Source organism: Streptomyces triticagri, from assembly GCF_003429565.1.
Lineage (GTDB): Bacteria > Actinomycetota > Actinomycetes > Streptomycetales > Streptomycetaceae > Streptomyces > Streptomyces triticagri.
Genome location: NZ_QUAK01000091.1, coordinates 1 through 46,294, shown reverse-complemented (window position 1 = coordinate 46,294; position 46,294 = coordinate 1). Strand labels below are relative to the sequence as shown.

General features: G+C 71.3%; 41 protein-coding genes and 7 pseudogenes. 28 read left to right on the top strand and 20 right to left on the bottom strand.

The window, feature by feature from the left end; all coding sequences use genetic code 11:
- Both DY218_RS17145 and DY218_RS17140 read right to left on the bottom strand, forming a co-directional pair.
- A pseudogene (locus tag DY218_RS17145) lies at positions 1-460 on the bottom strand (hypothetical protein); the annotation flags it as partial.
- Positions 457-1,656 carry an AAA family ATPase gene (locus tag DY218_RS17140; protein WP_128556922.1) on the bottom strand — a complete coding sequence of 400 codons (1,200 nt, stop codon included), beginning with the start codon at positions 1,654-1,656 and terminating at the stop codon, positions 457-459. The pseudogene DY218_RS17145 and the gene DY218_RS17140, both read right to left, overlap by 4 nt.
- A 133-nt stretch (positions 1,657-1,789) precedes the next feature.
- On the opposite strand from DY218_RS17140, the gene DY218_RS17135 reads away from it, so the two are divergent.
- Positions 1,790-2,350, top strand: coding sequence for a DinB family protein (locus DY218_RS17135; RefSeq protein WP_128556921.1), 561 nt, complete (start codon positions 1,790-1,792; stop codon positions 2,348-2,350).
- 32 nt (positions 2,351-2,382) lie between these two features.
- On the opposite strand, the gene DY218_RS17130 is transcribed toward DY218_RS17135, so the two are convergent.
- The 6 genes and pseudogenes from DY218_RS17130 to DY218_RS34580 all read right to left on the bottom strand — a co-directional run.
- A complete protein-coding gene (locus DY218_RS17130; RefSeq protein WP_128556920.1) occupies positions 2,383-2,610 on the bottom strand; it encodes a DUF6480 family protein in 228 nt (75 codons plus the stop codon).
- Positions 2,611-2,712: 102 nt separating this feature from the next.
- On the bottom strand, positions 2,713-3,051 hold the full coding sequence (locus tag DY218_RS17125; protein WP_128556919.1) for a small hydrophobic protein: 339 nt from the start codon (positions 3,049-3,051) through the stop codon (positions 2,713-2,715).
- A 20-nt stretch (positions 3,052-3,071) separates the two neighbouring features.
- Positions 3,072-3,311 (bottom strand): DUF6458 family protein, encoded by a 240-nt coding sequence (locus tag DY218_RS17120; RefSeq protein ID WP_128556918.1) that lies wholly within the window; start codon positions 3,309-3,311, stop codon positions 3,072-3,074.
- Between the two features lie 127 nt (positions 3,312-3,438).
- Positions 3,439-4,158: a cupin domain-containing protein gene (locus tag DY218_RS17115; protein ID WP_128556917.1), complete on the bottom strand. Its 720-nt coding sequence runs from the start codon at positions 4,156-4,158 to the stop codon at positions 3,439-3,441.
- Between the two features lie 103 nt (positions 4,159-4,261).
- On the bottom strand, positions 4,262-5,176 hold the full coding sequence (locus DY218_RS17110) for an alpha/beta fold hydrolase (RefSeq protein WP_199566764.1): 915 nt from the start codon (positions 5,174-5,176) through the stop codon (positions 4,262-4,264).
- A gap of 42 nt (positions 5,177-5,218) precedes the next feature.
- Positions 5,219-5,659: pseudogene (locus DY218_RS34580) on the bottom strand (SRPBCC family protein); the annotation flags it as partial.
- Positions 5,660-5,764: 105 nt separating this feature from the next.
- On the opposite strand from DY218_RS34580, the gene DY218_RS17105 reads away from it, so the two are divergent.
- Complete coding sequence (locus tag DY218_RS17105) at positions 5,765-6,421, top strand: GntR family transcriptional regulator (protein WP_407703640.1); 657 nt, start codon at positions 5,765-5,767, stop codon at positions 6,419-6,421.
- Between the two features lie 11 nt (positions 6,422-6,432).
- On the top strand, positions 6,433-7,440 hold the full coding sequence (locus DY218_RS17100; protein ID WP_128556914.1) for a 1-aminocyclopropane-1-carboxylate deaminase: 1,008 nt from the start codon (positions 6,433-6,435) through the stop codon (positions 7,438-7,440).
- 33 nt (positions 7,441-7,473) lie between these two features.
- Here the strand turns inward: DY218_RS17100 and DY218_RS17095 are convergent, their stop codons facing one another.
- From DY218_RS17095 to DY218_RS17085, 3 genes are all read right to left on the bottom strand, one after another.
- Positions 7,474-9,312 (bottom strand): ABC transporter ATP-binding protein, encoded by a 1,839-nt coding sequence (locus tag DY218_RS17095; protein WP_128556927.1) that lies wholly within the window; start codon positions 9,310-9,312, stop codon positions 7,474-7,476.
- A gap of 92 nt (positions 9,313-9,404) precedes the next feature.
- The gene (locus DY218_RS17090; protein ID WP_233521655.1) at positions 9,405-11,084 is read right to left on the bottom strand and encodes an ABC transporter ATP-binding protein; all 1,680 of its coding nucleotides are present in this window, start codon (positions 11,082-11,084) and stop codon (positions 9,405-9,407) included.
- Positions 11,085-11,328: 244 nt separating this feature from the next.
- Positions 11,329-12,774 carry an NCS2 family permease gene (locus tag DY218_RS17085; protein ID WP_128556912.1) on the bottom strand — a complete coding sequence of 482 codons (1,446 nt, stop codon included), beginning with the start codon at positions 12,772-12,774 and terminating at the stop codon, positions 11,329-11,331.
- Positions 12,775-13,112: 338 nt separating this feature from the next.
- Here DY218_RS17085 and DY218_RS17080 point away from each other — a divergent pair, with 338 nt between their 5' ends.
- The 14 genes and pseudogenes from DY218_RS17080 (at position 13,113) to DY218_RS17020 (ending at position 30,454) form a co-directional block, all read left to right on the top strand.
- A complete protein-coding gene (locus DY218_RS17080) occupies positions 13,113-13,727 on the top strand; it encodes an XRE family transcriptional regulator (RefSeq protein ID WP_128556911.1) in 615 nt (204 codons plus the stop codon).
- 560 nt (positions 13,728-14,287) lie between these two features.
- Positions 14,288-15,130: a sulfite exporter TauE/SafE family protein gene (locus tag DY218_RS17075; RefSeq protein WP_128556926.1), complete on the top strand. Its 843-nt coding sequence runs from the start codon at positions 14,288-14,290 to the stop codon at positions 15,128-15,130.
- A 142-nt stretch (positions 15,131-15,272) separates the two neighbouring features.
- Positions 15,273-15,587: a hypothetical protein gene (locus DY218_RS17070; RefSeq protein WP_128556910.1), complete on the top strand. Its 315-nt coding sequence runs from the start codon at positions 15,273-15,275 to the stop codon at positions 15,585-15,587.
- Between the two features lie 99 nt (positions 15,588-15,686).
- Positions 15,687-17,660, top strand: coding sequence for an ABC transporter ATP-binding protein (locus DY218_RS17065; protein ID WP_199566763.1), 1,974 nt, complete (start codon positions 15,687-15,689; stop codon positions 17,658-17,660).
- A 32-nt stretch (positions 17,661-17,692) separates the two neighbouring features.
- Positions 17,693-18,373 (top strand): ThuA domain-containing protein, encoded by a 681-nt coding sequence (locus tag DY218_RS17060; protein WP_128556908.1) that lies wholly within the window; start codon positions 17,693-17,695, stop codon positions 18,371-18,373.
- A 173-nt stretch (positions 18,374-18,546) separates the two neighbouring features.
- The gene (gene bdeA / locus DY218_RS17055; protein ID WP_128556907.1) at positions 18,547-19,440 is read left to right on the top strand and encodes a bis(hydroxyethyl) terephthalate hydrolase; all 894 of its coding nucleotides are present in this window, start codon (positions 18,547-18,549) and stop codon (positions 19,438-19,440) included.
- A gap of 210 nt (positions 19,441-19,650) precedes the next feature.
- Positions 19,651-20,759: pseudogene (locus DY218_RS35200) on the top strand (ATP-binding protein); the annotation flags it as partial.
- A gap of 1 nt (position 20,760) precedes the next feature.
- Positions 20,761-22,666: pseudogene (locus tag DY218_RS35870) on the top strand (LuxR C-terminal-related transcriptional regulator); the annotation flags it as partial.
- A 197-nt stretch (positions 22,667-22,863) separates the two neighbouring features.
- Positions 22,864-24,309, top strand: a complete 1,446-nt coding sequence (locus DY218_RS17045) for a PucR family transcriptional regulator (RefSeq protein WP_128556906.1) — start codon at positions 22,864-22,866, stop codon at positions 24,307-24,309.
- 314 nt (positions 24,310-24,623) lie between these two features.
- Positions 24,624-26,153 carry a sugar ABC transporter ATP-binding protein gene (locus DY218_RS17040; RefSeq protein WP_128556905.1) on the top strand — a complete coding sequence of 510 codons (1,530 nt, stop codon included), beginning with the start codon at positions 24,624-24,626 and terminating at the stop codon, positions 26,151-26,153.
- Positions 26,150-27,205, top strand: a complete 1,056-nt coding sequence (locus DY218_RS17035; protein WP_128556904.1) for an ABC transporter permease — start codon at positions 26,150-26,152, stop codon at positions 27,203-27,205. The genes DY218_RS17040 and DY218_RS17035 overlap by 4 nt, the downstream gene beginning before the upstream one ends.
- Positions 27,198-28,268, top strand: coding sequence for an ABC transporter permease (locus tag DY218_RS17030; protein ID WP_407703639.1), 1,071 nt, complete (start codon positions 27,198-27,200; stop codon positions 28,266-28,268). The genes DY218_RS17035 and DY218_RS17030 overlap by 8 nt, the downstream gene beginning before the upstream one ends.
- 51 nt (positions 28,269-28,319) lie before the next feature.
- Positions 28,320-29,408: a rhamnose ABC transporter substrate-binding protein gene (rhaS, locus tag DY218_RS17025; protein ID WP_128556903.1), complete on the top strand. Its 1,089-nt coding sequence runs from the start codon at positions 28,320-28,322 to the stop codon at positions 29,406-29,408.
- 14 nt (positions 29,409-29,422) lie between these two features.
- Positions 29,423-30,454, top strand: coding sequence for a LacI family DNA-binding transcriptional regulator (locus tag DY218_RS17020; protein WP_128556902.1), 1,032 nt, complete (start codon positions 29,423-29,425; stop codon positions 30,452-30,454).
- Positions 30,455-30,494: 40 nt separating this feature from the next.
- Here the strand turns inward: DY218_RS17020 and DY218_RS17015 are convergent, their stop codons facing one another.
- Complete coding sequence (locus DY218_RS17015; protein WP_407703638.1) at positions 30,495-30,617, bottom strand: hypothetical protein; 123 nt, start codon at positions 30,615-30,617, stop codon at positions 30,495-30,497.
- 74 nt (positions 30,618-30,691) lie between these two features.
- A complete protein-coding gene (locus DY218_RS17010) occupies positions 30,692-31,564 on the bottom strand; it encodes a recombinase family protein (RefSeq protein ID WP_456341173.1) in 873 nt (290 codons plus the stop codon).
- 269 nt (positions 31,565-31,833) lie between these two features.
- Between DY218_RS17010 and DY218_RS17005 the strand changes: the two genes are divergently transcribed.
- From DY218_RS17005 to DY218_RS16995, 3 genes are all read left to right on the top strand, one after another.
- Entirely contained in the window at positions 31,834-32,238 is a 405-nt protein-coding gene (locus tag DY218_RS17005) for an ArsR/SmtB family transcription factor (RefSeq protein ID WP_128556900.1), read from the top strand.
- A gap of 1 nt (position 32,239) precedes the next feature.
- Entirely contained in the window at positions 32,240-32,884 is a 645-nt protein-coding gene (locus tag DY218_RS17000) for an SRPBCC family protein (RefSeq protein ID WP_128556899.1), read from the top strand.
- A gap of 95 nt (positions 32,885-32,979) precedes the next feature.
- Entirely contained in the window at positions 32,980-33,471 is a 492-nt protein-coding gene (locus tag DY218_RS16995; RefSeq protein ID WP_128556898.1) for an SRPBCC family protein, read from the top strand.
- Here the strand turns inward: DY218_RS16995 and DY218_RS16990 are convergent.
- The 5 genes and pseudogenes from DY218_RS16990 to DY218_RS16970 form a co-directional block, all read right to left on the bottom strand.
- Positions 33,468-33,704 (bottom strand): hypothetical protein, encoded by a 237-nt coding sequence (locus tag DY218_RS16990; protein ID WP_128556897.1) that lies wholly within the window; start codon positions 33,702-33,704, stop codon positions 33,468-33,470. The two genes, DY218_RS16995 and DY218_RS16990, sit on opposite strands and share 4 nt — an antisense overlap.
- Positions 33,701-34,762 (bottom strand): annotated as a pseudogene (locus DY218_RS35865) (transposase); the annotation flags it as partial. The pseudogene DY218_RS35865 and the gene DY218_RS16990, both read right to left, overlap by 4 nt.
- Positions 34,763-34,771: 9 nt before the next feature.
- Positions 34,772-35,455, bottom strand: a pseudogene (locus DY218_RS35860) (TauD/TfdA family dioxygenase); the annotation flags it as partial.
- A gap of 182 nt (positions 35,456-35,637) precedes the next feature.
- Complete coding sequence (locus DY218_RS35940) at positions 35,638-35,895, bottom strand: DUF7848 domain-containing protein (protein ID WP_456341172.1); 258 nt, start codon at positions 35,893-35,895, stop codon at positions 35,638-35,640.
- Positions 35,896-36,208: 313 nt separating this feature from the next.
- Positions 36,209-36,670 (bottom strand): annotated as a pseudogene (locus DY218_RS16970) (glyoxalase); the annotation flags it as partial.
- Between the two features lie 196 nt (positions 36,671-36,866).
- Here DY218_RS16970 and DY218_RS16965 point away from each other — a divergent pair.
- On the top strand, positions 36,867-38,372 hold the full coding sequence (locus DY218_RS16965; RefSeq protein ID WP_128556896.1) for an SDR family oxidoreductase: 1,506 nt from the start codon (positions 36,867-36,869) through the stop codon (positions 38,370-38,372).
- 29 nt (positions 38,373-38,401) lie between these two features.
- Here DY218_RS16965 and DY218_RS16960 read toward each other — a convergent pair whose 3' ends face one another.
- Entirely contained in the window at positions 38,402-39,013 is a 612-nt protein-coding gene (locus DY218_RS16960) for a TetR/AcrR family transcriptional regulator (protein WP_128556895.1), read from the bottom strand.
- Positions 39,014-39,126: 113 nt separating this feature from the next.
- On the opposite strand from DY218_RS16960, the gene DY218_RS16955 reads away from it, so the two are divergent.
- Complete coding sequence (locus DY218_RS16955) at positions 39,127-39,981, top strand: NAD(P)H-binding protein (protein WP_128556894.1); 855 nt, start codon at positions 39,127-39,129, stop codon at positions 39,979-39,981.
- A gap of 286 nt (positions 39,982-40,267) precedes the next feature.
- Here DY218_RS16955 and DY218_RS34260 read toward each other — a convergent pair whose 3' ends face one another.
- Complete coding sequence (locus DY218_RS34260; RefSeq protein WP_158574053.1) at positions 40,268-41,746, bottom strand: FG-GAP and VCBS repeat-containing protein; 1,479 nt, start codon at positions 41,744-41,746, stop codon at positions 40,268-40,270.
- Between the two features lie 495 nt (positions 41,747-42,241).
- On the opposite strand from DY218_RS34260, the gene DY218_RS34255 reads away from it, so the two are divergent.
- The 6 genes from DY218_RS34255 to DY218_RS16925 all read left to right on the top strand — a co-directional run bounded on the left by DY218_RS34255 (position 42,242) and on the right by DY218_RS16925 (position 46,224).
- Positions 42,242-42,877 carry a hypothetical protein gene (locus tag DY218_RS34255; protein WP_158574051.1) on the top strand — a complete coding sequence of 212 codons (636 nt, stop codon included), beginning with the start codon at positions 42,242-42,244 and terminating at the stop codon, positions 42,875-42,877.
- 356 nt (positions 42,878-43,233) lie between these two features.
- Positions 43,234-44,397 carry an alginate lyase family protein gene (locus tag DY218_RS16945; protein WP_407703637.1) on the top strand — a complete coding sequence of 388 codons (1,164 nt, stop codon included), beginning with the start codon at positions 43,234-43,236 and terminating at the stop codon, positions 44,395-44,397.
- A 94-nt stretch (positions 44,398-44,491) separates the two neighbouring features.
- Positions 44,492-44,719 carry a hypothetical protein gene (locus DY218_RS35185; protein ID WP_233521653.1) on the top strand — a complete coding sequence of 76 codons (228 nt, stop codon included), beginning with the start codon at positions 44,492-44,494 and terminating at the stop codon, positions 44,717-44,719.
- Between the two features lie 152 nt (positions 44,720-44,871).
- On the top strand, positions 44,872-45,294 hold the full coding sequence (gene panD, locus DY218_RS16935; RefSeq protein WP_128556891.1) for an aspartate 1-decarboxylase: 423 nt from the start codon (positions 44,872-44,874) through the stop codon (positions 45,292-45,294).
- Positions 45,295-45,337: 43 nt separating this feature from the next.
- A complete protein-coding gene (locus DY218_RS16930; protein WP_128556890.1) occupies positions 45,338-45,682 on the top strand; it encodes a GNAT family N-acetyltransferase in 345 nt (114 codons plus the stop codon).
- 104 nt (positions 45,683-45,786) lie between these two features.
- Positions 45,787-46,224 carry a nitroreductase family deazaflavin-dependent oxidoreductase gene (locus tag DY218_RS16925; protein WP_128556889.1) on the top strand — a complete coding sequence of 146 codons (438 nt, stop codon included), beginning with the start codon at positions 45,787-45,789 and terminating at the stop codon, positions 46,222-46,224.
- The last annotated feature ends 70 nt before the right edge of the window (positions 46,225-46,294 follow it).

The window sequence follows — 46,294 nt, the reverse complement described above, 5'->3', positions numbered from 1 at the left end:
CGCCGAACGCGCCGGCTGCCGCGGTCCCGCCCGCCTCCTGCCGCGCCCGCCCGGCCCGTTCGGCCCGCCTGGCCCGTTCCGTCGCTTCCGCGGCCCGCTCGAGCATCCGGCGCAGCGCCTCGCCCTGCGCGAGTACGGCCAGCGCGGCGGCGTAGGGATCGCCGGAGGTCTCACGGTGCAGTGCGGCGAACTCCCGGCTGTCCGCGAGCGAGGCGACGACCTGGTGATTGACCCGGCGTGCGGGGTGCATCGCGGCCCGTTCACGCATCTGCGGGGCGACCTTGTACGCGAGCAGGAACACATCGGCGAGCAGGTCGTCGGTGTGGTCGTGGCGCCTGTTGAGGCTCCTGGCGAGCCCGTCCAGCTCCGGTGCCTCGGCACGGATCTCGTGCCAGGCCATCAGGTCGAACCGGTCGGCGATCACCGCCGCCCTGGCACCCGGCGCTTCCCCGCCGTTCACAACCGTTCCTGCACGATGCTCGCGTCCAGGCCGAGCGCCTCGGTCAACACCCGTGCGTGCACGGCACGTTGACGGAGCATCACGCGCTCGGCCGTGCCGCCGGCGCCGCCGCCCCGCCCCGCTGTCCCGGAGTCGCTCTGCAGCTTCTCGAGGCGTTTGCCGGCCTTGTTGAGTTTGGTCAGCGCCTCGCGGATCGCCCAGTCGCTCAGCGCCTCCCGGGACTGGCCGGCCTTCGCCTCCAGGTCGGCCTCCAACTCGTCGATGGCATCGGCGAGATCGAGCGCCTCACGGGCATCGGGATCCACCAGCTGCAGCACCTCCCGCTGCACCGTGGGGCGCTGGGCGGGGGAGTCCCACAGGACGTGGGCGAGCACCGATAGATCGCTCGACTCCACCGCATCGCGCCCGTCCAGGAACGCGCTCGCCTGCAGCAGCCGTACCGACTGCCGCCAGCGCCGGTCCGAGGCGACCAGCTCCTGCCGCCGCAGGGCGGCCCGCAGCGTGCACAGTGCGTCCACGACCGCGTCCGGCACGGTCACGGCCGGTACGGCTTCACCGACCGCGTGCTGCAGCTCATCGAGCCGCACCGTGGTCCTGGCCGGCTCGGCCCCCGCGTCCGCAGCCGACCGCAGCAGGCCCGCGAAGTTCGACGGGTCGGCGAGATAGCCGACCTCGAGGCGGACCAGGAGACGGTCGTAGATCGCGGCACTGTCGTCCCCCGACGGCAGCTCGTTGGACGCGGTGATGGCACTGATCAGCGGGCAGCGGATCGGCTCGCCGCCGTTCTCCGGGTGGTACAGGCGCTCGTTGAGCAGGCCGAGCGTCTCGTTCAGGGCGGCCGTGGAGCACTTGAAGATCTCGTCGATGAACGCGATGTGCGCCGTCGTCGCGCGCCCCTCGAACACCTGCCGGTACTCGCCGCGGCTCAGCGCCGCCACATCGATCGGACCGAACATCCGGGTCGGCGCGGTGAACTTGCTGAGCAGGATCTCCCAGTGGTTCGCGCCCTCGATCCGGCCGGTCAGCTCGCGCGCCAGCTCCGATTTGGCGGTCCCGGGAGGGCCGATGATCAGCGAGTGCTGACCGGCCAGCATCGTCACGGTCAGCGTCCGGATGACGTCGTCCCGCTCGTAGAACAGGTCCGACAGTTCCTCGGTGACCGCTCGCAGCCGCTGCGCCGTCCGCCGCACGTCCATCGCGATTCCTCCCCTCGGCCGGCCTGCCCGGCAATCTACGCTCCGGCGCCGGGCGCGACCGCCCGCACCCCTGGGACGTGACCACCGCAAACCCGGTGGCGTGCCCCGGCAGCCACCCACAAGTATGGGCGGCATGACTGAGCATCCCGAACGATGGACCCGTTCGACGATCTACCCCGACATGTGGGTGGACCCGGAGGACGATCCTCGCGAGACGGAGGGCGACGGCCCCGAGGGGGAACTCGCCACGCTCGAGGACTTCCTCACGGGCTACCGCAAGACGCTGCGGATGAAGTGCGAGGGACTCGACCCCGAGCAGCTGGCCCGCCGTTCGGTCCCGCCGTCGAGCCTCTCGCTGCTCGGACTGATCCGGCACCTCGCCGAGGTGGAGCGCGACTGGCGCAACTGGATCACGGTCGGCGAACCGGAGCCGAGGGTCTACGGGGTGCGCGGTGCGGACTTCGACGGCGCCCTCGGCGACCGGGCGGTGGTCGAGGCCTCGTACGCCGACCTCGAGCGAGAACAGGCCGCGACGGACGCCGAACTGGCCCGGCACTCGGACCTCGGTGCCCGCATCGGCCGCGAGGAGATCGCGGTCCGTGAACTGATGGTGCACCGCATCGAGGAGTACGCCCGCCACTGCGGCCACGCCGACCTGCTCCGCGAATGCGTCGACGGCCGCGTCGGCCAGTGACGGACCCGGCCGGAGCTCCGGTCGGACGACGATCAGACGACGATCAGGGCGTACGCGAGAAAGAAGGCCGCGACGCAGAACGCGAGCAGCAGGATCAGCGTGAGCGGAGCCTTGGCCCAGCCCTTCGTCGGATTGTGGGTCTCCTCGGGTCCCGCGCCCGACAGGCTGCTCTCGCCCGGCGGCGTCTCCTGCGGAGGCACGCCACCCGGCTCGGCGCCCCGGGGCCGTGCTTGATCGGGGTGCGGTTCGTGAGTGTTCATGTCCGGCGGGTTCCCCTCTGCGGAGCTCCCAAGCGGCGTCGTACCGCCGGCGACCGGACCGTCGAAAGCGGTGCGGCGGACGGGCCGCATGGCCGCGCCGGCTCAGGCGAGCGGGCCGGCGCCGGGGCTTGCGGCGATCAGGACGATCGCCAGGACCGTGTCCACGATGCCGAGCACGATGGCGACGACCGCGGCGACCGGCCGTCCGCGCCCACCCGCGCGTGCGGCGCGCCGTGCGGTGCCGAGTCCCGCCCCGCGTCCGCCCGCCGCCGAATAGCCGAAGAGCACGGCGAGCGGGCCGAACACGATCGGCAGGACGAAGAGCCCGACCGCACCGAAGACCGCTCCCGCGATCCCCAGCGCGCCGCGGTCCGACGCCCGGCGTGGGCCCGGCGGGCCGGTCGGGGTGCGACGGCGTGCTGCCCGGGTGAGGCGTGACATGACTGGACTCCCTCCCGCACTCACTCGTAGTAGGGGCGGTCCCGGTACCGGTGTTCCTGCTCGACGACCGGGGCCGCGGGCGGCGGAGCCTGCATCCTGCGGCGCTTGAAGATGCTCACGTACGCGCAGACGCCGATCAGGCCCACGGCCATCATGATCAGGCCCACGATGTCGAGGTCGACTCCCTCGATCTGCCAGTCCACCGCCAGCGCCAGGATCGCGCCGACGGCGAGCATGACGAGGCTGGCGCCCATTCCCATGAGATGCCTCCCAACGGGTCCGGAATGCTTGCCGGTTGCGGACCCGTGGCGAGTACCCGGAGCACCAGGTCCCATGCGCGGGAGGCGCGCGCCCGGCGTCCCGGGAGGCGGGGACAGGCGCGGCCGGTCAGTCCGTACGGTAGACGTCCAGACGGCCGCACATGCCGAACTTGCCGCGTGCGGCGGGCAGTTCGCTGTGCACCACGGCGTCGGCGAGATGCCCCGCATCCCCCGCGGCCAGCCGGTCCAGCTGCTCCGCGGTGGCGGCGGTCGCGGCCGCCGCGCCCGCCTCCCACCGCTTGCGCCAGGAGTCCACCCGGTGGCGTACGAGACGGGCGGCGGCCCGGTGGAAGGCCGGCAGCTCCTCCGGGTGGTCGCGCAGCCGCAGGTACCCTTCGACGGCGAGGTCCCGGCGGGCCCGCGCCGCGCGTTCCTGATCGGCCTCCGGCGCGCCGGTCGGCAGCGCCGTCGCCGCGGCGTACGTGTCCGGGTCGGTCAGATACTCGGGCGGCAGGGTGAGTACGGCGTCCCCGGCCTCCGGCAGGCCGCTGTTCTGCATCAGGACGACGATGCGCAGCGCGCCGTCCTCGTTGACCAGCCGGTGGACGGTGCCGGGCGTGAACCAGGCGACGGTGCCGGGGGAGAGCGTGGTCCGCTCGTATCCCGATGCGGTCAGCGTCTGCACGGCGCCCTGCCCGCCCGTCACGACATAGCCCTCGCTGCAGCTGAGATGGAGATGCGGGGTGCCTCCGCACACGCCGTCGGCGGCCGGCCAGTCGTACACCGACAGGTGGGACACGGCCACTCCGCCGGGGAGCCCGTCGAATCCGTGCGCCGTCGCAGCCACTGCATCTCCAACTCGCCGTCGGGTGAGGGGTGTTGTGCCGATATGGGGTCCGTGTCGTTGCGCGTCCTGGCGGGCAAGCGCTTTCTATGTCGCTGAGCCGAACTTAGGTGCGCCGCGTGCGCAGGTCAACACGTGGTGGCAGCGGCAACCGGTCGAGAATGGCGGCCGGCTCGGCCGGTGCCAGCAGGAAGCCGACATGGCTCCTGGCCAAGGTGTGCACGTCGTACGGGTTGTCGGGGGTCAGGGCGTCGGCCTCGGCGATCAGCCGGTCCTGCATGGCGACGGGCAGCGACCGGTCCTCGGTGAGCCGGATGTAGGTGCGCGGCACCGTGCCCCAGGTGTCCGCGTGCGCGCGGGCGTCGGAGGTCAGCACCGCCATGGACTCCTCCGGTTGCAGGATGTTCAGGAAGGCCATGAACTGCGCGTCGGTGCCCTCCGCCATCATCGCCGCCTTCGCCGCGGCCAGCAGATCCGGGTCGGCCGTACGGTAGTTGGCGCGTCCGGCACCGAGGGCGGCCGGATCGCCGACGTTCAGTGCGGCCAGCGGTGCGAGCAGGCTGTCGGCGAATTCCGGTTCCGGCATGTAGGCGACGGGGTTGGGGCGTTCCACGCAGGACCAGGCGGAGATGTAGACGAGCCGGTCCACGAGCTCCGGCACGGCGTTGGCCACCCCGGTGACGGTCAGTCCGCCGAGGCTGGCACCGACCAGGACCACGGGGCCGTGCTCGGCGAGCCGGCGCACCACGCCGACGACATGGTCCACGTTGTCCTGCAGGGTGACCCCCGCGAGCGCCGAGGGCTCCACCGCCCAGGCCTCGAGGTCCTGCGGCGCCTGGTAGTGCGGCGAGTACTGCGCGTCGAAGCCGTGCCCCGGCAGGTCGACGGCGTAGCTGCGGCGGCCGAGCAGGGCGAGTTCGCGCTGCACCGGGGCCCACATGAACGAGCTGGAACAGGAGCCGTGCACCAGCACGAATGTGGGTTCCTGCGAGCGGGGGCGGTCGTTCTGTGCGTCCGACATGGCTTGGCTCCCGGTGGGGTCGGCGGTTTCGCAGTACGCGGCCAGCTGGGCGAGCGAGGAGGCGATGCCCGCCTCGTGGGTGGCCTGGTCGATCCCGGGCGGCACACCCGTCGCCGCGACCGCCACCTCGGTCCCGCCCTCGGTGCGGGTCAGCTGCCAGACCATCGTCATGGTGCCTGCGTACGCGGGGTCGTCCGACTCGAACTCCGCCTGCTGTACGACCCGTTCGCCGGGCGTGAGCTCCGCGAGACGGATCTCCACGACGTCCGTGGCGTCGGAGGTCTTGCCCGGGCCGCCGGTGGGGTCCGGATAGGTGAGCACCATCCGGAAGCCGCCACCCGGCCGAGGGTCCCAGCGTTCGATGCACCCCCGCATGCCGTCGGGCGGCAGCCATGCCTCCAGGGCTTCGCGGTCGACGAGCGCGGCATACACGGCCGACGGGGGTGCGGCAACCACCTTGGCAGCGCGGTCGGTTCTGGTCATGAGGCGATCGTATGCGGGTGATCGGCAAGGCCGGCGGCGGCCTTGACAGTCCCGAGAACGCGATGCGCAATATATTGCATGCCGGTTCCGGGTCGTCGAGGCCTCGTGTCCAGGTCGCTCCTCAGGGAGGAGGCGTACCGGGCGATCCGCGACGCCATCGTCGAAGGCGCACTCGCACCGGGGGAGCGGCTCAACGACGCCGAATTGGTCGAGTGGTTGGGCGTCAGCCGCACCCCCGTCCGGGAGGCCCTCGGGCGCCTGGAGCACAACGGCCTCGTACGGACCAAGCCCGGGCGCTACACGATCGTCAGCCCACTCGACAGCCGGGCCGAGCGGGCCGCGCAGTCCGTCACGGCCGCCATGCACCAACTGGCCGTCCGCGAGGCGCTCTTCGACCTCACGGCGGTCGAACTCGACGCCATGCGGACGGCCAACGCACGGTTCGCGCACGCCCTCGCCGAGGAGGACGTCGACGCCGCGCTCGCCGCCGACGACGCCTTCCACGACGTGGCGGTGACCGCCAGTGCGAATCCGGCCGTGCGGTCCGTCCTCGACCAGTTCACCCCGGTGCTGCGCCGAGTGGAGCGCCTGCGGTTCGGTTCGCTCGGCGGCCGTGAGTCGGTCGCCCAGCACGAGCGGATCATCGCGCTGTGCGAGGCGGGCGACGTGGACGGGGCGGCGGCCGCCGTCCACGCCAACTGGCAGACGCTCGCGCCGTTGCTCGATGCCGCGCCTCCCGCCGGGGAGCCGCCCCGTGAGTGAAGGAGCCCCCCATGTCCCTGGACGACTTCGAGCGCTTCCCACTGCTCTTCGGACCCAGCCCGGTCCACCCGCTCGACCGGCTCGGCGCCGAACTCGGCGGACCGCGGATCTGGGCCAAACGCGAGGACTGCAACAGCCCGCTCGCCTTCGGCGGCAACAAGACCCGCAAGCTCGAGTACCTCGTCCCGGACGCCCTCGCCCAGGGCGCCGACACCCTGGTCACCATCGGCGGCGTGCAGTCCAACCACACCCGCCAGGTCGCCGCGGTAGCCGCTCGGCTCGGCTTCAAGGCCGTACTTGTGCAGGAGAGTTGGGTCGACTGGCCGGACCCGGTCAACGACAAGGTGGGCAACATCCTGCTGTCCCGCATCATGGGCGCCGAAGTCCGTCTCGTCCGCGCCGACTTCGGCATCGGCTTCAAGGACAGCTGGAGTCAGGCCCTGGACGACGTGCGTGCCGCCGGCGGCACCCCGTACGCCATCCCCGCGGGCGCCTCCGACCACCGCCTGGGCGGCCTCGGGTTCGCCCGCTGGGCGCAGGAAGTGGCGCAGCAGGAACGGGAGCTCGGCATCTTCTTCGACACCGTCGTGGTGTGCAGCGTCACCGGCAGCACCCAGGCCGGGATGATCGCCGGATTCGCCGGTCAGGACCGTCCGCGGCGGGTCATCGGCATCGACGCCTCCGCGAGGATCGGCGAAACCCGTGCCCAGACAGCGAAGATCGCCCGCAATACGGCCGAACTCACCGGCCTCGGCCGGGAGTTGCGCGACGACGAGATCACCGTCCTGGAAGGCTGGGCCGGTGATCTCTACGGAGTGCCGGTCCAGTCCACACTCGACGCCATCAGCCTCGCCGGACGCCTCGAAGGCATGATCATCGACCCGGTCTACGAGGGGAAGTCGATGGCCGGACTCATCGATCTGGTCCGCAGCGGCGACATCCCCGCGGACTCCCAGGTGCTCTACGTCCACCTCGGCGGCCAGCCCGCACTCAACGCATACAGCGGCGTCCTCGGCTGAGGCGCCGCACCCGGGGCCCCGGCCGCCCGAGCGTCAGCGCGCGCCCGACCAGGCCTCCCACAGGTCGGCGTACGGTCCGGGGGCCGCGCACAGTTCGGCGTGCGTGCCGCTCTGCACGATGCGGCCCTCCTCCATGACGACCACCCGGTCCGCGGAGGCGGCCTGAGTGAGCCGATGGGCCACCACCAGGGCGGTGCGCCCGCCGACCGCACGCTGGGCGGCCTTCTCCAGGAGCCGGGCCCCGGTGCTGCCCGCCTCCGCGGTGGCCTCGTCCAGTACGGCGACCGGCGGATCGGCCAAGACCAGCCGGGCCAGGGCGAGTTGCTGCACCTGCGCGGCGGTGAGCCGGTGCCCGCCCTCGCCGACGACCGTGCTCAGCCCGTCCGGCAGGGCCAGCGCCCAGTCGAGGGACTCCACCGTGGCCAGCGCCGCACGCAGTTCCTCGTCGGTGGCGTCGGCGCGGGCCAGGCGCAGATCGTCCTCGAGCGGGCCGGCGAAGACATGGGTCTCCTGGGTGATCAGAGCGACCGGCGGACCGCTCGACGCGGACCCGCCACCGGTCAGCCGCACCGTGCCGGCGGTCGGCCGGTGCACACCCGCGACCAGCTTCGCGAGGGTGGTCTTGCCCGCCCCGCTCGGGCCCACCAGGGCAACCAACTCGCCGGGGTGCAGCGTCAGATCGACATCGTGCAGCACCGGTCGGCCCGGTTCATAGGCATGATCGAGGCCCGACACGGTGACCGTGACACCGGGGGCGTCCGCGTGTTCGTCGACCTCGATGCGCGGCACTGTGCCGCCGGTGGCTTCGGTGCCTTCGGTGCGCCGGTGTTCCGCCGGCTCACCGGGCGCGGGGCGGGCCGATGTGACGCCGACGATACGGGCGAGCGAGGCGTTCGCGGACTGTGCGTCGTCGAGCAGCACCAGAGCCTGGTTGACGGGCGTGAAGAGGCTGTGGAAGTAGAGCGCGGCCGCCGTCGCCGTACCGATCGACACCGAGTCGGACCGTACGAGCAGGAATCCGGTGACGAGCACGGCGGCGAGGCCCGCGTACTCGGCGACGTGCAGGCGGTTGTAGAAGTCGAGCACCAGACGGACACCGCGCATGGTCAGGCCGACCGCGGTCGAGGAGCGCCGGGTGACGAGCTCGGTGTGCTGCTCCTCGATGCGGAAGGCCCGCACCGTGCCGGAGCCGGCGACGGTGTCGAGCAGCTGTTGCTGCTGGGCGCCGGTCGCGATCCGCTGCTGCGCGTAGAGCGGCACCGCCCGTCGTACGTACCAGCGGGCCGTGTGCGCCTGGATGGGCACGGCGATCAGGGCGGCCAGCAGGAAGCGCCAGTCCAGGGCGGCCATCGCCGCGAGGGTGAGCACGATCGCCAGGACGGACCGGGCCAGTTCGGGCAGCGCGGAGCGCACCGCCTCGCCGACCATCGACACATCCCGGGTGACCCGGGCGGTGAGATCGCCCGCGCCGGCCTTCTCGACCTGGCCGAGCGGCAGCCGCAGCGCGTTCGCCACGAAGCGTTCGCGCAGCCGGGCCAGCACGCCCTCGCCGAGGTGCGAGACGAGCGAAAGGCCGAGCGCGGTGGCGCCGCCCTGGGCCACCGCGACCACCACGAGCAGCACGACCGGCAGGGTCAGCGCGTCCGGCGGGCGCTGCTCGGCCACCAGGTCCACGATGCGGCCGAGCAGCGGCTGGATCAGCAGCCCGATCGCGGTCGCCACGACCATCGCCACGAACCCGGCGAGCGCCAGTCCGCGGCGCGGCCGCACCAGTTCACGGACCGCGGCCCAGGTCTGCGCCCCGGTCGCGGTGGGCAGCAACTCCCGTTCGCCTTCCGGCTGTCGGGCCTGCGGGGCGCCGGACTCCGGCATCTCTTCTTCCGTTCCAGGGGTGGCCGGCGACTGCGATGCGGTACGCGGATCGCGCTCCGGCCGATCGGCCTCCTCCGACGCCACGGGGCGGGTCATGACAGCACCGCCGATCGGTACACCTCGTGCCGGCCGACGAGTTCCGAGTGGGTTCCGGTGTCGGTGACCCGGCCGTCGACGAGCAGCGCCACCCGGTCGGCGACCGAGAGCAGGGCGGGGCTCGTGGTGACGACGACGGTGGTGCGGCCCGCGCGCAGCTCCCGGATCCCGGCGGCCACCTCGGACTCGGTGACCGCGTCCACCGCGGTCGTCGGGTCGTGCAGCACCAGGACCGGACGCTCCGCGGCCAGGGCACGGGCCAGGGCGACGCGCTGCCGCTGGCCACCGGAGAGCGAACGCCCGCGCTCGCTGACCGCCGACGCGGCACCGTCCGGCAGCGTGCGGAGCACCTCGGTGACACCGGCGGCCGCCATGGCGGGGCCCGGGTCCGAGGCGCCGTTCGCCGCCGCGGTCACATTGCTGTGCACGGTGCCCTCGAAGAGATCCGCGTCATGTTCGGCTACCAGCAGATGGGTGCGCAGGGCGGCCGGATCGAGATCACTGAGCGGCACTCCGTCCAGTTCCACCGTGCCGTCCTCGGGGTCGCTCCCGCGGGCCAGGCACCGGATCAGGTCGGCGGCGTGCGCCGGGTCGGTGGCGGCGACGCCGAGGAGTTCGCCCGGGGCGACGGTCAGATCGAGGGCGTCGAGGCCGCCGTGCCGTACACCCGTCAGGCGCAGGGCACCGTGCACCGGCTCGGCCGGGCCGGGGAGCGCGCTGCCCGAGTCGTCGACGGACGGGACGGCAGGGGGAGTGGCGAGCACGTCCGCGATCCGGGCGGCCGATGCGCGGCCCTGGGCCAGTTCGGCGTTCACCCAGGCCAGTGTCTGCAGAGGGCCGAGCAGAAAGAGCGCGAGACCGACCGCCGACACCAACTGCCCGAGCGTGATGCTGCCGTCGGCGGCAAGGCGCCCGCCGACCAGGGCGGCCGCGGCGATCAGGCAACCGGTCAGTGCGAGCACCGTGCCGTTCTGGAACGCCTGCGCCCGCGCCGCCCGCAGCGTCGCCTGCAGGGACTCCCGGCTCGTCGTGCGGTAGCGGGTCACCGCGGTCGGCTCGCCGCCGATGCCCTTGAGGATCCGCAGTCCGGCCACCAGGTCGGCGGCCACCGCGGAGGCGTGCGCGGCGCGTTCCTGCTCGGCGCCGCTGCGTGCCTCGAGCGGCTTGCTCAGCAGATGCCCGAGCCAGAGCAGTACGGGAGTGCCGAGCAGCACCACGAGGCCGAGCGTCACCGAGGTGCTCAGCAGCACGACGGCACAGGTCAGCAGGCCCATCAGGGCCGAGGTTCCGATCATCAGGGCCATGATCGAGACGCCGACGCGCTTGGCGTCCTCGGTCGCGATGTTGACCAGTGCGCCCGGCAGCCTGCCCCGTTCGGTGCCTCCCCCGGGAGCGACCACCCGCTCGACGAGCGTGACGCGCAGCTTGTGCTCGGCGCGGGTGGCGGCGAGGTCGCCGGTCCAGGCGCCGAAGCGGAAACTCAGGGCGAGACCGACGTAGCCGACGGCGAGTACGCCGAGCCAGACCACCAGGGCCCCGGTGTCGGAATCGGTGACGGCCTGGTCGATGACCACGCCGATGAGTACGGGGACGAGCGCCTCGCCGATCTGGTGACCGGAGCCGAGCAGTGCGCCGACGGCGACCTTGCCCCGCTGCTCGCGGACGGCCGTACGCAAGACGCTCCGTCCCGACGGAACTGGCGGAACCACCCCTACTCCTCCGGGATCATGCAGCCCCACCTGCGGAAACGGCGCGGGCAAAATTTAGGCAAGGCTACTCTAAGTGCCACTCGCCTGCCCAGGCCGGGGTCGCCCCGTACCGCGACGCACGGAGGGTGCCCCGGCCGTGGCCGTGGCACCCTCCGTGCTGCTCTCGTCCCGCTCACGCGGACGAGCATCCGCGGTGATCCGGGCCCCGCGGTTACTTGAGCCCGAGGATCTGCTCCAGCGGATCGATCGCGAAGTAGAGCACGAACAGCGCAGCGGTGCCCCACAGGAGCCAGTGCACCTCGCGCCCCTTGCCCAGGCAGGCCTTGATGACCACGTACGAGATGAAGCCGGCGCCGATGCCGTTGGTGATGGAGTACGTCATCGGCATCACGGCGATGGTCAGGAAGGCGGGGATGGCGAGGTCGTACCGCTCCCAGTCGATGTGCTTGACCTGAGTCATCATCAGGAACCCGACCGCGACCAGGGCGGGCGCTGCAGCCTGCATCGGCACCAGGGTCAGCACCGGGGTGAGGAAGAGCGCAAGGCCGAACAGGCCGCCCGTGACGAGGTTCGCGAACCCGGTGCGGGCGCCTTCACCGACACCCGCGGCGGACTCCACGTACGCCGTCGCCGACGAAGCCGAGGCAGCGCCGCCCGCCACCGCGGCCGCACTGTCGATGAGCAGCACTCGGCCGAGGCCCGGCACCTGCCCGCGCTCGTCGAGGAGTCCGGCCTCCGCGGTGACGCCGACGACGGTGCCCATGGTGTCGAAGAAGTCGGACAGGATGAGCGTGAAGATGAGCAGCACGACGGTGAGCACACTGACCTGGCCGAAGGCGCCGAACAGGTCGAACTCGCCGAGCAGGCCGAAGTCGGGCGAGGCGACGGCGTTGTCGGGCAGTGTCGGGTCGGTCAGGCCCCAGGACTTGATGTCGGCGATCTCATTGATGATCACGGCGAGTACGGTCATCGCGGCGATGCTGATCAGGATCGCGCCCTTGACCTTGCGGGCCAGCAGGATGACGGTCGTCAGCACACCGAGGCAGAAGACCAGCATCGGCCAGCCGGTCAGGGTGCCGGTGCCCAACTGCACGGGCACGGTGCTGTTCGCGGAGTCCGGGATGCGGGTGACGAAGCCGGAGTCCACGAAGCCGATGAACGCGATGAACAGGCCGATGCCCACACTGATGGCCTGTTTGAGCGCCTGTGGGATGGCATGCATGACGGCCTCGCGCAGACCGGTCATCACCAGGACGGTGATCAGCAGCCCCTCGAGGACGATGAGGCCCATCGCGTCGTTCCAGCTCATCAGCGGAGCGACCTGGTAGGCGACGATGGCGTTGATGCCGAGACCCGCGGCCAGCGCGAGCGGCAGATTGCCGCCGACGCCCATGATGATGGTCATCACCGCGGCCACCAGGGCCGTGGCGGTGGCGATCTGAGTGGAGTTCAGCTGGTTGCCGAACTTGTCCTCGGCGCTGCCGAGGATGATCGGGTTGAGGACGAGGATGTACGCCATGGTGAAGAACGTGGCGAGACCACCACGTATCTCGCGGGCGTAGGTCGAACCGCGCTCACTGATCCGGAAGAACCGGTCGAGCGACCCTCCGGATCCGGCCGGCGGCGGGCCGGGCGGCCTCGTCGTACTGGTCTGCATATGCGCGTCTCCTGGACGTATACAGGATCGGGGGAAGTGGCCAGGCGCCGCTCCCGTGCCATTCGCGGCCGATTTTGCGCGAACGTGTATGCGACACCTTGCGGGCGGATCATACGCGCCCCCGGGGATTTCTCAATCGGCGGTCGATAAACGGCACTTGGCGACGTTCATTGTCCCGTCGGTTCCTACAGGATTGGCTCCGACCTATCCGGCCAAAACGGGGTGCAGTCGACAGCTCTGCTTGGAGATTTCTGCCGGGATCTTTACAGTCAGTCACTGTGCCCCCACAGATTCCATTCAACGCGCGCGCCGCCAGCACCCTGCGCTCGAAACTCGGGATGGCGCCCGAGCACGTCGCCCACGGCGTGCGTGCCTCCTACGGGATGACGCATGTGACCCCCGAGCACATCACCGCGTGGGAGCGCGGTGTCGTGCTCCCGTCCGCGAGTGAGCTGGCCGCGCTCGCCGCGGCCCTGTGGTGTTCGCCCGGCGATCTCATGGGGCGGCCGCGCACGCTGTTCGAACACCGCCTGGCGCGCGGCGTCGCGGCGGAGGACGTGGCGCGGGTGGTCGGGGTGCCGGTCGACGCCTATCTGGAGATGGAGCGGGCGGGGCGGTGGGTCGGCGACCGGATGCAGTCGGCGCGGCTCGGGGAGTTCTTCCAGCTGCCGCCGGGCGACCTGGTCGCGATCACCGGGCTGCAGGACGAGCTCGCGCGGCTGCTCGTCGAGGCGGTGACCACCCGCTGGCAGGCGCACATCAAGGACATCGCGAAGCTGACCTCGATCGACAAGCGGGACCTCAAGGAGCCGCTGCGTTCGATACATCAGGAGTACCAGTCGATCATGGCCGCGACGCTCGGCCGGTCGATCGGGGCGGCCGCGGACGAGGAGGGGCGGCGTTACCTGGACTCGATAGTCGACCGCTTCTGGGAACGGTTTTCCGAGGGCTAGGCACGTTACTCCGAAGTCAGTTACGGCGGCCCGGCGGAAGCTGTCGACTAGTGGTTGTAGGTTTCTACAGGCGGTAACCAGTACTCCGAGTACCGGTTGTGTTTCTCCCGGGTCGGTTCGGGCATGCGTGAATGCCGCTGGAATGCCGCAGGAAATCGCGATGCCGTATGTGCTGCGGGCGCCTGAAAAACCTTCCTGTGGGCGTCGCGGAAAAGGGCGGGATTAGGGCCGCGGCGGCCGCGCGGAGGGAGAAGTCCATCGTGTCGCGGCGGCTTTTCGGCGCGCGTGGAATTTGCCGCCCGCCGGTGAGGCGATGGCCGGGTGAACGGCGCCCGCCGGGCTCGGCTGCGACCCGGCCGTCCGCGTCCGACCGGTTCCGGTTGTCAGTACGGCACAGCACAGCACAGCACACGGGGCGGGAGGCGCGACAGGAACCAGGAGTACCGGTTGTGCAGGAGCCGCGGCGGTGGACGGGCACCCGGCACTCGGTGGTCACCCGGCACTCGGTGGTCACCCGGACGTCCGGCCGTGCGGTCGACCGCATAGCATCGGCGCTCGTCATGGACGTCACCATCTGGGAATTCGCGGCACTCGCCGCCGCGACCGCGCTCGTCGGCTTCTCGAAGACCGCGGTCAGCGGCGCGAACACGGTCAGCCTCGCGATCTTCGCCGCCGTGCTGCCGGCCCGCGAGTCCACCGGGGTGCTGCTCCCGCTGCTGATCGCGGGCGATGCGCTCGCCGTGGCCACCTATCGGCGGCACGCCCACTGGCCCACGCTGTGGCGGCTGTTCCCCGCCGTGGGCGTGGGGGTCGCACTCGGCACTCTTTTCATGATGTGGGCGGGCGACGATGCGGTGCGCACCTCGATCGGCGCCATCCTGCTGTTCATGTCGGGCGTGACGTTCTGGCGCAGGCGCCAGGCGGACCGGGCCGCGCGCGTGCCACGTCCCGCCGAGAGCGGTGACGCCGCGGATGATCCGGCGCCGGACGGCCAGGCCGTGAGTCATCAGGACACCCGACCGGGCGGCGGCGCACGGCAGTTGCGGATCGCCCGCGTCAAGGCCCGTTCGTACGGGGTGCTCGGCGGCTTCACCACCATGGTCGCCAACGCGGGCGGTCCCGTGATGTCCCTCTATCTGCTCTCCGCCGGCTTCCGGAAGCTGGGCTTCCTGGGTACGTCCGCCTGGTTCTTCCTCATCGTCAACACCTCCAAGCTCCCGTTCAGCGCCGGACTCGGTCTGATCGACGCCGATTCGCTGCTGCTGGACGCCGCGCTCGTCCTGTTCGTCGTGCCCGGCGCCTATCTCGGCAGGCGCTGCGTCGACCGCATCGACCAGCGGCTCTTCGAGCGCCTGGTGCTCGCCGCGACCGTACTCGGCGGACTGCAACTGCTGTTGCGCTAGCTGCTGTTGCGCTGAAGCCTCCGCCGAGGGCGCTCTCAAGTCCCGCCCCGCCGTTGCCCGTTCGCGTCACCTCCGCCCGTACCGCCGTACATCGCCCCGCGGCCGTCGAACACGCGATCACCGAGCGGCTACGATCCACGCCATGAGCTCTTCCGATCATGAACTGGACGAGGCCGGGGAGGCCGGCGCCCGCGAAGGCGGCGGGCCCACGCCCCGGCAGGCCAGACGGCTCAGGATCATCGCGGCCGCGGTGCTGATGGCCGCCGCGGCGGCCGTGCTCGCCGTCCGGCTGGCGAGCCGCTCGTCCGTGCTGGTCGTCGGCGTGTACGGGCTGCTGCTCATCCTCTGCGGGATCGTGATCGACCTCAGCCGCAAGGGGCGTACCCGGCTCGGCAGCTGGCTCCTCGTCGTGGGCCTGGCGGCCGCACTCGCGGCGGACTGGGCGCTGCTGCCATGACCTGAGCCCTGCCCGCCGTGACCGGGAGCCGTCACCGCGGGATCTCCGACTGCGCTTGACCTCAACTTAACTTCAGGTTTTAGCGTCCAGTGCATGAGCATGGAGACCACAGCCTGGACCCAGCTGCACAGCGTGCTGAACGCCCAGCAGGACCGCCGACCCTTCGCCCGTGCGACCTTGCGCCGCATCGCGGCCTTCGCCCGGCCCCACCGCAGACGCATCGTCCAGTTCCTGCTGGTCAGCGTCGCCACCGCACTGCTCGCCGTCGCCACCCCGGTACTCGCGGGCAAGGTCGTCAACGCCATCGTCGACGGCTCCGATCCCGCCGTCGTCGTACGGATCGCCGTGCTCATCGCGCTGATCGCGGTCAGCGAGGCCGCCTTCGGCATCCTCGGCCGATGGCTCTCGGCGGGACTCGGCGAGAATCTCATCCTCGACCTGCGTACCGCCGTCTTCGACCACGTGCAGCGCATGCCCGTCGCCTTCTTCACCCGGACCCGCACCGGCGCCCTGGTCAGCAGGCTCAACAACGATGTGATCGGCGCCCAGCGCGCCTTCTCCGGCACGCTCTCCTCGGTCGTCGCCAACCTGGTCACCCTGCTGCTCACCCTCGTCGTGATGCTCCGCCTGTCGTGGCAGATCACCCTGCTCGCGCTGGTCCTGCTGCCCGTCTTCGTCGTACCGGCCCGCCGTATGGGGGCCAGAATGGCGCGGCTGCAGCGCGAGGCCGCCCAGCACAACGCGGCCATGGGCACCCGGATGACCGAGCGCTTCTCGGCCCCCGGCGCCACCCTGGTCAAGCTCTTCGGCCGGCCCGACGAGGAGTCCGTGGAGTTCGCCGCCCGCGCACGCCTGGTGCGTGACATCGGCGTACGGACCGCGATGGCCCAGTCGGTGTTCATCACCGCGCTCACCCTGGTCTCGGCCCTGGCCCTCGCGCTCGTCTACGGACTCGGCGGCCATCTGGCCCTGAACGGCTCGCTGGACGCGGGCAGTGTCGTCGCACTCGCCATGCTGCTGACCCGCCTGTACGCGCCGCTCACCGCGCTCGCCGGTGCACGCGTCGAGGTGATGAGCGCCCTCGTCAGCTTCGAGCGGGTCTTCGAGGTGCTCGACCTGAAGCCGCTGATCGAGGAGAAGCCGGACGCCCGCGAGGTGCCCGAAGGGCCCGTCCCGGTCGAGTTCGACCGGGTGCGCTTCGCCTATCCGGCGGCCGACCGCGTCTCGCTCGCCTCCCTCGAAGAGGTCGCCACGCTGGACGACCGGGGCGGTGCGGAGGTCCTCCACGAGGTGTCCTTCCGCGCCGAGGCCGGCCAGACCGTCGCCCTGGTCGGCTCCTCCGGCGCGGGCAAGTCCACCATCGCGCAGCTGGTGCCCCGGCTGTACGACGCGGACTCCGGCAGCGTGCGTCTCGGCGGGGTGGACGTACGGGAGTTGAGAGCCGACTCGATCCGCGCGACGCTCGGCATGGTCACCCAGGACGGCCACCTCTTCCACGACTCGGTGCGCGCCAACCTGCTGCTCGCCCGCCCCGACGCCGGCGACGAGGAGCTGTGGGACGTGCTGCGCCGCGCGCGGCTCGACCACCTGGTGGCGGGGCTGCCGGACGGCCTCGACACCGTCGTGGGGGAGCGGGGTTACCGCTTCTCCGGCGGTGAGCGCCAGCGTCTGACGATCGCGCGACTGCTGCTCGCACAGCAGCGGGTGGTGATCCTCGACGAGGCCACCGCACATCTCGACAACACCTCCGAGGCCGCCGTGCAGGACGCCCTCACCGAGGCCCTCGAGGGCCGCACCGCGGTGGTCATCGCGCACCGCCTCTCCACGGTCCGCACCGCCGACCTCATCCTGGTCGTGGAGGAAGGGCGGATCGTCGAGCGCGGCCGCCACGAGGAACTCCTCGCCGCCGGCGGCCGGTACGCCGAGCTGTACCGCACCCAGTTCGCCGGAGCCGAACCCGAGCCCCAGCCAGAGCTCCAGTCCCAGCCGGAGGCCGTGCGTGTCGGCGAGCCGGTCCGAAGCGGGCCGGAGTGCCCCCGGAAGGACCTGTCGGCCGCCGCCGGCAGGTCCTAAGGTCGGGTCAGCCCGTCCCCCTGGAGTCCCTCATGTCGGCCGCAGCTCCGCGCATCCTGCTCCACACCCGCACCACGGCCTACCGGCACGCCTCCATCCCGTACGGGATCCGGGCCCTGACCGAACTCGGCGGTGAGCACGGCATCTCGGTGGACGCCACCGAGGACCCCGCCGCCTTCGAGGGCGACGGGCTCGATCCGTACGACGCCGTGGTGTTCCTCTCCACCAGCGGCGAGGTGCTCACGGACGAGGGCCGGGAGCGGCTGCTCGCCCATCTCGGCCGCGGCGCGGGTTTCCTCGGCATCCATGCGGCGGCCTGCACCGAGTACGACTGGCCGGCCTACGGCGAGCTGCTCGGCGCCCGCTTCGCCGGCCACCCGGCGCTGCAGCCCGGCACGGTCCGGGTGGACGACCGGGACCATCCGGCGACCGCGCATCTCGGGCCCAGCTGGCAACTCACCGACGAGTGGTACGACTTCAGGCCCGCCCCGGGCCCCGGCTCCCGTGTCCTCGCCCGCGCCGACGAGTCCACGTACGAGGGCGGCACGATGGGCGCGGACCATCCGCTCGTCTGGTGCCACACGTATCTCGGTGCCCGTGTCTTCTACACCGCACTCGGCCACACCCCGGAGCTCTACGCCGTCCCGGCGTTCCGCGCGCACCTCTCGGGTGCCCTGCGCTGGGTCCTCGGCGTCGTACACAGCACGTCCTGACCCGGTGCGGGCGTCCCGAAGACCGGTGAAGTAGCCGATGCCCACCGGTCGTCGCCCCCGCCACCGTGGGGTCCCCACCCGACAGCCGCTGCCGCGACCACCCGGCGAGAACGCCCCGGGACGGTGCACTCCGACGTCAGCCGGACGCGGCCGAAGAGCGAGAGGACCCCCACGTGAAACACGCCCTGTCCAAGAGCCGCGCCACCCGACTGGCGCTCGGCGCCGCCGCCGTGGTCGCGGGCCTGTGTGCCACGCTCCTGCCCGGCGAGCACGCCGACGCCGCGGAGAACCCCTACGAGCGTGGCCCCGACCCCACCGAGTCCAGCATCGAGGCCCCGCGCGGCTACTACGAGGTCTCCCAGGCCCGGGTCTCGTCGGCGAGCGCCCGCGGATTCGGCGGAGGCACCATCTACTACCCGACCTCGACCGAGGACGGCACCTTCGGCGCGGTCGCCGTCGCCCCCGGATACACCGCCGATCAGACCAGCATGGCCTGGTACGGGCCGCGACTCGCCTCGCAGGGTTTCGTGGTGTTCACCATCGACACCAACACCCGCCTCGATCAGCCCGCGAGCCGCGGCGACCAGCTCCTGGCCGCCCTCGACCACCTCACCGAACGCAGTACGGTCCGCGACCGCATCGACAGCGAACGCCTCGGCGTCATGGGCCACTCCATGGGCGGCGGCGGAACCCTAGAGGCGGCCAAGGACCGCCCCGCACTGCAGGCGGCGATCCCGCTCACCGGCTGGAACCTCGACAAGAGCTGGCCCGAACTGCGCACCCCCACGCTGGTGGTGGGCGCGGACGGCGACACCATCGCCCCGGTGAACTCGCACTCGGAGCCGTTCTACGAGTCATTGCCCGCATCGCTCGACCGGGCCTATCTGGAGCTCAGGGGCGCGACCCACTTCACCCCGAACACCTCCAACACCACGATCGCGAAGTACAGCATTTCGTGGCTGAAGCGCTTCGTCGACAACGACACCCGCTACGAGCAGTTCCTGTGCCCGCTGCCGGACGCGGGCGGTGCCATCGCCGAGTTCCGCGGCAACTGCCCGCACAACTGACGCCCGCCCGGGGGCGTTCGGCCCTCGGATGACCTCAAGTCACATCTGTGGAACGTGCGTTGCCGGCGGCGAGCGGACGCCGCCGGCAACGCGTTCCGGTGTGCGGCGGCACAGTCCCCGAGTGCTCGCGCTGGGGTCGCGCCCACGATGTGGTCCGGGCCGCGGCCGGACCGTTCCGGAGTCTCCCGGCAGAACTTACGCGGCAGTAAGTTGCCGGGTGTGAATCCGACGACGACCGTCCACGAGCCACTCCGGCTGTACGGCCGGCACGGTGAACTCGCCCTGATCGAAGGCCTCCTGTCCCGCCTCGGGCGCGGCCTCGGCGGCACGCTCGTCCTCGCCGCCCCGCCCGGGCTCGGCCGCTCCGCCCTGCTGCGGCACGCCGCTCGCGCGCGCGGCGACCACCACGTGCTGCACACCCGGGCCGCCCCCGCCGAAGCGGGACTGCCCGGCAGCGGACTGCACGCCTTGCTGTGCTCCGCACCGGATCCGGGACCCCGCCGGGCGGCCGGGATGCTGCACGACGGGCCCCAACCCGCGGGCCTCCTCGACCTGTTGCGGGAGCTCGGCGCCCGCCGGCCGCTGCTCCTCTGCGTCGACGACGCCCACGCCTGGGACCCCGACTCACGACTGGCCCTCGCCTTCGCCCTGCGCCGCCTCGCCCCGACCGACCGCGTCGCCGCGCTGATCACGGTCACGGAGCCGCCGTACGAGACGCCGTGTGCGACACCTCGGTACGGGATATCGCCGTGCGAGCCGTCGGATCCGTGCGAGCCGTCGGATCCTTACGCCGGATCGCAACTGGGCCCCGCACGCGGCGAGCACGGCGCGGACGCGGCCCGACTCGTCGACTGCGCAAGCCTGTTCGCCGACCTGCCCACCAGGCGCCTCACGCCGCTCGACGACGAGTCCGCCGCCGCTCTGTGCGCGGAGCTCACCGGTCCGGGAGGCGACCCGGTGGTGCGCGATGCGCTGTGCCGCGAGGCCGCCGGCAACCCCCGGCTGCTCGCCGACCTCGCCGGCGCGCTCACGGAGGACCAACTGGCGGGCGAGACGCCCGTCCCGCACCCGCTGCCGGGCACCGACGCCGTACTCGACGCCTACGCGGTACGGGCCCGGGCACTGACCGCCGACACGTGGCTCCTGCTGCTCACCGCCGCCGCGGCGCACGCACACGAACCCGAAGCGGACGGCGTCGATCTGGGGCTCCTGCAGCACGCGGCACGGCGGTCCGCGATCGATCCGGAAGCGCTCACGGCCGCCGAACGGGCCGGCCTGATCGTCACGGACGGCACCCGCGCCCGCTTTCCGCACCCGCTNGGAAGCGCTCACGGCCGCCGAACGGGCCGGCCTGATCGTCACGGACGGCACCCGCGCCCGCTTTCCGCACCCGCTGCTGCGCACCGCCCTGCTCCGCCGCTCGCCCGCCGCCCGCCGCCGTGCGGCCCATCGGCTTCTCGCCACCGCCCTCGACGCACCGCACGAGGAGCTGCCTCGCCTCGTGCAGCGCTCCCTCGCCGCCACCGGCCCCGACCCGCAACTGGCCGACGCCCTGGCCGCCGTGGCCGTCCCACCCCGACCGCCGGCCGACCGCGCGCTCGCGCTGGCCAGGGCTGCCGACCTGACGCCCGACGCCGCAGGCCGCGACACCCGCTTCGCCGCCGCGGCCGAACTGGCCTGGCTCGGCGGCGCACCCGGCGAGGCCCGCGCCCTGCTCGGGCGGGTGCGTACGGTGCCCGCTCCCGGGCGGGCGCACTACGTCCGCGGCCTGCTCGCGCTGCGCGACGGTCCGGTCGGCGACGCCCACGAGTCGCTGCTCACCGCGGCGAACCTGCTGTCCGCCGACGACCCCGGACGGGCCGTCGACGCCCTGCTTGGTGCGGCGGAGGCCGCCTGGGCGCTGGGGGACGCGACCCTCCTCGCCGATGTCCTGCACCGACTGCCCGAGCCGGACGGCGAACTGCCGTCCTCCCCGCGCCTCGACCCGCCCGGTCCCGGGCCCGCGGACGTTCTTGGTGCCTACCGTGCCGGGATGCTCGCGATGTTCGGCGGCCGCACCGGGCAGGGCAGGGCGTGGCTGCGGCACTGCATCGAGGCCTCGCTGCGGTCGGACGATTCCGCGGTGGTGATGCGCGGCGGGGTCGCCGCCCTGGTCATCGGTGACGTCGATGCCGCCTGCCGGGCCGGCGCCCGCGCGCTGGCCGTCGTACGGGCACACGGCCCCGAGTCCCGACTGCCGCAGGCGCTCGAGCACTTGGCGTACGGCGAACTGCGCGCGGGCCGGCACGCACCCGCCCGCGCCCGGGCACAGGAAGGGCTCCGCACAGCCGCCCGGCTCGGCCAGCGCAACATCGCCACCCACCTGCACGCCGTCCTCGCCCTGAGCGCCTCCGTGACCGGAGACGCCGACAGCTGCGTCCGGCACGCCGAGGCGGCCGTCCGGGGCGCGGGCCCGCACGGCCTGAGGCAGCCGGCCACCCTCGCCACCTGGGCGCTCGCCCGCGCCGATCTCGCTGCGGGAAGGTCCGCCGAGGCCCTCGCGCGACTGCTCCCGCTGGTGCGCAGAGGGCCGCACCGAGGACATTTCGCGGCCCGGATGCTCGCCGTGCCCTGTCTGGTCGAGGCCGCGGTGCTCGCCGGACGGGGCGGCGAAGTACGCGGCGCCGTAGAGGAGTTCGCGCACTGGGCGGCGCACACCACCGACCCGCTGGCCCCCGCACAGCTCGCGCGCTGCCGCGCCCTCGTGGCGCCCGAGGCGAGCATGGCCGAGCGCTACGCGGAGGCGATCGCCCACCACGACCGCGCCGGCGGCGACTTCGAACGGGCCCGCACCCTGCTGCTGCACGGATCCTGGCTGCGCCGGCGGCGCCGCACCCGCGAGGCGCGCGGACCGCTGCGCGACGCCCTGGTCGCCTTCGAACGCTGTGGAGCGCGGACCTGGGCCGAGCGGGCTGCCGGCGAACTGCGGGCCGCGGGCGAGGCCGTCGCGGGCGGCCCCGCGCACGCCCCGTACGACCGGCTCACCCCGCAGCAGCGCCGCATCGCCCACCAGGTCGCCGAGGGCGCCACCAACCGCGAGGTCGCGGTGCGGCTCTCGGTGAGCACTCGCACCGTCGACCACCACCTGCGCAACGTGTACGCGGCGCTCGGCGTCCGCTCCCGCACCGAACTCGCCCGACTGCTCCGCCGACCCGACCCGGACCTGCCGCGGCGTACGGGCGACTGACCGGCCCGTCCGCGTACCGGAGCACTCACCCTCGGCCCGTGACGGGGCCGCGTTGCGGGACCGTGATGAGAACGATGAGCCGCAGGGCTGGGTACCGACCAGGCGGTATGTCATTCTGCGGGCGACACGCCCTGGATCCGGTGCACGGGCGGGACGTCCGCGCACCGGACCGAGCCGACTCCCGGTGGAGGCCGCCCATGTCGCATCCCGTCCGTTCACGGGTCAGGGAGGTGCCGGGCCCGTACGCCGTGCCGCGCCGCGGCCGCTCCCTGCTCGACGCCGAGTCCGTAGCCGTGCTCCACCGGGCCGCCGAGGCCCTGCTCGAGGATGTGGCGGGCCTGACCACGGCCCTGGTCGCTGACCTGGGCGAGCAGGAGCCCGCCTACCGTGCCGCGATCGACGCCGACGCCGCAGCGATCCGGCGCGAGGTGCAGCAGTCCCTGCGGCACAACATCGCGTCCCTGATCCGCCCCCGTGAGTGCCGGGACGTCGCCCGGCGCACCTCGCGTGCCATCGCGGCGACCCGGGCCGAGAGCGGAGTCCCGCTGGACGCCGTCCTGCACGCCTTCCGGCTCGGCGGAGCGATGGTGTGGCAGGGCCTGGTCGACGAGACGGCGCGCCGCAACCCCGAGGACATACGGCTGCTCGTCCATGTCGCCGCCGATGTGTGGAACTTCGTGGACGAGCACTGCGCCCTGGTCGGCGGCGCCTATCGGGAGGCCGAACGCCGCCTCGCCTGGCGACGGCAGAACAGGCTGCGCCTGACGGCCGCGGCCCTCCTGGACGGCACCGTGCGCGTCACCGACCTGCCGGAGGCGGCGGCCCTGCTCGGCCTTCCGCTCGACGGCCGGTACGCGGTGGTGGCCGCCGCGCCCGTGGGGCCGCATCCCGCGGGTGCGCTGCTCGCGCTGCCCGCGGAGGTACGGGTGTGGTGGCACGCCACCGACGGGGGACAGCTGGGCATAGTACGGCTGGCCGACGAGGACGCGACAGGGGAGCGGGTCGTCCGGCCGGACGCGGCGCCCGGCGGGGGTTACGAGAACGGCGAACTCGCCGACCGCACAAGCAAGTTGATGCTTCGTCATGCCGGCCATGGAGACGGCTTCGGGCGGGGCGCCGAAGCTGCCACGCTGCGCGCGATGGGCGAGGCCGGAAGCGGGCCGCCGGTGCACCCGGCCGGGCCGGCCGCCCTCGCCGCGCTGCTGCGGACCGCGCCCTCCGTACGAGCCGCCGTGGGGCCTGTCGTCACCGGTCTGGCGGCCGTGGGCGAGTCGAGGGTGCTCGCCGAGGTCGCCCTGGAGACCTGCCCGCCGGGCGGGGGAGTGGTCCTGCTCGACGAACAGTTGCCCGACGCCCTGGTCGTCTCGGCGCCCGACCTGGGCCGGGCCCTGGAGCGGCGGGTCCTCGGGCCGCTCGACGCCATCGACCCGGCCGACTGCGAGCTCCTGGTGGGCACTCTGACGACCTGGCTGGCGACCCAGGGCTCGGCCCAGCGCGCCGCGACCCGCCTCTACTGCCATCGCAACACCGTGCTCAACCGGCTCCGCCGCTTCGAGCAGCTGACCGGACGTTCCCTCGCCGAGCCGTCCGACCTGGTCGAGATCTCCCTGGCCCTCACCGCGCGTCGCCTGCTTGCGAAGTGACCCGGGGCTCGTGATCACGCGGGGCGGGCCCGGAGCGCCGGCGCCCGCCCCGGCTTCGCTGGGCCCGCCCCGACCTCGGGCGCACACCCCCGGATCGACCCTCGCTCATGGCTCCGTCCACTCCGTTCCTGAATCGATTCATGAAGCACACAACTGCCCAATCCCGTCCAGCCTATTGACCTGGGCTCCCAGCGGAACTAGCTTCCCGGCTACCTGTTTGAAACATTTCAGTCAGTTGACCGCGGAGCGTGGACGGGCACACCCACGGGCCCCGATCCGGGCACGCCTTCCGGCACTCTCATGGAGACCATCCGATGACGGAATCTGAACCGGAGACGACTCCGGTGCTCGCTCTGGAGGGAGTGAGCAAGTCCTTCGGAGCCGTGCGCGCGCTGCGCGGCGTCTCACTGCGCCTGTACGCGGGCGAGGCGCACGCGCTTGCGGGCGAGAACGGCGCGGGCAAGTCGACCCTCATCAAGACCCTCGCCGGGGTGCACCGCCCGGACACCGGCCAGGTGCTCCTCGACGGCGAGCCCGTGCAGTTCAACGGTCCCGCGGACGCCCGCGACGCCGGTGTCGCGGTCATCTACCAGGAGCCCACGCTCTTCCCCGACCTCTCGATCGCCGAGAACATCTTCATGGGCCGCCAGCCGCGCCGCTCGATGGGCCGGGTCGACCACCGGTCCGTCCGCGGCGCGGCGGACGCCCTGTTCGCCCGGCTCGGTGTCGCGCTCGACGCCGACCAGCCGGCCCGCGGACTGTCCATCGCCGACCAGCAGCTCGTCGAGATCGCCAAGGCGTTGTCGTTCGACGCCCGCGTACTGATCATGGACGAGCCCACCGCCGCGCTCACCGGAAGCGAAGTGGCCCGGCTGTTCGGTGTCGTACGGGCACTGCGCGAGCAGGGCACCGCGGTGCTCTTCATCTCGCACCGCCTCGAGGAGATCTTCGACCTCTGCGAGCGCGTCACCACGCTGCGCGACGGCGGCTGGGTGTCGAGTGAACCCGTCGCGGGCCTCACCGAGGACGACCTGGTCCGCCGCATGGTCGGCCGAGACCTCGCCGAGCTCTACCCCAAGCAGGACACCGAGCTCGGCGAAGTCGCCCTGGACGTACGGCGGTTGACCCGCGAAGGCGTGTTCACCGACGTCTCCTTCCAGGTGCGGCGCGGCGAGATCGTCTCGCTCGCGGGCCTGGTGGGCGCCGGACGCAGCGAGGTCGCCCGCGCCGTCTTCGGCGTCGACCGGTTCGACGGCGGCGAGGTCGAGGTGCTCGGCCGGAGGCTCAAGCCGGGCGCCCCGAGCCTCGCGATGCACGCCGGCCTCGCCCTCGTACCCGAGGACCGCCGTGCCCAGGGCCTGGTGATGGACATGTCCATCGAGCGCAACATCGGACTCACCGGCTTCGCCGAGACCACCCGGGCCGGCCTGATGAACCGCGGCGCCGAGCGCAGCCGCTCGCTCGACTGGGCGGTCCGGCTGCAGGTGAAGTACTCCCGCATCGCCGACGTCGTCGGCACCCTGTCCGGCGGCAACCAGCAGAAGGTCGTACTCGCCAAGTGGCTGGCGACCAACCCCCAGGTGCTCATCGTCGACGAACCGACCCGTGGCATCGATGTCGGCACCAAGGCCGAGGTGCACCGGCTCCTGTCCTCCCTGGCCGCCGAAGGCGTAGCCGTACTGATGATCTCCTCCGATCTGCCCGAGGTGCTCGGCATGGCCGACCGGATCCTCGTCATGCACGAAGGCCGCCTCACCGCCGAGCTGACCCGCGGCGAAGCCACCGAGGAGACCGTGATGGCGGCCGCGACCGGCCGCGTGAACCGAGAGGGGAAGGCGGCATGACACTCACCGCCCCACCCGTCGCCGAGGACGCGCCGGCCGAAGGCGCGGCCCGGCGGCGCTTCATCGACAAGGTGTTCAAGGCCCGCGAACTGGCCGTGGCCGCCGTGCTTGTCCTGATGCTCCTGGCGACCCAGCTGTCGAACACCGAGTTCCTGTCCCGGCAGGGGATCACCGACCTGCTGCTCAACGCCACCATCCTGGTGCTCGTCGCCACCGGCCAGGCCGTCGTCGTCATCACCCGCAACGTCGACCTGTCGGTCGGCTCGGTGCTCGGCATCTCCGCCTTCGCCGCCGGCAACTACCTGCAGGGCGGCGGAAGTTCACTGGTGGCCGTGGTGCTCGCCGTGGGCCTCGGCGCGCTGTTCGGCGCCCTCAACGGCGCCCTGGTCAGCCTCGGCAAGGTACCCGCCCTCGTCGTCACCCTCGGCACGCTGTACATCGTGCGCGGCATCGACTCCATCTGGGTCGGCTCCCGGCAGATCACCGCCGACAGCCTGCCCGACGGCTTCGTCGACTTCGGTCACAACGGCATCTGGGTCGTCCCGTATCTCGCCCTGCTCGCCGGCGCCGTCCTGTTCTGCGTCGGCTACTACCTGCGCAGCTACCGCAGCGGCCGCGAGATGTACGCACTCGGCTCGAGCCCCGAGGCCGCGCAGCTGGCCGGCATCCCGGTCCGCGGCCGCATCATGACGGCGTACGTCCTGTGCGGAGCGCTCGCCGGGCTCGCCGGCGCCCTGTACCTGGCCCGCTTCGGCAACGTCGACTCCGCCACCGGATCCGGCTACGAACTCACCGTCGTCAGCGCCGTGGTGGTCGGCGGCGTCGCCTTCACCGGCGGCTCCGGCACGGTCTACGGAGCCGCGCTCGGCGCCCTGCTCCTGACCTCCATCAACAGCGTCCTGCCGGCCATCGGCGTCAGCTCCGTCTGGGTCACCGCCATCAACGGCATTCTGCTGCTGCTCGCCATCGCCGTCGACCGGATCCTGGCCCTGCGGGTCGCCGCAGTGCTGCGCAAGCAGGCCGCACGGATGAGGAGTGCCCGCCATGCCTGAAGCCACCGTCAAGACGCCCGGCCCGGCGGCCGGAATGCGCGACCGCATCGGCGGAGCCGTGCGCTGGGACACCGCCGTCGGTGCCCTGCTCGTCGTACTCCTGCTCTGCTCCTTCTCCTTCGTGGAGAACTTCGGGAACGCGCTCAATGTGTCGTTCCTGATCGGCAACACCCTGCCCATCGCACTGATCGCGCTGCCCATGACGATGCTCGTGGTCTCCGGCGAGGTCGACCTCTCGGTGGGCTCCACGGTGGGCCTGTCCGGCGCGGTGATGGGCGCGCTCTGGAACCAGGGCATGGCCATCGAGACGATCATCCCGATCTGCCTGCTCCTCGGCGTCGTCTGCGGCCTGGTCAACGGACTGCTCGTGACCCGCCTCGGACTGCCGTCCCTGGCCGTCACCATCGGCACCATGGCCGCCTATCGCGGCATCGCCCAGATCGTCCTCGGCTCCGACTCGGTCACCGATTTCCCGTTCCAGTACCTGGACTTCGGCGCCGGACGCATCGGCGACACCTTCATCCCGTACGCCGCGCTGCCCTTCGTGGTGCTCCTCGCCATCGCCGTCGTGGTGCTGCACGCCACCCGCTTCGGCCGCTCGCTCTTCGCGATCGGCGCGAGCGAGGAGGCCGCCCGGTTCAGCGGAGTGCGCGTCAAGCGCCTGAAGCTCGCCATGTTCGTGACGACCGGCCTGCTCTCCGCACTCACCGGAGTCTTCTGGGCCCTGCACTACGCGAGCGCCCGCTACGACAACGCCATGGGTCTCGAACTCTCCGTGATCGCCGCGGTGCTGCTCGGCGGAGTGGACTTCGACGGCGGCAAGGGCACCCTCGGCGGCGCGATCGCCGGCGTCTTCCTGCTCGGCACGCTGCAGAACGTGATGAGCCTGCTCAACGTCTCCGCCCAGTCCCAGATCGTCGTCACCGGCGTGCTGCTCGTCGTCTCCGTACTGGCACCGCGCATCGGCCGCGAGATCGCCCACGCCCGAGCGCGCCGCCGAACCGCCGCCGCACCACCGGGTACCCCGGCACCACCACCCGGCGCGCGAACTCCCGTTGCCTAGCCGTCCGTTCAGCTCAGCAGTCCGGCCACTCCCACTCGCAAAGGAACAAAGATGTCCTACGCCCTCAACCGAACCCGCCGGATCACCGTCGCCGTCGCCGTCACCGCGGCCCTCGCCGTGGGGGCGACGGCCTGCGGCGGCACCACCAAGAGCGACACCGAGAAGGAAGGCGGCAGCGCAGGCGCCGCGGGCAAGGCCGACCCGAACGCCGAGCTCAAGAAGGACCTGACCATCGGCTTCCTGCCCAAGCAGGTCAACAACCCGTACTTCACCACCGCCGACAAGGGCGGCAAGAAGGCCGTCGAGGAACTCGGCTCCACCTTCAAGGAGGTCGGCCCCAGCAGCGGCACCGACACCTCCGGCCAGGTCTCCTACGTCAACACCCTCACCCAGCAGCAGGCCGACGCCATCGCCGTCTCCGCGCAGGACCCGGGCGCCCTGTGCACCGCACTCAAGCAGGCGATGAAGAACGGCGTCAGCATCGTCACCTACGACTCCGACACCAAGACCGACTGCCGCAACGCCTTCATCTCGCAGGCCAGCGCCGAGGACCTCGGCCGCACCCAGGTGCAGCTGCTCGCCGAACAGATCGGCAACAAGGGCGAGATCGCGATCCTCTCGGCGGCCCAGACGGCCACCAACCAGAACACCTGGATCGACTACATGAAGGACGAGCTCAAGAAGCCCAAGTACAAGGACATCAAGCTCGTCACCACGGCATACGGCGACGACGACGCCCAGAAGTCCTTCCAGCAGACCCAGGGCCTCCTGCAGGAGCACCCCAAGCTGAAGGGGATCATCTCCCCGACCACCGTCGGCATCAAGGCGGCCGCCCAGTACCTGTCCGGCTCCAAGTACAAGGGCAAGGTCAAGCTCACCGGCCTCGGCAACCCCAACGACATGCGCAAGTACGTCAAGGACGGCACGGTCGAGGCCTTCGAGCTGTGGGACCCGGCGGACCTCGGCGCCCTGGCCGCACACACCGCCGTCGCGCTCGAGTCGGGTCGGATCACCGGCAAGCAGGGCGAGAAGTTCAAGGCCGGTGACCTGGGCGAGTTCACCGTCGGCAAGGACGGCGTGATCAACCTCGGCAAGCCGACCGTCTTCGACGCCGACAACGTCGACGACTACAACTTCTAGGCAGGTAGCGACCCGTGACCCAGCCGGTGGGAATCAAGGACGTCGCCCGCGCCGCCGGAGTGTCGGTCGGCACGGTGTCCAACGTCATCAACCGGCCGGACACCGTCGGCCCGGAGACCCGCACCCGAGTCCTGTACACCATCGAGCGGCTCGGCTACGTCCGCAGCGAGTCGGCACGCCAACTGCGCGCCGGACGCAGCCGGGTGGTGGGACTCGTCGTGCTCGACATGGGCAACCCGTTCTTCGTCGACGTCACGCGCGGTGCCGAACGCGCCGCGCGTGCCGCGGGACTCGGCGTCCTGGTGTGCAACAGCGCCCAGAGCCGTACCGAGGAGGCGGAGTACCTGTCCCTCTTCGCCGAACAGCGAGTACGGGGCGTCCTGTTGACCCCGGCGGACGCCACGGGCCGCAACATCGAGGCGTTCCGCCGGCACGGCATCCCCTTCGTCCTCGTCGACCGGGTCGCGGACGAGACCGACGGCTGCTCGGTCTCCGTGGACGACGTGACCGGCGGTGCGCTCGCGGTACGGCACCTCCTGGACACCGGACACCGCTCGATCGCGTACGTCAGCGGGCCGGAGAACCTCAACCAGGTCCGCGACCGCCGCACCGGCGCGCTGCAGGCACTCGCCGAGGCCGGCCGCACCCCGGACGCCCTGCGCGAGGTGGTCACCGAACGCCTCGACGTGGCGGCGGGACGCGATGCGGGGGCCAGGCTGCTCGGCTTCCCGGACCGCCCCACCGCGGTGTTCTGCGCCAACGACCTGCTCGCCCTCGGCGTACTGCAGTCCCTGTACGCGGCGGGCCTGCGGGTGCCCGAGGACATCGCCATCGTCGGCTACGACGACATCGACTTCGCCGCGGCCGCGGCCGTACCGCTCACCTCGGTGCGTCAGCCGGCCGTCACGATGGGCGCGATGGCGGCGGGCCTCCTCCTGGAGGAGACGGCGGATCCTCCGCTCCCCGGGGGCCACGACCACCGCAGGGTGGTCCTGGAGCCGGAGCTGGTCGTGCGCGGCTCGAGTGCGCCCTCGCGGGGGCGGTGAGCGGCGGTCGGAGAAGCGCGTCGACCTCCGAAGGGTGCCGTCAGCGGGAGGCGGGGCGGGGCGCGTGCTCCCAGGCGAAGCCGTCCGGGTCCGTGAACGGCTCGGTGTCGCCGCCGATCGTCAGCCGGTGCGAACCGCTGCCGTCGGGGGCGATGCCGGCCACCTTCGCCAGGCCCTTGCGCTTGTACAGGGCCCCGGGCTCCTATCTCTGACCCACGGTGCAAAGTAGCGGGGTGATCACGTACTCGCCGCGGTGGCGGCCTGCTCGTCGTGGTCGCGGAGCATCCGCATGACGGTGGCCGGCGAGGGATGCTGACCCTTTTTCTTGCCGGTGGTGATGACGAGCTTCGCGGCCATGTCCCGCAGGCTCAGCCCTTGATCGCGGTAGTGCAGGGCCATGGTGAGCATGTCGGGGTCGGCGACGGTGGCGCCGCCGATGGTCTTGCCGCGCTTGCGGGCCGACTCGTGGCCTTCGAGGGTGCGGTCGCGGATGTACTCGCGTTCCATGCCGGACAGCGCGGCGAGCACGGTGAACACCACCCCGGAAGGGTCGTGCTGGCCTTGGAGCTCGCCGGTCAGGAGCTCCAGCCCCACCTCGGATGCCTTGAGGTCTTCGGCGAGGGTGGCGAGGTCGATGCCGCGGCCGAGGCGCTTGTGCTCGTGGACGACGAGGGTCACCGCGACACCGGACGCGCGCAACTCCCGGGCGAGCGTGACGGCCCTGTCGAGCTCGGGCCGCTTCGTGACGCGGGTGGAGATCTTCTCGGAGAAGACGCGGGTCACCCCGGCCTCGGCGAGGGAGTCGAGCTGGGCGTCGAGGGACTGGCGGGCGGTGGAGGCGCGGGCGTATCCGAGCCGGACGTGTCCGGTTACCTCGGCGCCGGCGGCCCGTGGCCGCGGCAGCTCCACCCAGACGGCGCCGGGCTTGCGTACGGGTGGGGTGGGGACGTTGAGGGTCTTGGCGAGCTGGGGCACCAGGCGGAAGCGGGCGGTGTGGTACTGGACGGCGACCTTGCCCTTGCCGGTGCGGCACGGCGAGCCGGCCGGGGCGGCGCAGGAAGACATCGGGCAGGTGTGCGCCTCAACGAGGGTGTGGGGGTCCGGATTCACCCCCGGATCGTTTCATGAGGGTGTTTCATCCGTCCCGCCGTTTGCAACAACTCATGAAACATGATCGCCGCAGGTCGCGTGTCGGCGGGCGGGGTGTTTCACAGGCGACCACCTGTGAAACGGAAACCCGGGGCGCCGACAAGATCAATCCTTAGCGTTGAATCCTGGAGCAATGCCGTACGGGGCCCCGGTATGCCTACGCGTCGGCACAGCACTGACATCAAAGACAGTTTTGACTTATATAAGTGTCGACCGGTACAGTTGCTGTCGTGCACGCATTCGACATACTCGGTGACCCCGTGCGCCGGCGCATTCTGGAGCTGCTCGCCGACGGTGAGCAGACCTCCGGGGCGATCACGGAGGTCATCCGGTCCGAGTTCGCTATCTCCCAGCCGGCTGTCTCCCAGCATCTGCGGGTGCTGCGTGACAGCGGGTTCGCGTCAGTGCGCGCTGCGGGCACGCGCCGGTTCTACGCCGTCGAGCCGGAGCCGCTGAGTGAGGTCGATGCCTGGCTGGAGAGGTTTCGCCGGTTCTGGGACCAACGCCTCGACGCCCTGGGCACCGAGCTGGCCCGGGGCAAACGTGCACGCCGGCGAGCCGGCGGGGAGGCCGTCCAGCCTGCCGGTTCCGGCACGGATTCGGGCAACACCGATGCACCACCGAAAGAGACATGACATGAAAGACGTGTTCGACGAGCTGGCCGCCGTGCGCCGGACGATGGGCAAGGGCAGTGTGCCCGCCGGTGAGGCGTACACCATTGAGCTGCGGCGTCGCTACGACGCGGAGATCGATGATGTGTGGGACGCCATCACCAGCCCTGAGCGGCTGCGCCGCTGGTTGCAGCCGGTCACCGGGGACCTGCGGCCTGGAGGACATTTCGCGTTGGACGCTGGCGCCTACGGCGAGATCCTCACGTGCGAGCCGCCGCGTCTGCTCAAGGTTTCCTGGCTCTGCGGACCGGACGGCGACGCCTTCGCCGGCATGAGCGAGGTGGAGGTGCGCCTGACCCCGGGACCCGCCGACGACACCGAGTTCGAGCTGATCCACGCGGCCTTCGTCGAGGAGCCGTTGTTCCCGACCTACGGCCCCGGCGCCGGGGGCGTCGGCTGGGACCTGTCCCTGATCGGCCTGTCCCAGTTCCTGGCCGGCGGCGAGATCACCGATCACGAAGAGTTCGAGCAGTCGCCCCAGGGGCGCGAGTTCGGCCGCCGCAGCGCCGTGGCCTGGGGCCAGGCTCACCTGGCCGCCGGTGGCGAACCAGACCACGTCGCGGCCGCCGTCGAGGCCACCACCAAGTTCTACGTACCCGACCCGACCTGACCCTCCCGCTGCGACGGACCGACCGTCCTACGCGGCACTCACGAGCACGACAACACCAGGTTGTCCCACACCGGCAAGGAAAAGAGCGAAAGCCCATGAAGTACACCGTCACGACCGAGATCGCCCTGCCCCGGGAGACAGTGGTCCAGCTCCTGGCCGACCCGGCACACCTGCCGAAGTGGCTGCGGGGCATGGTGCTGCACGAGCCGCAGAACGGCAAGCACGGAGAGCTCGGCACCACCTCGCGCGTCGTGATGCAGATGGGCAAGCAGCGGATCGAGGCCACCGAGACCATCACCCGCCGGGAACCGGCAGACCTGCACCAGATCCCGACTGGCAGCGTCGTTCACTACGACCGCGAGATCGTCAGCAAGGGCATGTGGAGCGCCGTGCGCGACCGCCTGACCGAAGCCGGCCCGGAGACCACGCTCTGGGAGCAGGAGAGCGAATACCGGTTCAGCGGCCTGATGATGCGGCTGGTGGGACTGCTGATGCCCGGCGCCTTCCGCAAGCAGTCCGAACAGCACATGCAGGACTTCAAGCGCTTCGCTGAGCAGGGCAAGGACGTCCGCGACGAGACCGACTAACCTGCCGTAGAAAGGCATGGCGAGAACCGGCCGGTGTCGGCAAGGACCTGGCGGGTGCCGTTGTACACCGTGATGAGCACGCCGCCGGCGTACTGCAGCTGGGCGTCCTCCAGGTGCGCGAGGTGCTCGGCGACTGCGGCGCGGTCGCGGGCGGCGTAGGCGCGCATCAGGTCGAGCGCTCGCCAGGCGGCCTCGTTCATCCTCGGGTCGGTGAGGTCGGCGAAGTCCTTCATCGTCTCTCCGTGCTGGATCGGGCGGCGGCGTCCGCCGGGGTGCGGGGGCGGGGCACGGCAAGGCCCAGGTCGAGGCGCTTGTCCATGTCCAGGCGGAAGGTGCCGTACGGGTTGACGTTCGACCAGAACAAGGCGGTCAGGCCGCGCCGGTCCTCGTCGCTCAGCTTCTTCGCCCAGGCGGGTTCGGCGAGGATCTGCTGCACGAGCAGCGTGTTGACGTGCACGAGCGCGGACTGCAGCAGGTGCAGCGCGAGCATCGAGGTCTCGGCGTGCTCCTTGTCCGGGCCGGTCAGGGCGCCGTCCTTGCCGTAGTGCAGCACGGTGTTCGCGCTGTTCCAGTTCTCCACGACCTGCAGGCCGCCGTGGATCTCGCGGCGCAGCTCGGGGCTGGCGAGGTAGTCACAGGCGAAGATCGTGCGGACCGCGCGGCCGAGCTCTTCGAGCGCGGCGTAGGTGGGGTGCTTGGGCCCGCCGCGGGTGAAGCGGCGCAGGACTTGCTCGGCCTCCGCGGTGCCGAGGCGGAGCGCGGTGGCGTACTTCACCAGCTGGTCATACTGCTGCTCGATCAGCTCCCAGCGGATCGGGCGGGTCAGCGAGCCGCCGAGCGCCGGCCAGCCGGGCGGGCTGTCGTCCGGGCGGTACAGGCGGATGCTGCCGATGTTCTTCAGCCGCGGCAGCAGCCGGAAGTTCAGCAGCTCGGTGAAGGCGAAGCCAACGACGGAGGCGCCGTGGGTGTCGACGTACTGGGACTCGATCTCGGCGTCCGTGCAGTGCCGCAAAAGGCCCTCGATCATCGCCGCGACCTCGGACGACGAACAGGATTTGAGCTGGGAGTAGATGCAGAGGTTCTTCTTCTCGACGTGCCAGTAGATCATCACGCCGTTGCCGCCGTAGCGGGCGTGGTACTCGGTCATGAAGTTCGACGACCAGGCCCCGAACTTCTTCGAGTCCGACGCGCACGCCGTGCCCCGTCCCCACCAGGCGGTGTCGCGGGCGGCGAAGGTGGCGTTGACCAGCTTCGTCACCGCGGCGCGCAGGTTGTCGACGGTGATGAAGTGCAGGAAGCGGCGCTGATCCACGATCAGGTAGTCCCCGGGCTGGAGTAAGAAGGAGACCTGGCCCCGGACCAGTTCCCCGGCCAGCTCCCGGGCAGCGCCGGCATGCGCCTGGCCGAGCTCGGACCGCTCCAGCATCTTGGCGGTGAACCGGACGAACCCCTCGCCCGGGGCGGAGCCATCCAGGATCGGAAACGGCTTGTACTCCTTGCCCACGCCGAGCAGGTCGAAGAAGGTCCCGTAGTGATAGGCCGACTCGGCTAGCAGGGCGCGGCTGTCCGCCGACAGCCGGGCCACCGCCGCGTGGGAGTCGGAGAGGATGCTGGGGCCGCCGCCGAGCGGGTCTGGCCGAATGCACAGGAGGGTGGTGTAGTCCGGGGGCCGGGTGGCGTTCACCAGGTCCATGTGGAACGCGTTGTACCCGATGCCGCTGGACTTGCCGGGGTTCTTGTCGACCTTGACCCCGATGCCCTTCCACAAGGGCCAGCGCGGGAAGGGCGAGAAGGGGACCGCCACCTCGGCCGCGAAGCCCGTCGCCAGCCGCTGGAACCGGTCGCCGGTCCCAAGAGCCTTGGCGAGGTTTCCCAGGCGCAGTACGGCGTATCCGCCGCCTGCTCCGGTCAGCGCGTGGCGCAGTTTCGCGGCAGTCTCCTCGAATCTCGGGGTGGCTGTCAGCACGGTCCGGTACCGATCCATGGTGGACTTCGCCAGGAACGAGCCGTCCAGTTCCCACGTCGGGAGAGGAAGGTCGATCAGAGCGGCTTCGAGTTCGCTCGGGATGTCGATGAACACGCGAAGTTCCTGTCTCTTGGGGGTCTCACGCCCTCGATCCGGCGTACGACCAGATGGCCAGGAAGGGGCAAGTCGGTGATCTTGCCCTAGCCGAGCCGGGTGGCCCGGAAGAACGTGGTCGTGATGCCGCGGAACCCGCTGTGCCCGGTGCGCCCGGCGTGGCGCAGGCACCACAACTCCGGTTCAGCTTTGTCGTCTGCTGCTCCTGAGGCGGCGTTGCAGGTGGTGCACTCGGCCTCGTGGATGGGCGGGCTTCCGGTGCTGTCGACTTCGAGTCTCCAAGGTTCGAACCGCAGTCCGACGGGTCCAACTGCTGACTGACGCCGTCCTTCGGATGCCGACATGGTTCAGCTGCCGATCTTGAACTCGGCCCAGGCGACGAGAGATGGCGGCGACGTGTCGATGCCGCAGTCGTCCGCGAACGCCCTCACGAGCTTCAGCCCTCGACCGGAAGCGCTCACCTGGCTCGACACCTCGGTGGCGAGACGCCAGGCGCCACAGCTGTGAACCTCTACGCGGACAGCCTGGTCGGCGTGAGTCAGGCGAACGTGGAACTCGGTCGCCGTCTCCGAATCGTGCCGGATGACATTGGTGGCCAGTTCTGAGACGCACAGGCTGGCGTCTGCGATCTGGTCTCCCGTCAGCCACGAGCTCAGTTCCGCCCTCGGTGTCGAACTCCACGTACTTGCTGCCGAAGCCCTTGCCGACGGTCAGGCCCCGCTCGACGTAGAACTGCTTGCTCGCCGAGACGTCGGCGACGCCCAGCAACAGCACGAACTCGTCGAACTCCCGGGCCGCCGGGCCGGTGTCCTTCTTCGACGAGGAGGCGATCTGCCAGATCGTGCCGTCGGGGGCCCGGACGACGCCACCGAAGCCCCAGAGCGACTTGGCCGCGGGCTTCAGCGTCTCGGCCCCGGCATCGACGGCGGCGTCGAAGAACGCGCGGACGTTCGCCGGCTGGGACACCACGAGCGACAGTGTGAATCCGCGAAAGCCGGTGGACGGCTCGTCGGACGGCTGCAACCGCAGCGCGGGGACCGGGCCGAAGGCCTTGTCGTGGAAGTCTCCGGCGGCGTCGGTGTCGGCCACCCCGAGGGTGACGGATGCGATGGAAGTCATGCTCACGACGCTAGTCCTGCGGCCGGGACCTGCGCTTCTTTGATCCTGACCGGTACGGCGCAGTTCCTGACCGGTACGGCGCAGCACGTCTCCCCGGAGGCGACCGGCCGCACCCGGCAGGACAATCGGCAGATCACCGCGCGGCCGGACCACGACACCGGACACCCGCAACAGCGGACACCAGGCGGAGGCGCATGTGCACGCCGAGGACAGCACCCGCCCACGGCACTGTCTGGTCACCGGCGCGACCGGGTACATCGGCGGACGCCTCGTCCCGGAGCTGCTCGACGCCGGCCACCGGGTCCGCTGCCTGGCCCGTACGCCCGACAAGCTCCGCGACCAGCCCTGGGCCGGCGACGTGGAGATCGTGCGCGGCGATGTCACCGATCCGCCGTCGGTCGCCGCGGCGCTGAGGGACATAGACTGCGCCTACTACCTGGTGCACGCCCTCGGCGGCGGCCGGGGCTTCGAGGAGACGGACCGCACGGCCGCCCGCATCTTCGGCGAACAGGCCCGGGCCCAGAGCGTACGCCGCATCGTCTACCTCGGCGGACTCACCCCCACCGACCGCCCGGATTCGACGCTCTCGCCGCATCTGCGCTCCCGCGCCGAGGTCGGCCGGATCCTCCTCGACTCGGGCGTGCCGACCGCCGTCCTACGTGCCGCCGTCATCGTGGGATCCGGCTCGGCATCGTTCGAGATGCTGCGTTACCTCACCGAACGGCTGCCGGTCATGGTCACACCCAGCTGGGTACGGACCCGGATCCAGCCCATCGCGGTCCGTGACGTGCTGCGCTATCTCGTGGGATGTGCGGCCCTGCCCGACGACGTGCACCGCACCTTCGACATCGGCGGCCCCGACGTCATCACATACGCCGACATGATGCGCACCTACGCCACGGTGGCCGGGCTGCCGCATCGGCTGATCCTGCCTGTACCCGTCCTGACACCCGGCCTGTCCAGCCACTGGATCGGCCTGGTCACACCGGTGCCGAGCGCCATCGCCCGACCGCTCGCCGAATCCCTGCGGTACGAGGTGGTCTGCCGGGAGCACGACATTGCCCGCCACGTCCCGGACCCGCCCGGCTGTCCGCTGCCCTTCGCCGAATCGCTCACCCTGGCCCTGCAGAAGATCCGCGACGCCCAGGTGGCCACCCGCTGGTCATCGGCCGCGGTGCCCGGTGCGCCCAGCGACCCCTTGCCGACCGACCCCGACTGGGCGGGCGGCAGCCTCTACACCGACCGCCGCGTCCGCACCGTGCACGCGTCGCCGCAGGCACTCTGGCGTGTCATCGAGGGCGTCGGCGGCGAGAACGGCTGGTACTCCTTCCCGTTGGCCTGGGCAATCCGGGGCCTCCTCGACCGCTTCGTCGGCGGAGTCGGACTGCGCCGCGGCCGGCGCGACGCCCGGCATCTGCGGGTCGGCGACTCGCTCGACTTCTGGCGGGTCGAGGAGATCGAGCACGGACGGCTGCTGCGGCTGCGCGCGGAGATGCGCCTGCCCGGTCTCGCCTGGCTGGAGATGTACGCGGAGCGGGATGCGGCCGGGCGCACCCGCTACCGCCAGCGCGCGCTCTTCCACCCACGGGGCCTGCTCGGCCACGCCTACTGGTGGAGCGTCGCGCCCTTCCACTCCGTCGTGTTCGGCGGCATGGCGCGCAACATCGCCCGGACCGCGGCGAAGGAACAGACGACGGACTAGGTCTGTCCGGTCGACGCGCGACCACCGGGTCAAGAGCGTGGCTGTGGTCCGCCGGAAGCGGCGCAGCGGCCTCGGATACCGTCCAGGAGATAGCCCGTGCGGCGGTCGTAGTCGTCCCGGGAGGGCCGCTCGCCGTGCTTGAGGGCGAGGGCGTTGTCCACGACGAGTGCGTGCAGATCGCCCGGCGTGAACTCCGGCCGCAGCGCGGCAAGGGGCTGCGCCGCCGCGATGAGCTCCTCGTTGGCCTCGCTGCCGACCCGGCAGATCTCCATCAGCTGAGGCGAATGCGGATACGTCTGCAACAGCACGTCGTTGAACGCGGGCAGGCGGTACTGGAGGTCGCGGAGCGCGGTGACGTAGTACGTGATCCGCTCGCTCACGTCATCGATGGCCCGAGCGCGGTCGATCACGGCGAACAGCTCACTCGCCACGAGTTCTTCGATGACGGCTTCGATGAGGCCGATCCGCCCGCCGAACCGATTGAAGATCGTGGCCTTGCTCACCCCTGCCGCCTCGGCGACCTGCTCCAGCGGCACCGTCAGACCCTGCCCCTGGAAGGCACCGATCGCGGCGGAGCGGATCTGTTCGGAGTTGCGCCGGGCGTCGGCGCGCAGCCGGGATCCCGAAGGCACCGCACTCACCGTCCCTTCCTGCCTGCCGAGAGAATTTGACCAGGGCGGTCAGTTTACCTACGGTCGCAGCAGGAAGTGAAACTGACTCAAGGGGTCAACTTATGAGTACGAAGGCCAAAGGCATGATCGTTGTGACCGGTGGCACCGGAGGGCTCGGCGGCACCACCGTCGAGCACCTCCTCGAGCGCGTACCCGCCGACCGGATCGGCATCAGCGCCCGCGACACGAGCAAGGCGCAGCACTTCGCCGACCGCGGCGTACGCGTACGGCAGGGCAGCTACGAGGACCCGGCCGCGCTGCGCAACTCCTTCGCCGGCGCCGAGCAGGTCCTCCTGGTGTCCGGCAACGACCCGGACGCCGACATGGTCGCCCTGCACCGCAACGCCATCGAGGCCGCGGTCGCCGCCGGCGCACGGCGCATCCTCTACACCAGCCAGCAGGGCGCCGTCCCCGGCAACCCGTACCGGCCGTCGGACGTCCACATCGCCACCGAGGCGCTCCTCGACGACTCGGGCGCCGCCTGGACCGCACTGCGCAACGGCGCCTACGGCCCACTCGACCAGGTACTCGGCCCGTGGCAGCGGACCGGCGTGATCGCCCAGCCGCAGGACGGCCCCGTCCCCTACACCGATCGCGCCGACACGGCCGAGGCCATCGCGGTCCTTCTCGCCGGTGACCGCTCCGTCGACGGCCCCGTCGACCTCACGGCGCCGAACGCCGTCACCTTCGACGATCTCGCCGAGATCGCCTCCGGCCTCACCGGCCGGCCCGTCGAGCGCATCGTCCTGGACGACGAGCAGTGGGTCGCCGACCAGATCGCGACCGGTGTCCCGGACCAGATGGCCCGGCTCATGCTCAGCTGGTACCAGGCCGCCCGCGCCGGCTACTTCGCCGAGGCCGGCCCCCTGCTGGCCGAACTGCTCGGCCGCCCGCCCCGCACCGCGGGCGAACGGCTCGCCGCCCACATCGCCGCCTGAGGCCGCCCGTCTTGCCGATCGCCCATCGCCCGAAACCGCCGGCCGCGGTCCTCACCTCGTACCGCCGACCGCCTCGCCCACCGGCGCCAGTTCGTTGCCGTCCGAGAGCCGCGCCCGCACACGGGGCCCGGCCCCGGCGGGAGCCTTCTCGGCGAGAGTGGTGCCCTGCGGGCGCCTTCCGGGCTTGGACGTCCGGCACGCCTTGTCGCAGCGGACTTGCTTCCGTGGCGCCAAACGAATGAGTCGAGCGACAGTCACACCCGGCGGCTGCTGTGCGAGTCCCCGCTCAACGCGAGAAGCCGCGGCTGAAATCGATCGTGTTGCCGGAGATCTTCGTGCCGGCGATGTCCTTGGGGCCGTACGAACGGGAGGTCGTCGGACGCAGACCGCTGTCCGAGCCGGGCACCGACCAGACCTTGTCCACGCCCTTCTCGTAGCCGTCGCCGCCGGCCGCGAGGTCGAGGTGCCCGTCGCCGGTCGTGTCGAGCAGCTTCACGGACATCCCGAACTCCCGCATGTACGCAGGCTTTCCGGGCACTCCGGACGTGTCCAGGGTGATCCGCCGGGCGTCGGCGCCGGTCACACCGCACTCGCCGCCGTGCAGCACGGTGACCGCACCGGCGTGGTACTCGCCCGCCACGCTCTGGCCCATGTTGCCGACCGCGAGATCCGCGTAGCCGTCACCGTTCACATCTCCCGCGTCCATGGCGGAGCCGAAGGTGTTGTCCTTCGCCTTCCGCTTGCCCGGTACGCCCTCGGTGTCCTGGTCGATCACCGTATAGCGGCTGCTGAGGCCGGACTTGGAGCCGTAGACGACCTCGATGGTGCTGCTGGGCCTGTTGACGATCCCCAACGGCTGCCGCTCGACCGCGAGGTCGCCGTGGCCGTCGCCGTCGAAGTCGGCGATGGCGGCGGTCCTGCCGAAGGGGAGGCGTCCCTGGCGCGCCGCGGTCAGTTCCTTCGGGCCGCCCTTGACGACGAGCGCCGGCTCCTTGTCGGTCTTTCCGCTGCTCTGGGTGACGACGAGGTCGTCGATGCCGTCGCCGGTGAGATCACCGGCGATCATGTCGTCGTCGAAGTTCGCCTGATGTGTGCCGGAGGGGACGGCGCCGGTGCCCGACGGCACTCCGTCACGGGTGAACGGCCCCTTCAGGAGCCCCTTCTCCTCGCCGACGCCCCAGACGAGATCGCCCTTGCCGTTGCCGTCGAAGTCGCCACCCGCGAAGAGCTCACCGGCGAAATGTCCGTCGAACTCGACGTCGGTGGGATCGGTGAGTCCGTCCTCGGAGCCGAAGAAGAGGACGATGCCGCCGGGTGTGCGGGGGTCGCGGTAGCCGGTGTCCTCACTGTGCCGGCGCACGGCGACAGCGAGGTCGGTGAGCCCGTCGCCGTCGAAGTCCCGGGCGACGGCGCCGGTGCCGAAGCCCGCATTGTCGGCCACCGCTCCCGGGGTGTCGTCGCCTTTCTGGGAGAGCACTTGGTGGTGTCCGGTGTCGGGTCCGCCGGATGAGCCGTAGACCACGGTCACATAGCCCGCGCCGCCCTTTCCGGCCACTTCGCTCTCGGGCGAGCGGGTCACCACGTCCTCGTGGCCGTCCCCGTCGAAGTCCGTTCTCGGCGGGGACGCGGCGGGTTTCGCGGGGTCGCCCGACCGGCCACCGCAGTCGGCATCGGCGGTTCCGCCGAGAGCCATCCAGGTCAGGGGGAGGGCGCAGGCCGCGCCGGCCGCTGCGGTCACGCCGAGGCGTTTCACGCTGGTTCGCACGTACGGACTCCAAAGACGGGCGCTGTGTCGGGTGTTGCTGCCGGAGTTGCCTGTGCCGGGCGGCTCGGCCCGGCATGTGCGGCACTCACACGTACTACGACTCGCGGGGGACCGGGCGCGGTTGCGCGGCCGGGCGGTCGGATGGCCGGAAACGGTCGTACAAGGGGCGCCCGCGGCGGCAGAAGCGCAGTTCAGCGCCCTGCACCGAGAAGTGAAGATGTCGTGACGCCCGGGGCCCGAGGAGCCGGTGTGGCCTGCGGATCCGTGCTGTGCGGTGCCCTGCCTCGTACATCGGGTCCCGCGCCAGGGAACGTGCACGGCCGGTTCCTGCGTCCAGAACTGGACAGCCCTGTACGCCGGAACACGGGAACCGGGACATCGGAAACCGGGACACCTGAAACCGGAACATGGGAACCGGGGCTCGGGAAACCGGGGCACCGGAACACGGGAACACCGAAGCACGGAGAACGCACCGTCAGCAGGAGGAAGCCGCGCATGACGCACGCCGCCGATCACCACCACCCCGCCGCCCGCACGCCGCGTCGGGGCAGGCGCGGCGTCCACCGGTCCCGCGCGCTGGCGGTGGCCGGTTCGCTCCTGGCATCGGCCGCACTCGGGGCCTGCGGGGGTGCGGACGGCACGGCGGGCGAGAGCCCCGTACGCACCGAGACCCCGAAGCCGAGCGACTCCCCGGTCGGCGAGATACCGGCCACCGACGTGACCGGGAAGAGGCTGAAGCGTTTCTACGACACGTACCTCGATGCGCTCGACGGACCCTCCGGCGGCCCGGAACGGCTGCGGAAGCAGCGGCTGAGCGCGCACTATCTCGACGATCTGGGGGACAGCAGGAGGACCGGTCAGGCCGACGCCGTGACCGGGTCGAGGAACACCCCGGCCGCCACGGGCAAGGTCGGCCACGACTCCACGATCGACAATCACAGCTGGTTCCTCGTCGACCTGAAGTGGAAGGACGGCAAGGTCCCCACGGAGGAATCGGGCGCCCCGGACGAACCCGAGTACTCGCCGACCCAGGTGCGCGTGCAGATCGACCGCGACACCCAGAAGATCTCGGACGTCGAGGTGCAGGAGCGCGAACCGGGGCCGGGCCAGCCGGAGGAACCTCCGGCCTGAAGTGCGCGGTCCGCAGGGACCTTCGTTCATGCCTTGAATTCACCTCTTGACGCGGGTGGGCCATGCGTCTAGCTTCCTGACGCACCAGACAGTTCACTCTCCCGACCATCGTTCATGTCAGTGAACTCCCGTACGACCGCGGCGACTTGCCGAGCACGACTCCGTGAGTACAACCCCCCACAAGTACGACCCCACCAGCACCACCCCAGCGTGCGTCCCCCCACTGGAAGGCACCCCCCATGCGCCAAGACCCGATCCCCCCGGCCGTCAGTAGACCCGGTACCTCAGCTCTCCGCTCCCGCGCCCTGCGTCGCCCCCGAGCCCTCCTCCTGGCCGTCGCCGCGACCCTGGCCTCGGTGCTCGCCGCGGTCCTCCTCGCGCCGGCCTCCGCAGCCCCCGAGGAGTCCGCGCCGTCCGCCGCGGCCGCAGCCGCACCGGCCGAGTTCACCCACCCTGGCGTACTGGTCAGCCGGCCCCAACTCGACTTCGTACGCGAGAAGGTGAACGCCGGCGACCAGCCCTGGAAGGGCGCCTACGACCAGATGCTCGACAGCAAGTACGCCTCGCTGTCGCGCACCGCGAAGCCCCGCGAGGTCGTCGAATGCGGCTCCTTCTCGGACCCGAACATCGGCTGCACCGACGAGCGTGAGGACGCGATCGCCGCGTACACGCTCGCCCTCGCCTGGTACATCACCGAGGACCCGCAGTACGCCGAGAAGTCGATCGAGATCATGGACGCCTGGTCCGCCGTGATCAAGGATCACACCAACAGCAACGCTCCGCTGCAGACCGGTTGGGCCGCCTCCTCCTGGCCGCGCGCCGCCGAGATCATCAAGTACACGTACGAGAGCTGGCCCAACGCCGACCGCTTCGGCACGATGCTGCGCGACGTCTACCTCCCCGAGGTGGTGAACGGCTCGCACAGCAACGGCAATTGGGAGCTCACCATGGTCGAGGCGACGATCGGCATCGCCGTCTTCCTCGAGGACCGGGGCGTCTACGACAAGGCGGTGGAGAAGTTCCGCGGACGCGTGCCCGCCTACATCTACCTCGACTCCGACGGATCCCTGCCGAAGACCGCACCCGGCAGCGGACTCGACACCCCGCAGAAGATCATCGACTACTGGCACGGCCAGTCCACATTCATGAACGGCCTCTCCCAGGAGACCTGCCGCGACCTCACCCACGCCGGCTACGGATTCTCGGCCATCTCGCACATCGCGGAGACCAGCCGCATCCAGGGCGAGGACCTCTACCCGGAGGTCGCCGACCGCCTCCGGCACGCCTTCGGCCTGCACGCCAAGTACCAACTGGGCGAGTCCGTACCCGGAAACCTCTGCGGCGGCAGCCTCAAGGACAAGCTCGGCCCCATCACCGAGGTCGCCTACAACGCCCTGCACAACCGCCTCGGCCACCCCATGGACAACACCCAGCGCCTCACCGAACAACAGCGCCCGGCCGGCTCCAACAACCTCTTCGTCGCCTGGGAGACCCTGACCCACGCCGACAACCCGTCCTGACGGACCAAGGCTTGCCTGCCGGCTCGCCCCGGTCACCCCGACCGGGGCGAGACGGCGGGCTCTCGGGCAGCCGGCCCCGGGCGAGGAGGTGCCGGTGACGAGCCTCGTCGGCCTCCGCACGGTCACCGGCTTCTTGATCATGGCCTGGCGAGCCGCACGCCCCACCGAGGCCCGCGAAGGCATCGACGAACGGTCCGCCCTCTTCGCAACGGGCCGCCTCACCGCATCGGTCCATGCGCGCATTCCACTCGACGACGCCGTCAAGGCCCACGAGATCCTGGACGCCCGCGCGAACCTGGGCCGCGTCCTGCTGGTGCCGTAGCCCGGCGCCCAGGTCAGGCCTCGCACCGGCCGGCTCCTCCAGCGTCACAGAACCGGGGACACAAGCCCCGGAGTGCGGCGCCCTGTATGCTCCGGGCTCAGCCCTTGACCTGCAATAACGCAGGCAGGGAGCCGAGACTCGGGAGTACTTCGATGCTGCGCACCATGTTCAAGTCCAAGATTCACCGTGCCACCGTGACCCAGGCGGACCTGCATTACGTGGGCTCCGTGACCGTCGACGCGGACCTGATGGACGCCGCCGATCTGCTGCCCGGTGAGCTGGTCCACATCGTCGACATCACCAACGGTTCGCGGCTCGAGACCTATGTCATCGAGGGCGAGCGTGGCAGTGGCGTGATCGGTATCAACGGTGCCGCGGCCCATCTGGTGCACCCCGGCGACCTGGTCATCCTGATCAGCTACGCGCAGGTCGACGACGCCGAGGCGCGGGCGCTGCGCCCGAGTGTGGTGCACGTCGACGCCGGCAACCGGATCGTCGAGCTCGGCACGGACACCTCCGCACCGGTCCCGGGGACGGACACCGCGCGCAGCCCGCACGCGCGCGTACAGGCCTGAGCCGCAGGTGCACAGGGACCCGGTCGTGACGGACACTGGGCCCATGACCGACATCGTGATCGAGGACGATCGGGGCAACGGCCGGCTCGAGGCCCGATCGGACGGCCAAGTGGTCGGCCGGATCGAGTACTTCGAGCTCGACCGCCCCGAGGGCGGACTCGTGCCGGTGCACACCGTCGTGGAGCCCGACCACGAGGGCAAGGGCATCGCCGGCTCCCTGGCGCGCGAACTGTACGCCGTCGCCGAGCGCGACGGAGTCGTCGTGGTGCCGCTGTGCCCGTACGTCGTGCGCTGGGCGGAGCGGCACCCGCAGGAGGCCCCCGCCGTCGACGACGAGCTGGTCCGCACCGCCAAGCGACAACTCGCCGCGGACCCCGACCGCTGGTGATCGGTACCGGGGCGGCCGGCACGGGAACACCCGGCGCTCCGCCGAGTGTTGGCCCTCTGAGCACCACGTCACCGCACCCACCCGTACACGTCGGAAGGCCACGCATGGCACAGCACGAGGACATCACGCTCAGCCCCGAGGGCTGGGTCGCCGATCAGGCCCGGCGCTACGAGGAATCGGGCGGCACCAAGGGCGCCACGGTGCAGGGCGCTCCCTGCCTGCTGCTCGACTACCGGGGCCGTCGTACGGGCCGCCTGCGCCGCACGGTCCTCATCTACGGCCGCGACGGCGAGGACTACCTGATCGTGGGCTCGAACGGCGGCGCCGACCGGCACCCGCTCTGGTACCTCAATCTGGAGGCGGAGCCCGACGTACGGATCCAGGTCGGACCCGAGCGCTTCGAGGCCCGCGCCGACACGCTCTCGGCCGAGGAGAAGGAACGCGTCTGGCCGGGCCTCGTCGAGCTCTTCGCTCCGTACGCCGACTATCGCGCGAAGACCGAGCGGGACATCCCGGTCGTACGGCTGAGCCGCGTCGCCTGAGCACAACGTGTCGCCCGAGCGCGCCGGGCGGCCGGGCCGTCGGAGCCCGGCCGCCCCGGGCCGTCACGCC

What these genes read in the sequence shown, in the direction of transcription:
- DY218_RS34255 (WP_158574051.1), top strand. Translation starts at nt 42,242, where the DNA reads ATGACGCACGCCGCCGATCACCACCACCCCGCCGCCCGCACGCCGCGT.
- DY218_RS17135 (WP_128556921.1), top strand. Translation starts at nt 1,790, where the DNA reads ATGACTGAGCATCCCGAACGATGGACCCGTTCGACGATCTACCCCGAC.
- DY218_RS17125 (WP_128556919.1), bottom strand. Translation starts at nt 3,051, where the DNA reads ATGTCACGCCTCACCCGGGCAGCACGCCGTCGCACCCCGACCGGCCCG.
- DY218_RS17060 (WP_128556908.1), top strand. Translation starts at nt 17,693, where the DNA reads ATGTCGGCCGCAGCTCCGCGCATCCTGCTCCACACCCGCACCACGGCC.
- DY218_RS16955 (WP_128556894.1), top strand. Translation starts at nt 39,127, where the DNA reads ATGATCGTTGTGACCGGTGGCACCGGAGGGCTCGGCGGCACCACCGTC.
- DY218_RS16930 (WP_128556890.1), top strand. Translation starts at nt 45,338, where the DNA reads ATGACCGACATCGTGATCGAGGACGATCGGGGCAACGGCCGGCTCGAG.
- DY218_RS17120 (WP_128556918.1), bottom strand. Translation starts at nt 3,311, where the DNA reads ATGGGAATGGGCGCCAGCCTCGTCATGCTCGCCGTCGGCGCGATCCTG.
- DY218_RS16990 (WP_128556897.1), bottom strand. Translation starts at nt 33,704, where the DNA reads ATGAAGGACTTCGCCGACCTCACCGACCCGAGGATGAACGAGGCCGCC.
- DY218_RS17075 (WP_128556926.1), top strand. Translation starts at nt 14,288, where the DNA reads ATGGACGTCACCATCTGGGAATTCGCGGCACTCGCCGCCGCGACCGCG.
- DY218_RS17100 (WP_128556914.1), top strand. Translation starts at nt 6,433, where the DNA reads ATGTCCCTGGACGACTTCGAGCGCTTCCCACTGCTCTTCGGACCCAGC.
- rhaS (WP_128556903.1), top strand. Translation starts at nt 28,320, where the DNA reads ATGTCCTACGCCCTCAACCGAACCCGCCGGATCACCGTCGCCGTCGCC.
- DY218_RS17035 (WP_128556904.1), top strand. Translation starts at nt 26,150, where the DNA reads ATGACACTCACCGCCCCACCCGTCGCCGAGGACGCGCCGGCCGAAGGC.
- DY218_RS17140 (WP_128556922.1), bottom strand. Translation starts at nt 1,656, where the DNA reads ATGGACGTGCGGCGGACGGCGCAGCGGCTGCGAGCGGTCACCGAGGAA.
- DY218_RS16995 (WP_128556898.1), top strand. Translation starts at nt 32,980, where the DNA reads ATGAAGTACACCGTCACGACCGAGATCGCCCTGCCCCGGGAGACAGTG.
- DY218_RS17095 (WP_128556927.1), bottom strand. Translation starts at nt 9,312, where the DNA reads ATGCCGGAGTCCGGCGCCCCGCAGGCCCGACAGCCGGAAGGCGAACGG.
- DY218_RS17130 (WP_128556920.1), bottom strand. Translation starts at nt 2,610, where the DNA reads ATGAACACTCACGAACCGCACCCCGATCAAGCACGGCCCCGGGGCGCC.
- DY218_RS17000 (WP_128556899.1), top strand. Translation starts at nt 32,240, where the DNA reads ATGAAAGACGTGTTCGACGAGCTGGCCGCCGTGCGCCGGACGATGGGC.
- DY218_RS16925 (WP_128556889.1), top strand. Translation starts at nt 45,787, where the DNA reads ATGGCACAGCACGAGGACATCACGCTCAGCCCCGAGGGCTGGGTCGCC.
- DY218_RS17110 (WP_199566764.1), bottom strand. Translation starts at nt 5,176, where the DNA reads ATGTCGGACGCACAGAACGACCGCCCCCGCTCGCAGGAACCCACATTC.
- panD (WP_128556891.1), top strand. Translation starts at nt 44,872, where the DNA reads ATGCTGCGCACCATGTTCAAGTCCAAGATTCACCGTGCCACCGTGACC.
- DY218_RS17045 (WP_128556906.1), top strand. Translation starts at nt 22,864, where the DNA reads ATGTCGCATCCCGTCCGTTCACGGGTCAGGGAGGTGCCGGGCCCGTAC.
- DY218_RS17085 (WP_128556912.1), bottom strand. Translation starts at nt 12,774, where the DNA reads ATGCAGACCAGTACGACGAGGCCGCCCGGCCCGCCGCCGGCCGGATCC.
- DY218_RS17065 (WP_199566763.1), top strand. Translation starts at nt 15,687, where the DNA reads ATGGAGACCACAGCCTGGACCCAGCTGCACAGCGTGCTGAACGCCCAG.
- DY218_RS17080 (WP_128556911.1), top strand. Translation starts at nt 13,113, where the DNA reads ATGGCGCCCGAGCACGTCGCCCACGGCGTGCGTGCCTCCTACGGGATG.
- DY218_RS17030 (WP_407703639.1), top strand. Translation starts at nt 27,198, where the DNA reads ATGCCTGAAGCCACCGTCAAGACGCCCGGCCCGGCGGCCGGAATGCGC.
- DY218_RS17040 (WP_128556905.1), top strand. Translation starts at nt 24,624, where the DNA reads ATGACGGAATCTGAACCGGAGACGACTCCGGTGCTCGCTCTGGAGGGA.
- DY218_RS35940 (WP_456341172.1), bottom strand. Translation starts at nt 35,895, where the DNA reads ATGTCGGCATCCGAAGGACGGCGTCAGTCAGCAGTTGGACCCGTCGGA.
- DY218_RS17070 (WP_128556910.1), top strand. Translation starts at nt 15,273, where the DNA reads ATGAGCTCTTCCGATCATGAACTGGACGAGGCCGGGGAGGCCGGCGCC.